This is a genomic window from Ensifer sp. LBL, from assembly GCF_050435225.1.
In the GTDB taxonomy this organism is placed as follows: Bacteria; Pseudomonadota; Alphaproteobacteria; order Rhizobiales; family Rhizobiaceae; genus Ensifer.
In genome coordinates this window covers 568,791-625,414 of the sequence record NZ_JBNDJY010000005.1, presented here as the reverse complement: position 1 = coordinate 625,414, position 56,624 = coordinate 568,791, and the positions used below count along the sequence as shown (strand labels likewise).

53 protein-coding genes and 2 pseudogenes (2 of these 55 cut by a window edge) are annotated in these 56,624 nt (G+C 62.6%); 35 read left to right on the top strand and 20 right to left on the bottom strand.

Annotation, left to right across the window (positions count from 1 at the left end):
• The 4 genes from OKW20_RS22860 to OKW20_RS22845 form a co-directional block, all read left to right on the top strand.
• A protein-coding gene (locus tag OKW20_RS22860) for an alpha/beta fold hydrolase (protein WP_429175632.1) crosses the window boundary here: on the top strand, positions 1–1,352 show its final stretch. 4,405 nt of this gene lie to the left of the window's left edge; only the last 1,352 of its 5,757 coding nucleotides appear in the window; the start codon falls outside the window, past its left edge; it ends in the stop codon at positions 1,350–1,352.
• 356 nt (positions 1,353–1,708) lie between these two features.
• Positions 1,709–2,764, top strand: a complete 1,056-nt coding sequence (locus OKW20_RS22855; RefSeq protein WP_429115045.1) for a TRAP transporter substrate-binding protein — start codon at positions 1,709–1,711, stop codon at positions 2,762–2,764.
• A gap of 78 nt (positions 2,765–2,842) precedes the next feature.
• Positions 2,843–3,355, top strand: coding sequence for a TRAP transporter small permease (locus tag OKW20_RS22850; protein ID WP_429115044.1), 513 nt, complete (start codon positions 2,843–2,845; stop codon positions 3,353–3,355).
• Positions 3,352–4,794, top strand: coding sequence for a TRAP transporter large permease (locus OKW20_RS22845; protein ID WP_429115043.1), 1,443 nt, complete (start codon positions 3,352–3,354; stop codon positions 4,792–4,794). Before OKW20_RS22850 ends, OKW20_RS22845 begins: the two co-directional genes overlap by 4 nt.
• Positions 4,795–4,837: 43 nt before the next feature.
• Here OKW20_RS22845 and OKW20_RS22840 read toward each other — a convergent pair whose 3' ends face one another.
• The 3 genes from OKW20_RS22840 to OKW20_RS22830 are packed head-to-tail and all read right to left on the bottom strand — an operon-like array spanning position 4,838 to position 5,925.
• Positions 4,838–5,284, bottom strand: coding sequence for an MEKHLA domain-containing protein (locus OKW20_RS22840; RefSeq protein WP_429115042.1), 447 nt, complete (start codon positions 5,282–5,284; stop codon positions 4,838–4,840).
• A gap of 31 nt (positions 5,285–5,315) precedes the next feature.
• Positions 5,316–5,768, bottom strand: coding sequence for a hypothetical protein (locus OKW20_RS22835; RefSeq protein ID WP_043612036.1), 453 nt, complete (start codon positions 5,766–5,768; stop codon positions 5,316–5,318).
• Positions 5,769–5,802: 34 nt separating this feature from the next.
• The gene (locus OKW20_RS22830; protein WP_429115041.1) at positions 5,803–5,925 is read right to left on the bottom strand and encodes a hypothetical protein; all 123 of its coding nucleotides are present in this window, start codon (positions 5,923–5,925) and stop codon (positions 5,803–5,805) included.
• Positions 5,926–5,943: 18 nt separating this feature from the next.
• Between OKW20_RS22830 and OKW20_RS22825 the strand changes: the two genes are divergently transcribed.
• From OKW20_RS22825 to OKW20_RS22800, 6 genes are all read left to right on the top strand, one after another.
• Positions 5,944–6,183, top strand: coding sequence for a type II toxin-antitoxin system ParD family antitoxin (locus OKW20_RS22825; RefSeq protein ID WP_429115040.1), 240 nt, complete (start codon positions 5,944–5,946; stop codon positions 6,181–6,183).
• A complete protein-coding gene (locus tag OKW20_RS22820) occupies positions 6,180–6,509 on the top strand; it encodes a type II toxin-antitoxin system RelE/ParE family toxin (protein ID WP_429115039.1) in 330 nt (109 codons plus the stop codon). The genes OKW20_RS22825 and OKW20_RS22820 overlap by 4 nt, the downstream gene beginning before the upstream one ends.
• Before the next feature lie 180 nt (positions 6,510–6,689).
• Positions 6,690–7,676 (top strand): thiosulfate ABC transporter substrate-binding protein CysP, encoded by a 987-nt coding sequence (gene cysP, locus OKW20_RS22815; protein WP_192448457.1) that lies wholly within the window; start codon positions 6,690–6,692, stop codon positions 7,674–7,676.
• Between the two features lie 83 nt (positions 7,677–7,759).
• Complete coding sequence (gene cysT, locus OKW20_RS22810) at positions 7,760–8,581, top strand: sulfate ABC transporter permease subunit CysT (protein WP_043612026.1); 822 nt, start codon at positions 7,760–7,762, stop codon at positions 8,579–8,581.
• A gap of 2 nt (positions 8,582–8,583) precedes the next feature.
• Positions 8,584–9,462, top strand: coding sequence for a sulfate ABC transporter permease subunit CysW (cysW, locus tag OKW20_RS22805; protein WP_429175628.1), 879 nt, complete (start codon positions 8,584–8,586; stop codon positions 9,460–9,462).
• Positions 9,459–10,478: a sulfate/molybdate ABC transporter ATP-binding protein gene (locus tag OKW20_RS22800; RefSeq protein ID WP_402326107.1), complete on the top strand. Its 1,020-nt coding sequence runs from the start codon at positions 9,459–9,461 to the stop codon at positions 10,476–10,478. Before cysW ends, OKW20_RS22800 begins: the two co-directional genes overlap by 4 nt.
• 93 nt (positions 10,479–10,571) lie before the next feature.
• Here OKW20_RS22800 and OKW20_RS22795 read toward each other — a convergent pair whose 3' ends face one another.
• From OKW20_RS22795 to OKW20_RS22780, 4 genes are all read right to left on the bottom strand, one after another.
• Positions 10,572–10,838, bottom strand: coding sequence for a DUF2277 domain-containing protein (locus tag OKW20_RS22795; RefSeq protein ID WP_043612018.1), 267 nt, complete (start codon positions 10,836–10,838; stop codon positions 10,572–10,574).
• Between the two features lie 121 nt (positions 10,839–10,959).
• On the bottom strand, positions 10,960–12,279 hold the full coding sequence (locus tag OKW20_RS22790) for a tlde1 domain-containing protein (protein ID WP_429175624.1): 1,320 nt from the start codon (positions 12,277–12,279) through the stop codon (positions 10,960–10,962).
• Positions 12,280–12,577: 298 nt separating this feature from the next.
• Positions 12,578–13,927 carry a sensor histidine kinase gene (locus OKW20_RS22785; protein ID WP_429175622.1) on the bottom strand — a complete coding sequence of 450 codons (1,350 nt, stop codon included), beginning with the start codon at positions 13,925–13,927 and terminating at the stop codon, positions 12,578–12,580.
• Positions 13,928–14,073: 146 nt separating this feature from the next.
• Positions 14,074–14,976: a LysR family transcriptional regulator gene (locus tag OKW20_RS22780; RefSeq protein ID WP_429175620.1), complete on the bottom strand. Its 903-nt coding sequence runs from the start codon at positions 14,974–14,976 to the stop codon at positions 14,074–14,076.
• 116 nt (positions 14,977–15,092) lie between these two features.
• Here OKW20_RS22780 and OKW20_RS22775 point away from each other — a divergent pair, with 116 nt between their 5' ends.
• From OKW20_RS22775 to OKW20_RS22735, 9 genes are all read left to right on the top strand, one after another.
• On the top strand, positions 15,093–15,929 hold the full coding sequence (locus OKW20_RS22775; RefSeq protein ID WP_429175617.1) for an oxidoreductase: 837 nt from the start codon (positions 15,093–15,095) through the stop codon (positions 15,927–15,929).
• 689 nt (positions 15,930–16,618) lie between these two features.
• A complete protein-coding gene (locus OKW20_RS22770) occupies positions 16,619–17,392 on the top strand; it encodes a helix-turn-helix domain-containing protein (protein WP_429175615.1) in 774 nt (257 codons plus the stop codon).
• Positions 17,393–17,523: 131 nt separating this feature from the next.
• The gene (locus OKW20_RS22765) at positions 17,524–18,207 is read left to right on the top strand and encodes a hypothetical protein (RefSeq protein ID WP_429175612.1); all 684 of its coding nucleotides are present in this window, start codon (positions 17,524–17,526) and stop codon (positions 18,205–18,207) included.
• A 176-nt stretch (positions 18,208–18,383) separates the two neighbouring features.
• Entirely contained in the window at positions 18,384–18,992 is a 609-nt protein-coding gene (locus OKW20_RS22760) for a hypothetical protein (RefSeq protein WP_043612005.1), read from the top strand.
• A gap of 63 nt (positions 18,993–19,055) precedes the next feature.
• Positions 19,056–19,697, top strand: coding sequence for a hypothetical protein (locus OKW20_RS22755; protein WP_043612003.1), 642 nt, complete (start codon positions 19,056–19,058; stop codon positions 19,695–19,697).
• A 242-nt stretch (positions 19,698–19,939) separates the two neighbouring features.
• The gene (locus OKW20_RS22750) at positions 19,940–20,479 is read left to right on the top strand and encodes a papain-like cysteine protease family protein (protein WP_043612001.1); all 540 of its coding nucleotides are present in this window, start codon (positions 19,940–19,942) and stop codon (positions 20,477–20,479) included.
• 303 nt (positions 20,480–20,782) lie between these two features.
• Positions 20,783–21,298 (top strand): sigma-70 family RNA polymerase sigma factor, encoded by a 516-nt coding sequence (locus OKW20_RS22745; protein ID WP_429175607.1) that lies wholly within the window; start codon positions 20,783–20,785, stop codon positions 21,296–21,298.
• Positions 21,299–21,305: 7 nt separating this feature from the next.
• A complete protein-coding gene (locus OKW20_RS22740; protein WP_429175604.1) occupies positions 21,306–22,286 on the top strand; it encodes a FecR family protein in 981 nt (326 codons plus the stop codon).
• Positions 22,287–22,410: 124 nt separating this feature from the next.
• Positions 22,411–25,104 carry a TonB-dependent receptor domain-containing protein gene (locus OKW20_RS22735; protein ID WP_429175601.1) on the top strand — a complete coding sequence of 898 codons (2,694 nt, stop codon included), beginning with the start codon at positions 22,411–22,413 and terminating at the stop codon, positions 25,102–25,104.
• A 55-nt stretch (positions 25,105–25,159) separates the two neighbouring features.
• Here the strand turns inward: OKW20_RS22735 and OKW20_RS22730 are convergent, their stop codons facing one another.
• Positions 25,160–26,617, bottom strand: coding sequence for an MDR family MFS transporter (locus tag OKW20_RS22730; protein ID WP_429175598.1), 1,458 nt, complete (start codon positions 26,615–26,617; stop codon positions 25,160–25,162).
• A gap of 255 nt (positions 26,618–26,872) precedes the next feature.
• Here OKW20_RS22730 and OKW20_RS22725 point away from each other — a divergent pair, with 255 nt between their 5' ends.
• Both OKW20_RS22725 and OKW20_RS22720 read left to right on the top strand, forming a co-directional pair.
• On the top strand, positions 26,873–27,127 hold the full coding sequence (locus tag OKW20_RS22725; protein ID WP_043612157.1) for a type II toxin-antitoxin system ParD family antitoxin: 255 nt from the start codon (positions 26,873–26,875) through the stop codon (positions 27,125–27,127).
• Positions 27,127–27,420, top strand: coding sequence for a type II toxin-antitoxin system RelE/ParE family toxin (locus OKW20_RS22720; protein ID WP_429175595.1), 294 nt, complete (start codon positions 27,127–27,129; stop codon positions 27,418–27,420). The genes OKW20_RS22725 and OKW20_RS22720 overlap by 1 nt, the downstream gene beginning before the upstream one ends.
• A gap of 86 nt (positions 27,421–27,506) precedes the next feature.
• On the opposite strand, the gene OKW20_RS22715 is transcribed toward OKW20_RS22720, so the two are convergent.
• A complete protein-coding gene (locus OKW20_RS22715) occupies positions 27,507–28,946 on the bottom strand; it encodes an NAD-dependent succinate-semialdehyde dehydrogenase (protein WP_429175591.1) in 1,440 nt (479 codons plus the stop codon).
• A gap of 226 nt (positions 28,947–29,172) precedes the next feature.
• Positions 29,173–30,111, bottom strand: coding sequence for a LysR family transcriptional regulator (locus tag OKW20_RS22710; RefSeq protein WP_429175587.1), 939 nt, complete (start codon positions 30,109–30,111; stop codon positions 29,173–29,175).
• A 343-nt stretch (positions 30,112–30,454) separates the two neighbouring features.
• Here OKW20_RS22710 and OKW20_RS22705 point away from each other — a divergent pair, with 343 nt between their 5' ends.
• The 4 genes from OKW20_RS22705 (at position 30,455) to OKW20_RS22690 (ending at position 35,985) form a co-directional block, all read left to right on the top strand.
• On the top strand, positions 30,455–30,967 hold the full coding sequence (locus OKW20_RS22705; RefSeq protein ID WP_429175826.1) for an SgcJ/EcaC family oxidoreductase: 513 nt from the start codon (positions 30,455–30,457) through the stop codon (positions 30,965–30,967).
• Positions 30,964–31,437, top strand: coding sequence for an SRPBCC family protein (locus OKW20_RS22700; RefSeq protein ID WP_429175584.1), 474 nt, complete (start codon positions 30,964–30,966; stop codon positions 31,435–31,437). Before OKW20_RS22705 ends, OKW20_RS22700 begins: the two co-directional genes overlap by 4 nt.
• Before the next feature lie 187 nt (positions 31,438–31,624).
• On the top strand, positions 31,625–32,803 hold the full coding sequence (locus tag OKW20_RS22695) for an efflux RND transporter periplasmic adaptor subunit (protein ID WP_429175581.1): 1,179 nt from the start codon (positions 31,625–31,627) through the stop codon (positions 32,801–32,803).
• 29 nt (positions 32,804–32,832) lie between these two features.
• Positions 32,833–35,985 carry an efflux RND transporter permease subunit gene (locus OKW20_RS22690; RefSeq protein ID WP_429175578.1) on the top strand — a complete coding sequence of 1,051 codons (3,153 nt, stop codon included), beginning with the start codon at positions 32,833–32,835 and terminating at the stop codon, positions 35,983–35,985.
• A gap of 26 nt (positions 35,986–36,011) precedes the next feature.
• Here OKW20_RS22690 and OKW20_RS22685 read toward each other — a convergent pair whose 3' ends face one another.
• From OKW20_RS22685 to OKW20_RS22665, 5 genes are all read right to left on the bottom strand, one after another.
• Positions 36,012–36,662 (bottom strand): glutathione S-transferase family protein, encoded by a 651-nt coding sequence (locus OKW20_RS22685; protein ID WP_429175575.1) that lies wholly within the window; start codon positions 36,660–36,662, stop codon positions 36,012–36,014.
• Positions 36,663–37,182: 520 nt separating this feature from the next.
• Positions 37,183–38,166, bottom strand: a complete 984-nt coding sequence (locus tag OKW20_RS22680; RefSeq protein WP_429175572.1) for an ABC transporter permease — start codon at positions 38,164–38,166, stop codon at positions 37,183–37,185.
• Between the two features lie 11 nt (positions 38,167–38,177).
• Positions 38,178–39,188 carry an ABC transporter permease gene (locus OKW20_RS22675; RefSeq protein WP_429115016.1) on the bottom strand — a complete coding sequence of 337 codons (1,011 nt, stop codon included), beginning with the start codon at positions 39,186–39,188 and terminating at the stop codon, positions 38,178–38,180.
• Between the two features lies 1 nt (position 39,189).
• Entirely contained in the window at positions 39,190–40,692 is a 1,503-nt protein-coding gene (locus OKW20_RS22670; RefSeq protein ID WP_429115015.1) for a sugar ABC transporter ATP-binding protein, read from the bottom strand.
• A gap of 148 nt (positions 40,693–40,840) precedes the next feature.
• The gene (locus OKW20_RS22665; protein ID WP_043611966.1) at positions 40,841–41,821 is read right to left on the bottom strand and encodes an ABC transporter substrate-binding protein; all 981 of its coding nucleotides are present in this window, start codon (positions 41,819–41,821) and stop codon (positions 40,841–40,843) included.
• Positions 41,822–41,992: 171 nt separating this feature from the next.
• On the opposite strand from OKW20_RS22665, the gene OKW20_RS22660 reads away from it, so the two are divergent.
• Entirely contained in the window at positions 41,993–43,087 is a 1,095-nt protein-coding gene (locus OKW20_RS22660; protein WP_429175569.1) for a LacI family DNA-binding transcriptional regulator, read from the top strand.
• Positions 43,088–43,120: 33 nt separating this feature from the next.
• On the opposite strand, the gene OKW20_RS22655 is transcribed toward OKW20_RS22660, so the two are convergent.
• Entirely contained in the window at positions 43,121–44,020 is a 900-nt protein-coding gene (locus OKW20_RS22655; RefSeq protein ID WP_429175566.1) for a LysR family transcriptional regulator, read from the bottom strand.
• A gap of 119 nt (positions 44,021–44,139) precedes the next feature.
• On the opposite strand from OKW20_RS22655, the gene OKW20_RS22650 reads away from it, so the two are divergent.
• From OKW20_RS22650 to OKW20_RS22635, 4 genes are read left to right on the top strand one after another with little or no spacing between them, the layout of a single operon-like run.
• Positions 44,140–44,517, top strand: coding sequence for a YybH family protein (locus OKW20_RS22650; protein WP_429175564.1), 378 nt, complete (start codon positions 44,140–44,142; stop codon positions 44,515–44,517).
• A gap of 16 nt (positions 44,518–44,533) precedes the next feature.
• The gene (locus OKW20_RS22645; protein ID WP_429175562.1) at positions 44,534–45,520 is read left to right on the top strand and encodes a zinc-binding dehydrogenase; all 987 of its coding nucleotides are present in this window, start codon (positions 44,534–44,536) and stop codon (positions 45,518–45,520) included.
• Positions 45,521–45,546: 26 nt separating this feature from the next.
• Positions 45,547–46,038: a YybH family protein gene (locus OKW20_RS22640; protein ID WP_082005881.1), complete on the top strand. Its 492-nt coding sequence runs from the start codon at positions 45,547–45,549 to the stop codon at positions 46,036–46,038.
• Positions 46,039–46,055: 17 nt separating this feature from the next.
• Entirely contained in the window at positions 46,056–46,472 is a 417-nt protein-coding gene (locus OKW20_RS22635) for a DoxX family protein (RefSeq protein ID WP_043611958.1), read from the top strand.
• Positions 46,473–46,593: 121 nt separating this feature from the next.
• Here OKW20_RS22635 and OKW20_RS22630 read toward each other — a convergent pair whose 3' ends face one another.
• Positions 46,594–47,448, bottom strand: a complete 855-nt coding sequence (locus OKW20_RS22630) for a LysR family transcriptional regulator (protein ID WP_429175559.1) — start codon at positions 47,446–47,448, stop codon at positions 46,594–46,596.
• Between the two features lie 98 nt (positions 47,449–47,546).
• Between OKW20_RS22630 and OKW20_RS22625 the strand changes: the two genes are divergently transcribed.
• On the top strand, positions 47,547–48,857 hold the full coding sequence (locus OKW20_RS22625) for an aspartate aminotransferase family protein (protein ID WP_429175556.1): 1,311 nt from the start codon (positions 47,547–47,549) through the stop codon (positions 48,855–48,857).
• Between the two features lie 342 nt (positions 48,858–49,199).
• Positions 49,200–49,664: a hypothetical protein gene (locus OKW20_RS22620; protein ID WP_402326070.1), complete on the top strand. Its 465-nt coding sequence runs from the start codon at positions 49,200–49,202 to the stop codon at positions 49,662–49,664.
• Between the two features lie 663 nt (positions 49,665–50,327).
• On the opposite strand, the gene OKW20_RS22615 is transcribed toward OKW20_RS22620, so the two are convergent.
• Positions 50,328–52,250 carry an acyltransferase family protein gene (locus tag OKW20_RS22615; RefSeq protein ID WP_429175553.1) on the bottom strand — a complete coding sequence of 641 codons (1,923 nt, stop codon included), beginning with the start codon at positions 52,248–52,250 and terminating at the stop codon, positions 50,328–50,330.
• 163 nt (positions 52,251–52,413) lie between these two features.
• On the opposite strand from OKW20_RS22615, the pseudogene OKW20_RS22610 reads away from it, so the two are divergent.
• Both OKW20_RS22610 and OKW20_RS22605 read left to right on the top strand, forming a co-directional pair.
• Positions 52,414–52,723: pseudogene (locus OKW20_RS22610) on the top strand (type II toxin-antitoxin system VapC family toxin); the annotation flags it as partial.
• Positions 52,724–52,737: 14 nt separating this feature from the next.
• Positions 52,738–53,715 (top strand): annotated as a pseudogene (locus OKW20_RS22605) (integrase); the annotation flags it as partial.
• A 316-nt stretch (positions 53,716–54,031) separates the two neighbouring features.
• Here OKW20_RS22605 and OKW20_RS22600 read toward each other — a convergent pair.
• Positions 54,032–54,604, bottom strand: a complete 573-nt coding sequence (locus OKW20_RS22600) for an NADPH-dependent FMN reductase (RefSeq protein WP_429175550.1) — start codon at positions 54,602–54,604, stop codon at positions 54,032–54,034.
• Positions 54,605–54,834: 230 nt separating this feature from the next.
• Between OKW20_RS22600 and OKW20_RS22595 the strand changes: the two genes are divergently transcribed.
• Positions 54,835–55,344, top strand: a complete 510-nt coding sequence (locus OKW20_RS22595; protein WP_429175548.1) for a GNAT family N-acetyltransferase — start codon at positions 54,835–54,837, stop codon at positions 55,342–55,344.
• 98 nt (positions 55,345–55,442) lie between these two features.
• Here the strand turns inward: OKW20_RS22595 and OKW20_RS22590 are convergent, their stop codons facing one another.
• Positions 55,443–56,624 carry the 3' portion of an MFS transporter gene (locus OKW20_RS22590; protein WP_429175544.1) on the bottom strand. 15 nt of this gene lie beyond the right edge of the window, so 1,182 of the gene's 1,197 nt are visible here — the last part of the coding sequence; its start codon lies beyond the right edge, outside the window — the gene reads right to left on this strand; it ends in the stop codon at positions 55,443–55,445.

Here is a 56,624-nt window from a genome sequence, read left to right as displayed (position 1 = left end):
AGGCGCCATTGCCCGACATCAATCCGGGCAAGGTGACAAAATTCTCGCCGAACCGCCTTGTCTACAAGGGCATGACACCGACGACGAATTTGACGGTTGACGCGGTTCCGCAGTCAACGGCGTCTGCCAGTACGTCGATGACGCTCAACTTCCTGATGGGCGATGCGGCGCTGGAAAACCTCATCGAGCAGGATCGGGGGCTGATGGACGGCGTGATCCCTTATGATTCTCCGCTCGTTCCTGCGGCGCTCCCTTCGCTCGCCGGTACCAGCTTCGTTCTGGGCTCGTGCCAGTACCCGGCCGGTTTCATCGACGGCAAGGTTGCCTATCGCTCCTACGGTCGCGTTGCCGACAGGATCGGGGCAGGGGCGGGGATCCAGCCGAAGTTCGCTCTCTTCGTCGGCGATCAGGTCTATGTCGATCCGACCGCCGGGCTCTATGATCCGGCGACAAACGACGACCGGTATCGCCTACCTTACGAGGCGTGGCTGCGCGAACGCAACGTGCGCGAGGTGTTGCGCCGCATCCCGTCGTTCATGCTTCTGGACGACCACGAGATTGACGACAATTGGGAGCCGCTGGCGTCTCCGAAAGACATTGATTCGAATGCAAAGCTGAAGAAGGATGGTTTTGCGGCTTTCGAGAAGTACCAGCGTGGACAGGACACCAAGCTGAACGTTCAGCACAACACCTTCGACTACGACGGCTTTCACTTTTTCCTGCTCGACACCCGGACAGAAAGAACGCACCGCAAGGTCGGCGCCGGGCTTGCCAACGCGACCCTGTTCGATCCGGGGCTGGCCGCCGGCCAGACGATGGGCAAGCTTGTGGCGTGGCTTGCGGGCGCAGGCCCGAAATTCATCGCGTCGCCATCGATGTTCCTGCCGCGTCATCGCCGGGCGATCCAGCGCGATGCCAGCCTCAGTCCGGACAATCTGAGTGCGCTGCGTTCCGATGGCTGGGACGGCTATCCGAACAGTCTGCGCGATGTGCTCGGCGTCATCGCCGCCGGAAAGATCAAGCATGTCGTGCTCCTCTCCGGTGACGAACACCGGGGCTGCATCGCAACGGCCCGACTGACGGAAATGGACGGCACGCCGATCACGACCGTGCATTCGATCCATACGGCCGCGATGTACGCGCCCTATCCTTTCGCAAACGGAATAGACCAGGATATCGTCGAGCAGGAGACGTTCGAGTTCGACTACAAGGCCAAGCGCTATCGCTGCATCGTCGATGCGACCCGGCCGGCTGCCGGTGACGGCGCGACCTTCCTCCAAGTCCGCCAGGTTGGCGCCGATTGGGAGCTCGACTGCGAATATGCGGGGACCGTGCAGACGCTCACGCTCTGATATCATCTCCAGGCGCAAGGGCTCGCGATCGACACCTTCACGCGCCTTTTCGCGGGCCCCGTGTGCTTGCGCGCTTCAGGCTTGAATCCTTAAACGAAAGCTCGATCCGGCACGTTCACGAGGACGTGTCCCGGCGGTCACGTGGCGCGGCCTTGTTGCCCGATGTCGTCGCTTGACAGTCGGTTCAAAATAAACTTAACATGTTAATGGATTGAGGCTTTCCGATGAGGAGCAAAGGGAAGTTTCAAGCGACCGGGGAGATCTGCCCGCCGGATAACCTTCATGTGACGTGAAGGATCAGGCGCAGGCATGCGATGTTCGCCGCGCGTGAATATGGGGTCGACAGGGAGGAACCTATGAAACTGAACAGACGGAATTTGATGAAGTCCGGCGGCGCTATGCTTGCCGCGCCCTTCGTTCTGAAACTGGGTGTGGCGCGCGCCCAGGAAACTATCACGCTGAAACTGCACCATTTCCTGCCGCCGGCATCCAACGTTCATCAGCGGCTGTTGACGCCGTGGGCGAAATCGCTGGCAGACCAAAGCGGTGGCGCGCTGAAGGTTGACATCTTCCCGGCCATGCAGCTCGGCGGAAAGCCGCCGCAGCTCTACGATCAGGCGTCGAACGGCGTCGTCGACATCGTCTGGACCTTGCCCGGCAACACGCCTGGACGCTTCCCATCCACCGAAGTGTTCGAACTGCCGTTCGTCGCCGCCAAGGAGGCGACCGTCAACGCACAGGCCTGCCAGGAATATGGCCAGACGCATGTGCTGAAGGAAACCGGCGACACCCAGCTCCTGTGCTTCTGGGCGCACGACCAGGGCCTGATCCACACCAACAAGGAAGTGAAGTCCAGTGCGGACCTCGCCGGGCTCAAGCTTCGCAATCCCACACGCCTTGCCGGTGAGGCACTGGCGGCACTGGGTGCGACGCCGGTCGGCATGCCCATTCCGCAGGTGCCGGAAGCACTGGCCCAACGGTCGATCGACGGCTGCGTACTCCCGTGGGAAGTGGTTCCCTCGATCAAGGTGAACGAGCTCACCAAGTTCCACACCGAGATCCCGGGCTCGCCGACGCTCTATACCGCGACCTTCTTCCTGGCGATGAACAAGAGCAAGTACGAGGCATTGCCGGCCGACCTCAGGGCCGTGCTGGACGCCAACAGTGGCATGGCCTTCGCCAAGAAGGCCGGCGAGATGTGGGACAGTGTCGGCGCAGAAGTGCGCGCCGCGATCGAGGCATCCGGAGAAGGCACAATCAGCACGATCAGCGAGGACGAAAAAGCGAAGTGGGTGGAGGCGACCAGGCCCGTCCACGACAAGTGGATCGAGGACATGAAGGCTAAGGACCTCGACGGCAAGGCGCTGATCGCCGCAGCACAGGCGCTTGTCCAGAAATATTCGGGCGCCTGAGCGCACTGCCGGCCGCACTCGCCTGAACGTGGCGCCTGAACGCGCCTCTGCAAGAACCAACAGCTCGAGGCCCCAACAATGGAAGACGTAGGATACGAGGACGCGGCGAGGGTGCCGCGCCGCAGGGAAGTCGAACGCCTTGCGGCCGGTTTGGCACTCATCGGCGGCACGCTTCTTTGCCTTGCGGCGGGACTAGTCACTGTCAGCGTGCTGGGCCGCTGGCTGTTCAATCGGCCGGTGCCGGCCGATTACGAACTGGTGGAGGTGGCGGTCGGTGTCGCCGCCTTCTCCTTTCTCGCATACACGCAGGCCCGCAATGGCCACATTGCCGTCGATACCTTCACGCTGGCTCTTCCTGCACGCGTCACCCGGGTCATCGACGGCCTGTGGGACCTGCTTTTGGCCGGCTGCCTGGCGTTTTTTGCCTGGGGGCTGTTTACCGGTGGCCTGGAGGCGAGGGGATACGGGACGACCCTCATCCAGCTGCCCTGGCCGATCTGGCCGGTCTATCTGACCTGTGCCGCGCTGGCGGCGCTCGCGGCCGTCATCGGACTTTCCGTTTCCCTCTTGAAAATTGGAGGCGGCCGATGAGCGGTTTTGCCATTGCCTTCGTCGGCTTTGCGGCCATGCTGCTCTTGATCGCCATCCGGATGCCGATCGCTCTTGCCATGCTTGCGGTCGGTGCTGCCGGCTATGCCTATCTCTCCGGCCCGCATGCGCTGGTCTACTATCTGCAGACCAACACCTATAGCCAGTTTGCCAGCTACACGCTTTCGGTCATCCCGCTCTTCATCCTGATGGGCGCGCTCGCCGAGCAGTCGGGCATTGCCGCAACGCTGTTTCGCGTCGCCGAGCGGGGCTTCGGACGCTTCAAGGGCGGAATGCCGATGGCGGTCATCGCCGCCTGCACCGGGTTCGGCGCGATCTGCGGCTCGTCGGTCGCGACCACGGCGACCTTCGGACGCGCGGCGCTCCCGGAATTGCGCCGAGCCCGGGTCGATGTCGGGCTTGGCACCGGGACGATTGCCGCCGGAGGCACCCTCGGCATCCTCATTCCGCCATCCGTCATCCTGGTGGTCTATGCGATCACCGCCGAGCAGAACATCGCCAAGCTGTTTCAGGCAGCCCTGGTGCCGGGGCTATTGGCGGCCGCCTTCTACCTGATCGCGATTGCGATCGTCGTTCGGCGCAGGCCCGATCTCGCGCCGCCGGTGACGGCGACCGAGACGGTTCGAACGCCTCGTCCGTTTTGGGCGAGGCCGCTGGGGCTGGTCATTCTGGCCGGTGGCGTCATCGGTTGGCTGGTCGGCTTGCTCGGGACGGTCGGCGGGATCTTGCTGGCGATATTCGGCCTGCTGCTGCTGGCTGCGGACTTTGCGATCGTGCCGGCGGCGGCCGTCGCCGTCACGGTGGTCGGCGGCATCTATGGCGAGGTGTTCACGCCGACGGAAGGTGCCGCGGTGGGGGCTGCCGTAACACTGCTGGTCGGCCTGCTGCAAAGGACCTTGAGCCTCGGCGCCCTGAAAAACGCCCTGCTGCAAACGGCCGAAACCAGCGGAATGATCTTCCTGATCCTGCTCGGCGCGGAAGTCTTCGGCGCGTTTCTGGCGCTGACGCAGATGCCGGCGACGCTTGCCGCAATGGTCGGACAGTCGGGCCTGCCGCCCTATGTCGTCATTTGCGGAATGCTCGTCACCTACCTCGTGCTTGGCGCCGTCATGGATGAATTGGCGATGATCCTGCTGACGCTGCCGGTCTTCATTCCGATCATCCTGACGCTGGATCTGGGCATGCCGACCGAGGATGTCGCCATCTGGTTCGGCATTCTCGTCCTCATCGTCGTCGGCATCGGCCTTTCCGCTCCGCCGATCGGCCTCAACGTCTTCATCATCAACAAGCTGGCGACGGATGTCCCGATCGTGCAGACTTACCGCGGCGTCATGCCCTTCGTCATTGCCGACCTCATCCGATTGGCGATCATCACGCTGTCGCCCGGCGTCGCTTTGGCACTGGTCCGGCTTTTGAATTGAGAGGAAGCAGACGGGGGCGCACCCTCCGCCTTGGGCGGTGCGCTTACAGATCCTTCCAGCTGTGGAACATGGCGGCCTGGCCGGCATGTTCGCCGTTGGCGCGCACCAACTGCCAGACGATGGCGTTCTCGATCCAGAAGCGGCGTCCGGATTTCGCGATCCGAAGGCCGCGATAGTTATTGATGAAGCCCTTGGTGGAGACGCTGTCTAAAAGACGCTGCCGTTCCTCGCGGTTCGGCGCCTCGGCCGAGAGGCGCGACGGCATGCCGATGAACTCCTGCCAGGTGTAGCCGAAGCAGGCCTGGGCGGTTTTGTTGGCGTAGAAGAAGCGCGGGTCCTCCGACCGGTCGTGCGCCAAAAGCGCGAAGGGTGCGCTCTCGTAGAGCCAGCGGCCGTCGAACGGATGGTCGACCAGCGCCTTGCCGGTCACCTGGCGAAAGCTTGCAACGATCAGGGCGAAGGCGTCATCGGCATCATAGTCGGTTGTCATCGCCCTTCGTCTCCATGCCCGGGGGTGGGCGTCAGGCATTCAGGGACGGAATGAACTTCCCGTCATAACGCACCCGGAAATTCCGGCGTTGCGCATCTTCCTGGAAACAGACGAACACCAGTTCGAGGTCATTCGCGCTGCTACGCCTTCCAAGCAGGCTGAGGGTGATCACGACCACGCCGCCATAGGTGCGGGTCAGCGCGATCGCTGCCCTTCGAATTTCGTTGGTGCCAGCGTCGTCCCGCTCTTCGCGGCGCTCATAGACCTGCCAGAAGGGCGAAGCTTCCCAGGCCGCGCGCAGCGCTTCGGTGATCTGGTCCTTGAACTCCTCGACAGATCTGCCCTTGCTCCACGAGACGGTCTTTTCGGTGTAGTCGGCAAAAATGTCGAGATAGCCGTCATAATCGTTCGCATCGGAGAAACACCGCTCGATCATCCCGAGCGCCGTTTCATCGGAAATTCCTGCCTTGAAGTATATCGTCATCGAATCGCCAACCCTGCCGTGAACGCCTATCTAGTCAAAGCGCCAGGGATGTATCTAGTCCCCAGAATGCCAGATCGGTGGCGCCGGAATGACTTTCCGTCGCGAGCGCGAGCTTGAGATGGACCACAAAGCCGTCATCCTTGCCAAATTTTGCCATGGTCGCTAATCTTCCCCCATGAGCACGATGAACATATCCCTTCCGCAGCATCTGAAAAGCTTCGTCGATGAGCAGGTCGCCGGGCGAGGCTATGGGACGAGCAGCGAGTATATCCGGGAGTTGATCCGCCGGGATCAGGATCGGCTCAATCTGCGCCGGCTGTTGCTCGACGGCGCCGCCTCCGCGCAGGCCGAGCCTGCCGACGCCGACTATTTTGCCGGCTTGCGTGACCGGGTTGGCGGCCGACGGCCGAAGTGAGCGGCAAGCCGATCATTCCACGCGAATTGGCCCGCAACGATGTCGACGCGGCCATCGATTTTTACGCAACCGAGGCGGGGCCGGACGTCGCTCTCGGATTTATCGACGCGCTTCAGGCCGCGTACGACCTGATCGGCACCCATCCGGAGGCCGGATCGTTGCGATATGCCTACGAATTGACACTCCCCGATCTGCGCAGCATCGGGTTGAGGACATATCCCTACATCGTCTTTTACCGTCCGCAGGCCGACCATATCGACGTGTGGCGCGTGCTGCATGCCAAGCGGGACATCCCGCAATGGATGCAAGGGGCGGACGAGACCTGACGCTTCGGTCCCTGGCTGTAAGCTGTTGGTTGCCTTGAGAAAGCTGAGGCAAAAACTCCGCGATACAGGGTGGAAACGAGACGAAATTTCTAACGCTTGGCACAACCAGGGTTCGCGTTCCCTCGCGTCGCCGCACGCCCGCCGATAGGTTCTCAGGCAGCATCAACACCGGAGAATTGCATGAAACGCCTCCTCATTCTCGGCGCCACCCTTGTCGCGCATTTTGTGACCCCTGCGCTGGCACAGGAGCCGACGAAGCTTCTCAACGCCTCCTACGACGTTTCGCGCGAACTCTTCGTGGCCGAGAACGAGGCCTTCATCAAGCAGCATCCGGGCGTGACGATCGACCAGTCGCATGCCGGTACGTCGAAGCAGGCCCGCTCGATCCTTGAAGGCCTGGAAGCCGACGTCGTCACCTTCAACCAGACCACCGATATCGAGTTCCTGGCCAAGAACGGCTTTGTCTCCAAGGACTGGGCGAAGGCGTTCCCGAACAATGCCTCGCCGTTCTATTCCTTCCCGTCCTTCCTGGTGCGCAAGGGCAACCCGAAGAACATCAAGGACTGGTCCGACCTTGCCCGTGACGACGTTCACGCCGTCTTCCCCAATCCGAAGACCTCGGGCAATGCGCGCTACACCTATCTGGCGGCCTATGCCTGGGCCAAGGAGGCCTATGAGGGCGACGAGGCGAAGATCGAGGCCTACATCACCAAGATCTTCGACAACGTTCCGGTGTTCGACACCGGCGGCCGCGCCTCGACCACGACCTTCGTCGAGCGCGAAACCGGCGACGTCCTGATCACCTTCGAGGCCGAGACCCGCAGCATCGCGAAGCAGTATGGTGCCGACAAGGTTGAAGCCGTGATCCCGTCGGTCAGCCTGCTTGCTGAATTCCCGGTCGCAGTCGTCGACAAGGTTGCCGAGAAACACGGCACGCAAGCGCTCGCCAAGACCTATCTCGACTTCCTCTATACCGAGGAAGGCCAGCGCATCGCTGCTGAATTCGGCCATCGCGTTCGCAACGAGAAGGTTGCCGGCGAATTCAAGGCGCAGTTCCCGGACATTCGCCTCGTCAATGTCGACGACGTCTTTGGCGGATGGAGCAAGATCCAGTCCGAGCACTTCGCGTCCGACGGCATCCTGGACAAGCTCTACGGCAGCCGCTGATCGTTTTTTGACCTCGCAATCAATCAGCCCGGCAGACGAACCGTCTGCCGGGTTTCACCATGACATGACAAGGAAATGAACGCTTGAGACGCAATGTCCTGCCCGGGTTACGCCTGTCGCTGGGGGTGACGCTGCTCTATGTGAGCCTGATCGTCGTTCTGCCGCTGGCAGCCCTCGTGTTCAAGGCGGCGAGCCTCGGCCCTCTCGATTACTGGCAGATCGTCTCGTCGCCGCGGGCGCTCGCAAGCTATCGCGTCACCGTGACGGCCGCGCTTGGCGCGACGCTCTTCAATCTCTTCTTCGGCTTGGCGCTCGCCTGGGTCCTGGTGCGCTACCGCTTCCCGGGGCGCCGCATCGTCGATGCCATGGTCGACTTGCCGTTCGCTTTGCCGACGGCCGTTGCCGGTATTTCGCTGACCGCACTGTTCACGACCAACGGCGTGTTCGGCTCGATCCTCGAGGACTACGGCATCAAGGTCGCCTATACCCCTATCGGCATCATGATCGCCATGTGCTTCACCTCGCTGCCCTTCATCGTGCGCACTGTGCAGCCGGTGCTGGAGGATCTCGATCCGGCGCTGGAGGAGGCGGCCCAGTCGCTTGGCGGCTCGGATATCGCGATCTTCCGCAAGGTCATTCTGCCGCTCTTGACGCCGGCGCTTCTCGCCGGCGTCTCCCTGTCCTTCGCCCGCTCGCTCGGCGAGTTCGGTGCGATCATCTTCATCGCCGGCAATCAGCCGATGTCGACCGAGATCACCGCGCTGCTGATCTTCATTCGGTTGGAGGAATACGATTATCAGGCGGCGGCGGCGATCGCGTCCGTGCTGCTGCTGACGGCCTTCCTCATGCTCGCCGTGACCAACTGGCTGCAGGCGCGGGCGCTGCGCTACACGCGGAGGTCCTGACCATGCGTTTCAAAAAGACCGCACGCACGCTGCCGCGGGTCGGCGACGGCCCCTTGTTCCGCCGCGCCCTGATCGGCATCGTGCTGATCATCGGCGCGTTCCTGATCCTCGCGCCTCTGCTGATCATCGGCGTCGAGGCCTTTGCCAAGGGCTGGCTGGTCTATCGCGACACGATCCTGCATCCCGACACGCGCCATGCGATCATGCTGACCGTGCTTGCGGCGCTGATCGCCGTACCGGTCAACACCGCCTTCGGCGTGGCCGCCGCCTGGGCGATCACCAAGTTCGATTTCCGCGGCAAGGGTTTCCTGCTGGTGGTGATCGAGATCCCGTTCTCGGTTTCGCCGATCGTCGCGGGCGTTGCCTATCTCTTCGTCTACGGGCTGCAGGGCCTGTTTGGCCCGACGCTCGATGCCTATGGCATCAAGATCCTGTTTGCCATTCCCGGCATTGTGCTCGCCTCGATGTTCGTCACCGCGCCGTTTGTCGCCCGCGAACTCATTCCGCTGATGCAGGCGCAGGGGAGGGACCTCGAAGAGGCGGCCGTTTCCCTCGGCGCTTCCGGCTTTCGCACCTTCTTCTCGGTGACGTTGCCCAACATCAAATGGGCGCTGCTCTACGGCGTCGTCCTTTGCAATGCGCGCGTGATGGGCGAGTTCGGCGCGGTTTCGGTCGTGTCGGGCAACATTCGTGGCCAGACCAACACCCTGCCGCTCCATATCGAGCTGCTCTATCACGATTATCAGGCGGCGGGCGCTTTTGCGTCGGCGTCCATTCTGGCGCTCATTGCCGTCTTCACCATCATCGCCAAGGTCGCTCTGGAGCGCCAAGGGGCGGGCCGCGTCCGCCCAGTTGCCAATTCCGCGGAGAATGCATCATGAAGATCCGCCTTGACCACGTCGTCAAGACTTTCCAAACCTTCCGTGCCGTCAAGGACGTGTCGCTCGAGATCGAAAGCGGCGAGCTCGTCGCGCTGCTCGGGCCCTCCGGTTCCGGCAAGACGACGATATTGCGCATGGTTGCCGGCCTCGAATTCGCCGATGGCGGCCACATCTATTTCGGCGACCAGGATGCGACCGACATCCCGGTGCGCGATCGCGGCGTCGGCTTCGTGTTCCAGCACTACGCGCTTTTCCCGCATATGACCGTGGCCCAGAACATCGCCTTCGGCATGGAGGTGTCGAAGGTCAAGCGCGACAAGGCGGCGATCCAGGCGCGGGTCGCTGAACTGTTGCGGCTGGTTCGTCTCGAAGGGCTCGGCGAACGGTTTCCGGCGCAGATCTCCGGCGGACAGCGCCAGCGCGTCGCACTGGCCCGTGCGCTTGCCGTCGATCCCAAGGTGCTCTTGCTCGACGAGCCCTTCGGCGCGCTTGATGCCAATGTCCGGCGCGAGCTGCGGCGCTGGCTGCGCGAAATCCATACCCAGCTCGGCATCACCACGCTCTTCGTCACACACGACCAGGAAGAGGCGCTCGATCTCGCCGACCGGGTGGTGATCCTGAAGGACGGCCACATCGTCCAGCAGGGGACGCCGGAGGAGGTCTGCCGCGAGCCAAAGTCGGCCTTCGTCATGAAGTTCCTCGGCGATGCCAATATGCTGCCCGCCGAAGTGCGTGACGGTCGGGCCTATGCCGATGGCGCGGTCATCGACGCTGCAGGGATCGCCGACGGCAAGGCCGAGCTTTACGCCCGGCCGGTCGATCTCGATTGGGCGATCGGAGGCCCCGGCATCGCTGCCAACATCAGCCGGGTGATGGATCGCCCGGGCGGCCGCCGGGTGGTCGCGACGACCGAGCGTGGCGTGCCGTTGGAGTTGGACCTGGAGCCGGAGCGGGTCGTGAAGGCCGGCGACACCGGCTACGTGACGCTGCGTCGCGCAACGGTGTTTGCGATATAGAGCGTGGAAGCCGACGAGGGCGTCCGCAGCTTCTGACGCGGGCGGCGGCCAGGATTCACAGGCACGAAGGCCGCGTCCAGCCTCTTGCCGCCGTCAGGCGAAGCGAAGGGCGTTCCGCGCGCGCGCCTTGGCGGCTTCTTCCTCGCGGTTGCGTGGGGGCTGTGACGTCTCGAGTGCGTCGAGCAGTTCCTGTGCGCATGCGGCAATCGAATTGACGGCATGCTCGAACGCGGCTTCGTTCCGCTTGGACGGCTTGTTGGTTCCGCTCAGCTTGCGCACGAACTGCAGCGCAGCGTCATGCACCTCGGCGTTCGTCGCCGGCGGCTCGAAATTGAACAGGGGTTTGATGTTTCGGCACATGGCGGGCTCCCGGTCCTCTTCGTTCTCGCTCCTGTCGAGGCCCGGATCTTAGTGCCCGTTCCTCGTCAGCGAAAGACCTTTACCGCCGGCTGCCCGCAATCCGACCGTTGGCCGGCTCCGCTCAGGAGTTCCGGCCGTTCTGTGCCAGGCGCATGCCGGCCGCGCGTCCGCCGCTCGGCACCACGACGATCTGCTTGACCTTGCCCTGCTTGAAGGCGGTGAGGAACCGCGGATAGTCGGCGAAGGCGACGCAGCCATGGGATTCCGCGCGCTTGCCGCGCAGCAGGTAGCTATGCGTCAGGAAGCCGTCGCGGCCGTGCTTGTTCCTTCCGTCGACCGGCAGCATGCGGATCGCCTCGACCCCGTGGAAACGGGTTTCGCGCATCCTGAGATTATAGGTGTGCGGCGGGGTCGGTCCGGTCATCTTGACGTCGACGTAGCGCGGGTTGTCAGCCATCTTGCCGATACCGGAATGGGCCTCGAGCACGCTGCCGTCAGGCATATAGACCTTGGCAGCGGTGATGTCGTAGACGGCGACGCCGTTGCCGGCTTTCGCTCCGCCGCCAAACATGTTGCGCAGCGCCTGGCCGAAGCCGGTGCCGGCACTGTTTTCGGTCGGATCTTCCGGCCGCGCATAGGCAAGCTTCTGCTTCTTCGGCGCTTCGTCCTCGTCTGCCTTGGCGGTCTCTTCTTCCTTTTTCACCGCCGCGGCTTCCGCCTGCTTGGTCGCAGGCTTTTCGTCTTCGACAGGCGGCTTTTCCGCCTGCGCGGTGCGGGGGCGGAATTGCGGCATGGGACCAACCGAGGGCGTGTCCTCATGGCTCGGCAGGGCGGCCGTGTCTTCAGTCTCGTCCTGGTCCTGGTCCGGCTGTTCGGCGAGATCGTCCTCGGACGGCGCCGTCAACAAAGCGGAAAAGGCGCTGCCTTCCACGTGGCTCTGGGAGGGGGTGGCGTAGGCGAGTTGGACCGGGTTCTTGGCCGCGGCAACGCTGGCGATCGGCGCGAAGCGTTCCGGCGCCGGGAGGCTTACCGTGGCGATCTGACGGTGAGGCTGGGTCGCGGGAACGGGGTTGCTCGCGACTTTCTCGGACGAGAGAACAGCCTTTTTCACCGCAGCTGCGATCCGGGCACTTTTGCCGATCGTTTCCGCGTCCATCGGGAACAGGGGATCGGACGCGAACCTCGCCTCGCTGGGAGCGAGGCTTGCGACCATGATCGGCTGCGCCGCGGCGGCGGCCACGAGCCGCGTCGCCTGGTTGGTTCTGGCGTGCTTGTCCCAGACGCGCTCCTTGGTCTTCTCAGCCAAATGCAGCTGCGGCTTCGGCAGCAGGCGGCCGGAACCATGCGCGTAGGAATTGCCGATCGCGGCCATGCCGACAAGCGACCACGCAGCCGCGCCGACGAGGGCGGTGCCGCAGCAAGTGATCAGCAATGGGCGCAACAGACGGTGCAAAGACTGTGGGCGAATGATCTTACTCAACAACGCAAATCAAGCCAGAAAATCTCACAAAGGCTCTCACCCCGGCGAGCGAACGCCGCTGCGCGATTTCTGGATTGTCCCCTTCTTGACGACTGATGGACAAAAGATGGAGAAGTATGGTTAAATTTTGCTTTCCAACCGCCGAAATAGACCCCAGATCGATTTTCTTTCGTCGAAAAGGCCGATTTTGGCCGCTTTCCGGTCTGTTTTTGCGCGCACGACGTTCAAGCCCATCAGTTGAAATACCGTGGATTGCAGCTCAGATGCGCGCGCCTTGGAAGGCCAGCCGGAAGCAGGCGCCTCCGCTCGGGGCGGTCAGGATGCTCACACGGCCATTATGTCGCTCCGTGATCTGCAGAACGAGATTGAGGCCAAGACCAGCCCCGCGTTCCCGTGGCTTGAGGCGATAGAAAGCCTCAAAGACGCGCTCGCGTTCCGCCTCCGGAATGCCGGGCCCGTCGTCGCTGACTTCGATCACGCCGTCCGGCTCGACCCGCACGACGATCACGCCCTGGTTTCCCGCATGCTCGATCGCGTTCTGGACGAGATTGGTAACCGCGCGCTCGAGCGAGACCGCGTCACCCTGTATCATCGACTGCTCCGTGTTCTGCTCGAACGACAGATCGTAGCCCTCGTCGATGGCGAGCGGAGCGAGGTCCGCGGCGACGTTGCGGCAAAGCGCGACGAGGTCGACGGACGTGAACGGCCTGGCATTGGCTTCCAGCCGCTGCAGGTCAAGCAGCTGTTCGGCGAGCGCCGATATCCTCTCGCAGTCGGAGATCAGCCGGTCGCGCTCCGGCCCGGAGGCGAGCAGGTCGAGGCGGGCCTGAAGAATGGCCACAGGTGTTCGCAACTCATGGGCGGCGTCGAGGATGAAGCGCTGGTGTTGGCCGTAGGATTGATCGAGCCGGTGGAGCGCGCTGTTGATGCTGCGCACAAGCGGACGGACCTCGCTCGGAACCGCCGTTTCGGCCAGCCGGTGGCTGCGGTGCGCAATGTTGATCTCATCCGTTTCGCGGGCGAGATCGGAGATGCCCCGGATCGCCCGGTTGACGATGCGCGGCACCGCAAAGATCGTGACGAGCGCGAGCATCACCAGCATCGGCGCAACGAACAGGCGTGAGAAGGAAAGGATGAGTGAAGGTTGGCTCAGAAGCGTTCCCTGTCCGAATACGGTGAAGCTGCCTTCCTCGTTTGTCATGCGCCGGATGACGGCAAGATAATCCGATGGCGGGCCGTCGTCGCGGATGTCCGAATAGGTCATCCGGTCGAGCGCCACCGTCATGCCGCGGTAGATCTCCGGCACGTCGCCGGACTGGACGATTTCACCCCTATCGCTGCGCGCGATGAACCAGAAATGCGGTTGTTCGCGATGAACGCGCGCGAGGTCCGCGGTGTCAGCAAGTTCGAGCTTGCCGCCAACGCCCCGCTTGATCGCGCGGAATGCCGTCTCGACCGGGGTAGGACTGACGAGCGCGCCACCTTCGTCAGCGACCACGAGCAGCGTGACGAAGGACAGGCCGAACGCGAGAAGCACCGCCAACTGCAGGACCAGCAGGTGCGCGATGAGACGTTGCTTGAGAGACCGTGGCCAGAGCTTCCACACCATCCGCACCATGTTTGTTGGACCGGCTACGCCGTTCGGCTGACGCTTGTTTTGACGCGGCAAAAACCGATGCCAGTAAAACCGTGCGGAGACGATTGTAAACAGGAGGTTGCACGGACATTACGCGGACAGCTTGGGCGACCTCTACCTCAGCGCGTTGACCTGTCCCGGACCCTGGCGAAATCGACGAATGCCCTGAGTGCTGCCGGCATTTGCCGCCGGTTCGGATAATAGAGATAGAAACCGCTATAGTAGGGGCACCAGTCTTCAAGAACGCGAACCAGCTTGCCCTCGTCGATCAGCGCGCGCACCTGGTCCTCGAAGGCAAAGCCTATCCCCGCGCCGAGAAGGGCAGCGTCGACCATCATGTCCTGGTCGTCGACGATCAGGGAACCGGTCACCTCGACCTGAACTTCGACACCGCCGCGCTCGAACTCCCAGGCGTAGAGGCGTCCGCTGCCAAAGCGCAACCCGATGCAAGGCAGCGCCTTCAGATGCTCGGGCGTGGTCGGCCTTGCGTGGCGCTCAAAGAAGGACGGTGTTGCCACGATCGCGGTACGCTGGCGCGGACCGATCGGCACGGCGATCATGTCCTGCGCGACGATCTCGCCGAAGCGAACGCCGGCGTCGAAACCCTCCGACACCATGTCGACCAGATCGTTGTCGACCACGATCTCGATGTTGACCTTCGGATGACTTTCGAGAAATCGCGCGACGAGGGGCAGTAGCACCATTTTTGCCGAAGCGCGTGCCGTGTTGAACCTCAGCCGCCCGATCGGCGCCCCCCGAAAATTGTTGAGGTCGTCAAGCGCGTCCTCGATGTCGCGGAAGGCGGGCGCGACACGGGCGAGCAGAAGTTCCCCCGCTTCGGTCAGTGCGACGCTGCGGGTGGTCCGGTTGAAGAGCCGAACGTCCAGGCGCTCCTCCAGTGCTTTCAAGGCATGGCTGAGCGCGGACGGCGTGCAGCCGATCTCGTCTGCCGCACGGCGGAAGCTCTGGTGACGGGCAAGCGAAAGGAAAGGTGACAGGTCGGACGGCGATATGGTTCGCATTGATGAAAAGCTCTCATCAGCTCAACGAGAATCCAGTCGATTATCTCAGTAGATGTCTCGCAGTACAACCTCTTCAGCCGCCGATGATGGAGCGGCGAAACAAACCGGAGGTTCACATGCATACGTGGTTCATCACTGGCGCATCCCGTGGATTTGGTGCTCTTATCGTTGAAAAGGCCCTGGCCAATGGCGATCAGGTGGTCGCGACGGCGCGCAATCCGAAGGCAATTGCGGACCGCTTCGGGGACCATCCCAATCTCCTGGCCGTTGCGCTGGACGTCACCGACGAGGATCAGGCGCATCAAGCTGTCGGCCAGGCGATCGCACGCTTCGGGCGCATCGATGTCCTGGTCAACAATGCCGGCTACGGTCTGCTGGGCGCAGTCGAGGAAGCAACCGGCTCCGAGATCGAAGCGCTCTACAAGACGAACGTCTTCGGACTTCTGGCGGTCACCCGCGCGGTCCTGCCGCATATGCGCCGCCAGCGCGATGGGCGGATCCTCAACTTCTCATCCGTCGGCGGCTACCGCAGCGGCCCTGGTTTCGGCGTCTACTGCTCGACGAAGTTTGCCGTCGAGGGACTGACCGAGGCCCTGGCGGCGGAACTCGCGCCGCTCGGGATTTATGCGACGGCGATCGAGCCCGGCTACTTCCGCACGGATTTTCTCGACTCGACGTCGCTGAGCGTCAGCCCGATCGAGATCAGCGATTATGCGGAAACTGCAGGTGCCGTTCGCAGCAAGGCGAAGGAGATCAGCCATAACCAGCCGGGCAATCCCGACAGGCTTGCCGACGTGCTGATCTCGTTCGTCGATGCGGAGCAGCCGCCGGTCCGGCTTCCGCTTGGCAGCGACACGGTGGCTGCGATCGAGGCCAAGCACGCTTCGGATCGCGACCTTCTTGCCCGGTGGCGCACGGTTTCCGTTTCGACGGATTTCGAACAGGCGGTTTGAACGAAGAGCGGACACCGAGCTCCTTCGCAATGTCGATGTCCGCAATCGGGACACCCGGGCGCAGTTCCGGGCTTACCATCCGAGGTCGACCTCCCCGGGGCATGCAGGAAACGCCTCGACCAACACGACCACTACCGCCAGGCCAGCCGCCGCACCGTTTGAGGAAAACGGCGCGGCGGCTGGCCGTTCCGCATGGTCCGTGCTGGGCAGGGTGACCGGCTCTGCCGAGGTGCCAAGAGACGATCTGACCCAAGCTGGGCCAGCGCTTAGAAATCCGCGTCGATCCGACTTTAGAATGCATTAGCGCTGTCGAACGGAAGCCGCTCTTCTCCTCTTCGCGAACTAGAGTAAAAGTCGCATCTCTTTCACGTCATACAACCAAAGGGAGCGGAGTGAGCGAGACAACCACAGAGTTGCCGCGCCAGACGGGTAGACCAGACCCGTACCCCAGTTTCCGTTTTGCAACCTCCGGCAGGGATGCTCCCTTCGAAGCCTGGCGATCCGTTCTCGACATCCTGTTCGAAAGCGCGCCAGCGAAACATCTGCCACCGGCAGCATTTCGGGCGAACCTCGTCGTTCATCATTTCGGGACCTTTCTGCTTTGCCGCAGCAATGCTGACGGTGGGCGATATCGGCGCACCGATTTGCGTCTCGCCCGCGATGATCTCGACCACATCGTCATTTCGTGCGTGATCGGCGGGCGCATTGGATTGACCGCGCCACGGCTGAGGCGCCTTCGACCGGGCGATGTGGCCGTCTCCGATCTGTCAACGCCCGTGGCCTTTTCCATGCGGGCGGCCGAAGCCGTTCACCTGATCGTGCCGCGGGCACTGCTGCCGGCCGCTGTCGCGCCCCCACAGCCGATCTCTGGGCGCATTCTGTCCCATGGCAGCGCGATCGCCGTCTTCGTTTCAGGCGTTGTCCAGGCCTTGGCCGACGCGGCACTCCGCTTCGGTGCCAACGAACTCACGTCGCTCGGGTCGATCATCCCGGATCTTCTGGCGTCCTGCCTTGGTCCCGCAGATGGCGGCAAGCCGGGCGGCCGCACCGGTGATCTTGGTCGCCGCCTGCGCCGCCACATCGAAGACAACCTGCATCATCGCGACCTGACCACCGCCCGGCTCGCGCGCGAGCTCGGCGTTTCCCGCAGCCAGTTGTTCCGGCAATTCGAGATGACCGGCGGCGTTGAAACCTACATCCGCAGGCGCCGGCTGCGCCGATCCCTGTTTGCATTGTGCGATCCCCGCCACGCCGATCGTCGCATCGGCGACATCGCCTTCGACATGGGGTTTGCCGACGAGGCGCATTTCAGCCGCCTGTTCCGGCAGGCCTTCGGCCTTTCTCCACGCGCGGCCCGTGACCAAGCGCGGAATAGAGAAGGTGCAACTCTAGGGGGCATTCTGCTGCCGTTTACGCTCGGAACCTCTTTCTCCGAATGGATAACGGAACTGAGGAGCATATGAGCCCGCTGGGACGGTCGTCCAAGTTTTTGGGATGCTCACCCAAAGACAACCAATGGGGATGTTGCTATTTTTTCTGCACCCATAGAGAGTGAATTGCAGAGCCGGATGGCTCGTGAAAAGGGATCTCTGGCATGTCGAAGCAGATCGCAGATCAAGCCTCCACCGCGCCGGGTGATACCCCGCCTCCAGCAACTCCGACCACGTTCACGCTGAGCGCAACGAATGGATCGAGCGTCGCGGGCGTTTCATATTTCAGCGTCTTTCCGCCGCCGCTCAAGAGCCCCGCAGTCAGCGTGCAGGTGCTGACTGCCCTAATCTCCAACGTGACGAGGTCAGGTCAAGAGGAGACGACGCTCACCTGGAACGGCGGGAGCGGCGCCTTGGCCCTCCTGGCGATTGCCGGCAACGGCAAAGGCGACCCCGCAACGGCTGAAAAGACCCCGGTGACACTCGGAGGCAAGGCCACCGTCACCTTTGCGAATGGCACCTATGCCATAGCAGTTTCTACTGGAGGGCCGGCGAATTCGGTCGAGGTCGATTTCGATCTCAGCGTCCCGCCGGCCAGCCTGGTCGGCCTTGTCGTCGGTCCCGCTGCAATCCTACTTGCACCGCCGGCCGGGATGGGCCCGTTGATCCTCGAGCCGGACCTGGCGCGGACGGTCACCGTGGTCTTCGGCACGGCCTGCACCTATCCGCCACCTGCAATTTCCGATGTCGATCAGGGATCGACGGTCATGTTCGCATCAAGTGGCGCCAGCGCCGCCAGCGCGCAGATCAAAGTCGGACCGGACAACCTAATCGTCCAGACGGGCTGACGTTTCCACGAACTTGCCCGGCGATACCTGCCTCGTCGGGCAATCCCCCTCGCTGCCGTTTTGTCCCTTCCCCTTGAGCGGGCAGCGAGGGGCTGGTCGGCGCCGCTTCAGCCCCGGAGGCGGTGCCGGCCACCATGTGATCCCGGGCGCTAATCCAGAAACGAAAGGTAACACCGATGACGTCATACTCTTTGACATGCGTGAACAACTCGCAGCTGACCGGTAGCTTCGCCGTCTTTCAGAAAGCGCCGCCGACGACGACCCCCGGCAACGTGTTCTCACTCGCCTGGTTCGCTCGTCCGACCGCGCCGGGAAGCCGCGTGACCTTTACCTGGGGTCTCGACTACAGCTTCGTCTGGTCGGAGACCGGCGTGCTGCAGCCGGGCATCAATTTCTCCGCGACGCAGGTGCGCTCGGCAGATCCCAACGGCCAGAACCTGATCCAACTGACCCAGGACTCGGCCGGTGCGACGACCTTCGTCAATCCGAGCGTCAACGGCGCTCTCGGCTCGCTGACGATCCAGCAACTTTCGAACGTCGCGCCCAACCGCACCTCCGTCGGTATCGGCATGGCCGGTTCCGGCACCTTCGCGGTCCAGGCGGCGCCGAACATGACCGCGGTCTTCTCCCCGCATCCCAACTACTGGGTGATCTTCGGCAATTACGAGACCGGCGATGTCATCGACATCGAAGACGTCACCGGCGCGGTCGAAGTCACCTATGGCGGTGCACTGACGTCGCGCACGGCGCTGCTCGGTCTCGACAACCTGATCTCGGTTTCGTGACGCCGCGGGCGGCGGCTGAAACCAGCCGCCGCCTCTTCCTCTCACCGCTCAGGGAGACCCGATATGTCCGAGTATAGGCTTACCTGCGTCAACAATTCGAGTTTGCATGGCAGCTTCGCGCTCTACCAGGTTCCGCCGTCAGCCCCCGGTCCGACGGGGCCGGCATGTCTGGCGTGGCTTGCGCGTCCAGCGGCACCCGGCACCCAGGTGCGCTTCTCCTGGTCGACCGAAGTCGGCTTCATCTGGGGCGAACGCGGCACCTTTGGCGGACGCACGACCTTTACCGCCTACCAGTATGTCGCTGCAGACCCCGAGCGCGAAAACCTCATCGACTTCGGGTCCGACAGTTTTGGTGCCCCGACCTTCCAGAACCTGAGAACGGGGGGTGCGCAGGGCGCACTCACGATCCGTCAACTCAATGCGACCTTCGACTTTCCGATCCACCTCGGCATCGCGCTTGGAAAGTCGCCCATCTACACCGTGGATTTCAACGTCAATGTTCTCGGTGCCTTCATCCCTCACCGAAACCGCTGCTGGGTGGTGTTCGGCAGCTATACCGCCGGCGAGGCGATCGATGCCGAGGCGCAGACCAATGTTCAGGTCGTCGACTTCAACCCGTCTTCGCCGGCGCAACGCGTCGAGTTGAGCCCGGAAAACATCCTGCGATGCACGTCTGCGCCAAGCGCCGATGCGCCTTTCGGCTAACCGCACGCTCAAGCCTCGCATGCCTGTTCCCCTTCCTGACGAAAGGAAGCCAGCATGGAAACGACCAGACCAACCATGGGCCGCCGCGCCCGCATGCTTGCCGCATGCCGAGGGCGCCCACCGCCGCAAACGTCGTGAGCCGTCTGTGAATGCTCTGCTCGACCCAGCGGTTGCGGAGTTTTCCGCCCTTGTCAGGTCGAGGCCGCATCTTCATCGCCAATGTTTTCTAGAAGGAGTTCGAAATGACCACAGTTCTCCATCCGCCGCCACTCGTCCCGCAAGGTTCGGCTGCATGGTGCTTTGCCGCTGCGGAGGCGATGGTTCGCAGTTTTCGCAACCTGCCCGCCGTGTCACAATATGACATTGCCCGGCGGAGCACCTTCGCGCTGGCTTCGCTCGACCCCGCGGTCCAGGAACGCCTGCAAATCGCCCAGGCGCTCGACCTCTCCACCGACCAACTGGAAAATGACGGAGCCAATCGGAATAGCCAGGTCGTGCAATTGGTCAGGACCCAATGGAACGCTTTTGACAACGCGACGACCGGCGGTCATTTCCTCAATGTGCCCTTGACCGCTCAGGCCGTCAAAACCGAGATCGATAACAACCGCATCTTCGTGATCGGCAACGCCTACCACTATTATGTCGTCTACGGCTACGAGAACGACGGCAACACACTGCTGCTGCGCGATCCCTGGCCAGAAGGGGTGGGCGGATTGACACCGCAAATGTCGCTCGCAAACTTCCTGCAACTCCCCGGACGTGTCGCGATCCTGTTCGGATAAGCGCTTGAGCGCCGGCGTCGGATTGCCCGGTTCCTCCGGGCATCCGGTGCCGGCGATCATGAAGGCGACCGTGCTCCCTATTCGCGGACGGTCCGGGTTCGGGCCGTGCCTTGAGCCGGCTTGATCTGCAAAATCTGCAGCCATTTTACCCAAGGCGCTTGCTGGGCGACTAAACATGAGTATAAGAGACAAGTATTAGCCTGCGGCATCAATCAAGCCGCAGGATCCCCCGCGAAGTTTGCGCCATGCCCGTCGAAATCCACTCCCAAGACCGCCGCGTCGCGCTTCGCTAGGAAGGGCAGCATGGTGGCAAGTTCTCTCAATCACTGGCTCGCCCTGCTCTTCAGGCGCCATCACAAGGAGGTGGTACGCTACGCCTCGCGCCTGATCGGCAATCGGGACGACGGTGAGGAAGTGGTTCAGAACGCCTATCTGCGCATGGTGAGGGTCGACCGCCGCAGTGTCGAGCATCCGCGTTCCTACCTGTTCAAGGCAGCCCGAAATGCGGCGATCGACTTTCGCATCAAGCTGGAGCGGGAGTGGTCGCGCCGGGTCGAACTGGACCAGGCAGACCGCCTGTCGTCGTCGGACGACTTTGCGCTGCGGCTGGAATTTCGCGACAAGGTCGCAGCCCTATCCGTTCTCTTGAACGAACTGCCGATCGCCTGCCGGACGGCTTTTATCATGAACAAGGTCGAGGGCCATTCGCACCGGGAAATAGCCGAAACACTTGGCATCTCGGTCAGCATGGTCGAAAAGCACATGCTGCGTGCGCTGTGCCATTGCCGCGACGTGCGGCGCGAGATGGACCATGTCTGAAAGGGCGATGAAACCCGCATCGGCGGCAAGGCATTGTCCTGCGAAAGACATCTCCGACGCGGCGCTCGGCTGGGTCGTCCGGCTCCATTCCGGTGAGGCGACCGTAGACGACCAGCGCGCCTATGAGGCGTGGCGTGGACAAAGCGCAGAGCACGAGGCGGCAGCGGTGGAAGCGGAAGCCTTGTGGGACGATGCGGCACATCTGCGCCGCGATCGCCGGACCGGCCTCATCTATCCCGGCCGCGACACCGCGCTCCTTTCACGTCGCCGCCTTCTGACCGGCGCGGTCGGCATCGCTGTCCTGGGAAGCGGGCTTGCCGCTTCGCGCCCCTGGCTGCGCATCCTCGGCTCCGATTACGCGACAGCCACGGCAGAGACCCGTTCGATCGGCCTGCCTGACGGGTCACGGGTGATCCTCAACGCGCGCACGGCCATGGATGTGGATTTCGACGAGCAGGCCCGCCGGGTGGTTCTGAAGGAAGGCCAGGCATTTTTCGACGTGGCGACGGACGCGCGGCCGTTTCAGGTTGCCTCAGGCGGAACCATCGTCACGGCCCTTGGAACCGCTTTCGACGTGGACGCCAATGCCGCCGATGGTTCGCTCGGCATTGCCGTCACCCGTCATTCCGTTCGCGTATCGCCGATGGCCGGCGACCTCATGGGCGTTACGCTCGCCGAAGGGGAGCGTGTGTCTGTCGGTGGTGATGGCGCCATCGGCAGCCCTGTCGTGCAGGATCCGGCCATCGCGCTTGCATGGCAGTCCGGCATGTATGTCGCCGAAAACCGTAGGCTCGGCGACGTCGTCGCGGCCCTCAGCCGCTATCACGGCGGCTGGATCGTCTTCAGTCACGACCGCTTGAAATCGACGCTGGTCAGCGCCGTTTTGGATTTGAGAACGCCGGACGCCGCGCTTGCAGCGCTTGCGTCCGGCCTGCCGATCCGGGTCACACGCATGACCCGCTTCGTGACACTGATCTCGGCGGTCTAGCCGGTTTCATTTTTTTCGAACGCCGTTGCGGATTTTTGGGTGCCGCCTCGTCTCGGCTTTTGAGGGATGTGTCCTGCCAGCAGGAATACCGGTCCCTCGCTCAAAGCATGGGAATAGGGATCAGATGTCCAGACAAACGGGGCGAAACAAACTTCTTGGCGCGGTCGTGGTCGCAACCACGGCGGTCGGTTCACTTCAAACGGCAGTGCCGGCTCTGGCACAACAGGAGCGGTCGGCCCGTTCCGGTGCCATCACTTTCGACATTCCGGCGCAATCCCTGACCGCGGCGCTTACGGCATTTGCGCGGCAGTCGGGGCTGAGACTTGCCTATTCGGCATCGCTGACCCAGGGGAAATCCGCGCCTGCCGTGAGCGGGTCGATCCCCCCGGCAGAGGCGCTGTCGCAGCTTTTGTCCGGCACCGGCCTCTCCTATAGCCTGAACGGCGGGACCGTCACGATTACCGAGCGCGTTTCCGGTGCGCACGCGGTCGGTGCGGCCGACGGAGAGACGATGCTTGCGCCGATCGTCGCCGGCGGCGGCATCATCAATCCGGTGGATGCGCCCTATGAAACGGCTGCGCCGACCGCCTACATCTCGGAAGAAAACATCGACCGCTTCCGCGGTTCGAGCCCGGCCGACATTTTCCGCGGCACGCCGGGCGTGCTCTCCGGCGAAGCGCGCAACGGCGCGGGCGCCGTCGACGTCAACATCCGCGGCATGCAGGGCATGGGGCGTGTCGCCGTCACCGTCGACGGCGCCAGCAATTCGGCCACGGTCTACCAGGGCTATCAGGGCATCTCCAACCGGACTTTCGTCGATCCGGATTTTCTGGGCGGCGTCGATATCACCAAGGGCTCGGACGTTGCATCGAGCGGCATCGCCGGCACGGTGGCGATGCGCACGCTGGATGCCGGCGACATCGTGAAGGAGGGGCGGACATTCGGTCTCCGGGTCAAGGGCGGCTTCGGCACCAACACCTCCACCCCACCGCCGGCCGGCACCACCGCCGGCTATGCCTGGCCGGGGGGCACCTGGGCGCCGCCGGTCGCAACGGCAAAGAGCGACGGAATGGACCGCCCCTCGTTCTTCGATCCGACCAGCGGCTCGGGCAGCATCGTCGGCGCGATGCAGGAGGAAAACGTCGACCTCGTTGCCGGCTACGCCTATCGCCGCCAGGGCAACTATCATGCCGGCAGCAACGGACCTTCGGCAGTACCCGTGAGCATGGGGCCGCGGCCGTTCTGCTATGAAAGCGGCGTATGCCTGCCGCCGGCCCGGGGCTGGAAGGACTACATCGAGAACATCGGCATCGCCAACTACCGCGCCGGCGAGGAGGTGTTGAATACCCAGCTCCAGACAAAGTCCTATCTCGCCAAGGGCACTGTCCGTTTCGAGGACGGTCACAGCCTGCAGTTCGGCTACAACGGGTTTCGCAGCGAGGCCGGCGACCTCCTGGCGTCGCGCCTGACCTCGGATCGGGGCCAGGCGATACAGCAGGGCCAGACCGCGGGAACGAAGGTCGATGCCGGCACGCTTCGCTACGGCTGGAAGCCTGACGACAATGACCTCATCGATCTCAAGGCCAATCTCTGGGCCACGCGGCTGGAACTGCGCAATCCCCGGCGGAGCGGCGTGCTCTATCCGCAGCCCGGAGATTTCGGCCTGCCTGCCGATTTCCGCACCGGCTCCGACACCTTCATGTGGGGCGCCGATGTCGCAAACACCTCGGCCTTGACGACCGACTACGGCCCGCTCGACCTGACCTACGGCCTGTCGTTCCTGAGCGAGGATACGCGACCGAGCAAGTTCACGCCGGAACTCGAGACATGGCTCGACCTTCGCGACGGCACGCGGCAGGAGGCGGCCGCCTTCGCCAAGGCCGCCTGGAAAGCCACGGATTGGCTGACGATCAATGGTGGCCTGCGCTACCAGCACTACTGGACAGAGGATCGAAACGCCCCCGAACAGGTCCGCCCCGGCTACACCTACGACACGGCGCTCAGCGACGGCGGCTTCAGCCCGTCGGTGGGCGTGACGCTGGAGCCCTTCGACGGCACACAGTTTTATGTGAACTACTCGAACGCGCTGCGCTCGCCGAGCATCTTCGAGGGTGTTTCGGCCTTCACCATGAACGTCAATTCCAACCTGCGCCCGGAACGGTCGAGCAACTGGGAGGTGGGCACCAATCTCAGGCGCGACGGCGTGTTTTCGGCCGACGACCAGGCGATGATGAAGCTCGGCTTCTTCGACTGGAATGTCGACAACTACATCTCGCGCGAATGGTATACCGATCCGCGCGGTATCTCCGGCATGCGCATCCACAACATCGCCGGCGCGCATTTCCAGGGCATCGAGCTGTCCGGTCGCTATGAACGCGGCGGCTTTACCGCCGAGCTTGCCGCCAACTACTACACCGATGTCGAGTTTTGCCGGACGGCGACCACCTGCGGAAACAAGTCGCTCTATGCCGACTACGCCACCAACCAGGTGCCGCCGGAATACACGGTCGCGTTGACGCTGTCGCAGACGTTCCTCGACGATGCCCTGACAGTCGGCGGGCGGATTTCGCGCACCGGATCGCGCGCGATCGGCCATGGCGACGTGACCGCCCAGGGCGCTTCGCAGTTCATCTCGCTGATTAACTGGAAGCCCTATACCTTGGTGGACGCGTTCGCAGAGTACCGGATCAACGAGAGCCTGACGGCGAGCTTCCGCATCGAGAACCTGACCGACGCCTATTATGTCGATCCATTGAGCCTGGTGCAGCAGCCCGGCCCGGGACGTACCTTCTACGCGTCGCTGAAGGCGGAGTTCTAAGCCCGCAATCCGATTGATGGTCGCGCCGGGACAGGCGCGGCCATCAGCGGTGCTGCTACTCGACCGCAGCGGCCACCGCGGTCTCGTCGCGACCGCGCAACGGCTTTTCCGGCATGAGATGAAAAAGCGCGAGCGCTGCCGCCATCGCTGCAGCGCTCGCAATGAAGATATCGGTGAAGGGCACGGCCGAGGTAACCGTCGCGCCGAGCGCTTCCACCCCTTCGCCGGCGAGCGGCAGGCCGTTGCCAAGGGCGATCGCGCCGAAGGCCGCAACGCCAAGGGCGCCGCCGAGCGATCGCAGGAAGGTCAGGACCCCGGTCGCGACGCCAAGATGCGTCTGGTCGACGGAATTTTGAACCGAAATCGTCGCCACCGGGAAAGTCATGCCCGAGCCGAAACCTGCGGCGAATGTCAGGAGTTCAAGGACGATGAGCGAGGTCCGGCCGGCGAGAGCAGCAAGGGCCGCCAGGCAAAGGAATGCAAGCGCGCCGCCGATCAGAGCCATCCTCTTATAGTGGACGATGCGCGGTATCGTCCGCCCGCTGGTTGTCGCTCCGCAGACCGTTCCAAGCAGCAGGCCGAGCATCACCACACCCGAACTGCTGGCCGACAGGCCGTGGAACGTCTGCGCGTAGACGGGGATATAGACCGAGAGCCCGACATTGGCGCCCTGCGCCAGGAACATGGCGAGCGTTCCGTAGCGGACGATGGGATTGGCAAGCACTTCCAGCGAGATTAGCGGTTCGCTTGCCTTGCGCAACCGCAGCGCAAACGTGATCCACAGCACGACGGAAGCGCCGAGCAGGCCGAGTATGACGGCGGAGAACCATGGATAGCGGCTGCCGCCCCAGTTGAGCGCAAGCAGCAAAAGCGACGTTGCAGCGACGAGCAGTAGGGCTCCGGCCCCGTCGATCCGGTGCGCGCGGGCGACGGTCGGAAGCTTCCTCAGCGGCTTGTTGATGATCGCCATCGCCACCAGCCCCAGCGGAATGTTGATCCAGAAGATCAGCGACCAGTGCAGATGCTCGGCGAAGGTGCCGCCCAGGAGTGGGCCGGCGATGCTCGCGACCGCCCAGGTTCCCGATATCCAGGCGGCGTAACGCGCCCGTTCGCGGGGCGGTACGAGGTCGCCGATGACGGTCTGCGCCAGTGCGAACAGGCCGCCGCCACCCAGGCCCTGAACGGCGCGGCCAACGATCAGCGTCAGCATGTTGGGCGCCAGCGCGCTTATCAGCGATCCCGCAAGGAAAATGATGATGGCCGCAAAGATCGTCGGCCGCCGTCCGTAGATATCGGAGATCTTGCCGTAAAGCGGGGCCATGGCTGTCGCGGTCAGCAGGTAGCCGGTCACCACCCATGGCAGGTAGTCGGCGTGTCCCAGCGCCTTGCCGATGGTCGGCATCGCCGGCGCCACGATCGTCTGGTCGAGTGCCGCCAGAAGCATGGAGAGAAGAACGCCGCCGATGATGATGTTCTTTTCCGGTTCGGAAAGGGCGGGGGCCGTCGCGGCCATTCCATTTCGTTGAGACGTCTCGGTCATTCACGCAAGTCCGATGCAATCAGTCGTTTAATGTGTCGTGACGGCATTCAGAGAGGTTGCCACCTCGATAGTCAACCGTGGTGACGATCGGAGTAGGCCCTGAGAACCGCGTTCGGCGGGTGGTATCGCGGTGTCGGAGGAGCTTCGCGTGGCGTCGCGAAGGGCGGGCTCCAGATTTGACAAACTTTGCCAAATTGTGTCATTCTTTCAGCAGCAATGGAGGCAGACGTGGCGACGATGAACGTATCCTTGCCTGATCCGATGAAGGACTGGGTGGAAGCGCAGGCACGCACGGGCCGTTATGCCAATGCCAGCGACTATGTGCGCGACCTCATCCGCAGGGACCAGGAACGCAACGACAAGGTTGCGGCAATGCAGCGCTTTGTCGACGACGGCCTTAACAGCGGCGTCGGATCGCGCTCCAAGGACGCGCTTTTTTCTGCGGCGCTGGCGCGCGCTGAAGCGCCGCGCGATCGCAAGTAATGGCATTTCGGCTTTCCGTCGCGGCGGAAGAAGACATCATCGCAATCGCCGCGGATGGCGTGCGCCTTTTTGGCTCCGCCCAGGCGAGGCGGTATCACGATGAGCTATTCGACCTCTTCGCTCTCATCGCGGCCAATCCGCGCATGGCGCGCGAGCGCACGGAACTGTCGCCGCCGATGCGCATCCACCCGTTCAAGGCGCATCTGGTCGTCTACAGGATCGATGCGGATGGTGACATTCTCGTCGTTCGCGTCCGTCACGGGCATGAAGACTGGATGAGCAACGCGTTGTAGCCTAGGCATGATAAGACAAGGGACGGCGCGTCGGCGCCGTCCCTTGTTGCTTTCTCGGGCGAGTGGATCTTTCGCCGACCGCGGCGTCAGACGCTCTTTCGCGTGACGAAGCGTGTTTCGAGATAGGCCTCGATCGCCTCCGAGCCGCCCTCTGTGCCGTAGCCGGAATCCTTGATGCCGCCGAAGGGGACTTCGGGGAGCGCCAGGCCCAGATGGTTGATCGAGATCATTCCGCTTTCGACCTCGCTTGCCAGACGATGGGCGCTGCGCTCCGATCCGGTGAAGGCATAGGCGGCAAGACCGAAGGGCAGGCGATTGGCCTCGTTGATCGCCTCATCGAGATCATGGAAGCGATTGATGATCGAGACCGGGCCGAACGGCTCGTCGTTCATGATCCGGGCGGAAAGCGGCACGTCGGCGAGAACCGTCGGCTCGAAGAAGTAGCCACGGTTGCCGATGCGATGCCCGCCGGTTGCCAGCCGGGCGCCATGCTCGACGGCGTCGGCGACCAGGCTTTCGATCGCCGGGATGCGCCGCTCGTTGGCAAGCGGTCCCATATCGATACCGTCTTCGAGACCGTTGCCGACCTTGATCTTTTTCGAGGCGGCGACGAAGCCGTCGAGGAACTGATCCGCCACGCGCTCCTGCACGAGGAAGCGGGTCGGCGACACGCAGACCTGGCCGGCATTGCGGTACTTGCTGCCGGACATGATGGCGACGGCGCGCTCGACATCGGCGTCATCGGTGACGATGACAGGCGCATGCCCGCCAAGTTCCATCGTCGCGCGCTTCATGTGCTGGCCGGCAAGGGCCGCCAGCATCTTGCCGACCGGCGTCGAGCCGGTAAACGACATCTTGCGGATCACCGGATGGGAGATCAGGTATTCCGAGATGACCGAGGGCACACCGTAGACGAGGTTGACGACACCTGCGGGGAGCCCGGCATCGACGAAGCAGCGGATGAGTTCGGCAGGCGACGCCGGTGTTTCCTCGGGCGCCTTGACGATGATCGAGCAGCCGGTGGTCAGCGCCGCCGATAGCTTGCGCACCACCTGGTTGATCGGGAAGTTCCAGGGCGTGAAGGCGGCAACCGGACCGACCGGCAGCTTGACGGTCATCTGGGTGACATCGGGCGCGCGCGGCGGAATGATCTGGCCGTAGGCGCGTTTTCCTTCCTCGGCGAACCACTCGATGATGTCGGCGGCGCCAAGGATCTCGCCCTTCGACTGGGCAAGCGGCTTACCTTGCTCGCGGGTCATCAGCCAGGCGATGTCACCGGCCCGTTGGCGCAGGAGGGCGGCTGCCGACCGCATCACCTGGGCGCGGTCGAAGGCGGACGTAGCCCGCCATGTCTTGAAGCCCTTCTCGGCGGCCGCAAGCGCCTCATCCAGGTCTTCCACTTCGGCCCAGGCCACCTGGCCGATCGCTTCCTCGCTGGCCGGGTCGATGACGGGAATGGTCTTGCCGGATCGGGCCGGCCGCCAAGTGCCGTCGATATGAAGCAGGATGTCTGGATAGTGAGCCATGGGAAACCCTTTACTGAATGAAGTTCGTCGCTTTGCGCGCGACGCTATAAGATCAGGTCGATGGGGAACAAGCCGCCCGGCCAGGCGACCATGAGATCTGGAGATGGGGACGTGGCTGCCCCGTTGCAAGGCGGCAGCCCTGTTCGGGGGGAACTGAAGACGCTCCACTCGCAGACGTCAACCCCCTGGATGCCTTCTCGCTCTCGCCGGAGTATTGCTGTCCCGATCAGGGGAGCGCCGATGTGGCCTGCCGCTGACCGCGAAAGTGCGCAAGCATGAGCCCGCACAGGCTTTCCATTGCGGGGCCGCAGACCCGATCGATCCGGCGGATCGTGTAGAAGGGGAGGAGCGGACCGGGCAGACCGTTGCGGGCCGCAAGCGGCACCTCCCAGAGCCGCCCTTCGCCAAGATCAGCCGCGATCAGCCACAGGGGCAAATGACCCCACCCGGCACCGGCAAGAATGAGGGCGTGTTTGGTCGCAAGGTCGCTGACCCTCAACGTTTGCTGCGAGAACACCGCGTAGTTCACCGCCTGCCTATCGGCTGCGGGATCGGCAACGACGATCTGCAGGTGGTCGGCAAGGTCGACCGCCGTCAGGCCGGCGGATCCGTCGCGGGGGCCGGAGAGGGGATGACCGCCAGCGCAGACCGGCACCATGCCGGGAAAGGCGGCGACCGCCTCGCTGGCGATATGTGCGTCCGTTTCCTGCGCAGCCGTCAGGCCAAGGTCGCAGTCGCCGTCAAGCACCAGGCTCAACGCCATGGTCATCGGCGCTGTTACGAGCTCCACCCGCACGCCGGGATGGGCGCGGGTAAAATCGCTGATCACCCGGGCGATATCCGGCAGGGGAAGCAGCGGGTCGAGCGCCACGCGCAGGGCCGATTCCATGCCCTGGTGGAAACCGTTCGCCTTGGCCCGCAGCGCGTCGGCCTTGATCAGCAAGGTCCGGGCCTCTGCAAGCAGCGTCGCTCCGGCCTTCGTCAATTCCGGACGATGCTGGGAACGGTCGAACAGCGGCAGGCGCAGTTCCGTTTCGAGGTTGAGGATGGCGCTGCTGAGGCCGGACTGGGCACGCCCGAGCGCGCGCGCCGCCGCCCGGAACGAGCCGTGGTCGACGACGGCGACGAATATGCGCAATTGGTCGAGAGTCAGCGCATCCAGCATGATCGGCCATCCTGATCAAAGTGATCGATATTCGAGCAATTACATCGATCATCTAAATCGGGCAATGCTCCGCCCACGGGTCAAGGGAGCAGGGAATGAAACGGCCGATCGTCAATCACACCTCCGGCACGCAGGAGGCGCACGACTGTGATTGCATCACCGTCCGTTCCGACACTCCTTCCGTCCCGTGCAACGTCGATGAAGCCTCTATCGCCGGCCGGCCGCCGGACGAGGTTTTCCTGCTGCTAGGGCCTGGCGCGGATCCGGTATTTCGCACCCACGTTTCCGGATCTGTCGCCCAGGCCCTAGCGGTCGGGAACCGCACCTTCGGGAGTACGCCGTGATGGCGCGCATGCGACCCATTCCTGTGATCGAGCAAGCCGGCGGCGTGTTGCCTCCCGATGCCCGCGATGTCAGTGCCGTTCTCGCACTTGTTGCCCGGGTCGAAGAGACCCAATGGCTCCGGGACGTCGACGGTTTTACCTCGTTGCTGGCGCCGGAGGCCGTGTGGACGACCGCGTTCGGACGCCGGATCGTCGGCGCACCGGCAATCCACGCCTTCACCGCCGCCGTACTCCCGAGCCTGTTTCGCGATTTTCAGGCGCTCTACGACGTCGAGCGCATTACCTTCCTGCATGCGGATCTCGCCGCGGTGAACGTGCGGCAAATTCCGGTCAATGCCGACGGCAACCGCCGGGCGGGCGAGGACGAGGGACGGCCGCTCTACATTCTTCGACGCCAGGATGGCGCCTGGAGGATCATCGTCGCGCAGAACACCACGTATCAGGGCGAAAAGATTGCCGCCCAGCAGCGGGCGGGGGATGAAGCAACCAGCAGCGAGACCCCAAGCGCATGAATGAAAGATCCGTCCGCCACGCCACCTTCGTCATTCGCCGCAGCTACGCCGCGACCCCGGCGACCGTTTTCCATGCCTTTGCGGATCCCGCCACAAAACGACGCTGGTTCGTCGAAGGGGAGGGGTGGACGGTCGAAGAATTCTCCGCGTCTTTCGAGGTCGGCGGCCGCGAGCACAGCCACTTCCGTTTCGGAAACGGCCCGGTCATGCGCAACGACACGATCTATCTCGAGATCGTTGCGAATGAGCGCATCGTCTTTTCCTACACGATGACCGTTGCGGGACGGCGGATTTCGGCGTCTCTCGGCACTCTCGAGTTTGCCGCTGAAGGCGAGGGAACACGCCTCAACTACACCGAGCAGGCCGCCTTCCTCGATCGTCTCGACGAGCCGGGCGAACGCGAGGCCGGGTTTCGCGAATTGTTTCAGGCGCTTGCCGCCGCAGTTGAGCGCGCGCCGCTCGACGCTTGAGGGAAGAAGCAAGCATCACCGCTGAAGCCTTGGTCGCCAAGCGAGGTGAAAGGCATCCGAAGATGAACAATTTTTAATTGTTTTTCAGGGTGTTGCGCCATTGAAGCGGCCACATTTGGGCCCAGCTTCCGATGGTCGGCACCACCTATTGCCGCGTGCCGACAGCAAGGTCTGCGGAGGCGCGCTGATGGTCAGCCGATCAAGTCTCACCTGTCGTATTGCCGTCGTTCTTCTCTCGATCGCCGCGATCGGGTTCGTGGTGGCGCGCAAGCCCGTGCCGACTGAGGCGAAACTGCCGGCCAATGCGGCCGCCAGCGCCAGGCGCGGCGGCGCCGTATCCGTTCAGACGGCGACGGTGACGCTCAAGGACGTTCCGGTTGTCGTCCATGCCCTGGGCAACGTACAGGCGCCCGACACCGTGGAAGTGGGCGCGCGCATTGCGAGCCAGATCACGGCCATCCACGTCAAGGACGGGCAGATGGTCAAGGCGGGCGATCTGCTGTTCACGCTCGACGACCGAACGATAAAGGCCGGGCTCGCCCGCGATCAGGCGATCGTCGCCAAGGATACGGCACAGCTTGCCGACGCCAACACGGAACTCGAGCGCGCCAAGACCTTGCGTGACGACAAGACCGGCACGCAGCAAAGCTATGACACCGCTCTCTCGCTGCAACAGGCGGCGCAGGGGAACCTGGACGCTGACCGCGCGACCGTCGATGCCGATCAGGTCGCGCTGAGCCTGACCGAGATCACCGCGCCGATCGGTGGACGCCTGGGTGCCGTGCAGGTCGCGCTTGGCGATCTTGTCGGCCAGTCGGGCGCGACATCGAACAATCTCGTGACGATTACGGCGATCGACCCGATCGACGTTACGTTCCGCCTGCCGGAAGAGCGCCTGCAGACGTTCAAGGATCTGATTGATCGCGGCACGCCCCCGCCTGTTCGCGCGCGGTCAAGCGGCACGCAAATGGTCATCGGCCAAGGCATGCTCGATTTCATCGATTCCGCCGTCGATACCGCTTCCGGCACCATCGCCATGCGCGCGACCTTCCCCAATGCCGCGCAGAAGCTCTGGCCGGGCCAGTTCGTGGATGTCGATATCGACCAGGCACAACTGCATCAGGCGGCTGTTGTCCCGAGCGTTGCGGTCCAGCCGGGACAGGATGGCCCGTTCGTCTTTCAGGTGAAGGACGACAACACGGTCGAAACCCGCGGCGTGTCCGTTCTGGCCGACGACGGCAAGGAGGCTGCGATCGGCACCGGCCTCGCCGCCGGTGACCGGGTCGTCGTCGAAGGGCAGGCGCGGCTGAAGCCGGGGGATCTCGTTGTCGCTGCCAACGCGGCCGCTCAGGCCGCGACGGATTAGGTTTTGTCCATCATTCGGGAGTGCGTGAAATGCCGCTGTCCGAGTTCAGTATCCGCCGACCGATCGCCACGGTCTTGCTGTCGGTCGCGCTCATCCTTGCCGGCGTTTTCAGCTATCTGGTCCTGCCGATCGCCGCGCTCCCGCGAACGGATTTCCCTGTTATCAACGTTTCTGCCTCGTTGCCCGGCGCCTCGCCTGAGACCATGTTGACGTCGGTCGCTATCCCCCTGATCAAGCAGTTCGCCACCATCGCCGGGATCGACACGATCTCGACGACGAATGCACTCGGCTCGACCTCGATTTCGATCGAGTTCGTGCTCGGGCGCAACATCGATGCCGCCGCCGCCGACGTGCAGGCCGCCATCACCCGGACGCTCAGGCTGCTGCCACAGGACATGCCGGCACCGCCAAGCTACCGGAAGGTCAATCCGGCGGACGCGCCGGTTCTGCTCCTAGCGCTGAAGAGCAGCACCGTGCCGCTCACCGACCTTGACGCCATTGCACAGCAGGTGATTTCGCCAACCCTTTCGGTGCTCGACGGGGTGGCGGAAGTTTCCATCTTCGGCAGCCAGCAATATGCCGTACGCATTCAGATGCATCCTGATGCGCTTGCCGCGCGCGGCATTTCCGTCGACCAGCTGAAGACGGCGGTTGCGGCGGCAAACGACAATTCGCCCCTCGGCACCGCGCAGACCAGCGACCGTCAGGCGGCGATCGTTGCCGACACGCAGCGCATGAATGCCGCCAGTTTCGCGGATGTCATCGTCAAGAGCGTCGATGGCAAGCCTGTGCGGCTCGGCGATGTCGCGACGGTGGTCGATTCCGTTGCCAACAACCAGACGGCAAGCTGGCACGACGGTTCGCGGGCGATCATCCTGGCGATCCAGCGACAGCCGGATGCAAACACCGTTGAGGTCGTCGACCGGGTGCAGGCGCTGCTGCCGTCGCTCCGCCAGTCGCTTCCGGCCTCCGCCTCGATCGAGACGCTCAGCGACCGGTCCATGTCGATCCGCGGGGCGGTGCACGACGTCCAGTTCACCCTGATCCTCACCGTCGGCCTGGTCATCCTCGTCATCTTCGCTTTCGTTCGCCGCCTCTGGGCCACGCTTATTCCGGCGCTCGCCGTTCCGATCTCGATCATCGCCACCTTCGCGGCGATGTATCCGCTCGGCTTTTCGATCGACAACATCTCGCTGATGGCGCTCACGCTCTCCGTCGGGCTGGTGGTGGACGACGCCATCGTCATGCTGGAAAACATCGTGCGGCACATGGAGGAGGACGGCATCGATGCCTTCTCGGCGGCGCTCATCGGTTCGCGCGAGATCGGCTTTACGATCATCGCGATCTCGCTGTCGCTCGTCGCAGTGTTCATTCCCGTGCTGCTCATGGGCGGCGTGATCGGCCGTATTCTCAACGAATTCGCGATCGTCGTCACCGTTGCCATCCTCGCCTCCGCCTTCGTCTCGCTCACGCTGACGCCGATGCTGGCGGCCCGGCTTCCGGCGAGGACGGATGGACAGGAGAAGGCGCGCTGGCTGCGGCGCCTGGACCTCGCCTTCGAGCGAGGCTTCGAGCGGCTGCTGCGCGCCTATGAGCGGCTGCTATCGCTTTGCATCAACGCGCGCCCGCTGGTGCTTCTGCTCTTCCTGTTGACCGTCGTGATCACTGGCTACCAGATCGCCACGATCCCGAAGGGGTTCTTCCCGCAGGAAGACATCGGCCAGTTGCAGGTCACGACCCAGGCGCGCCAGGACATTTCCTTCGCCGCCATGTCGAAGCTCCAGTCCAATGTGGAGGCGGTCTTTGCCAGTTCGCCCTACGTGGCCCATGTCGCAAGCACGATCGGCTCGGGTGGAGCGTCGAGCGCGCTCAATTCAGGCCGGCTTTTCGTCGAGCTGAAGCCGAAGAGCGAGCGTCCGCCGCTTGAAACCGTGCTTGCGGATCTGCGCCGCAAGTTGGCGGCGATCCCCGGCATCCAGGCCTTCATGTCGCCGGTCCAGAACCTCTCGGTTGGATCGCGCGCGTCGGCCAGCCAGTACCAGCTGGTGCTCCAGAGCCTCGATCAGCCGCTGATGAACGAATGGGCACAGAAGCTCCATGACGCCATGAGCGCGGATCGGGCCTTCTTCACCGACGTCAACAGCGACCTCCAGATCAACGCGCCACAAACGCGCCTGGTGGTCGACCTCGACAAGGCGGCAACGCTGGGGGTCGACGCGAGCGAGCTGCGCACCACGCTCTATGGCAGTTTCGGTACCGAGCAGATCTCGACGATATATACGGCGGGCGATAGCTACGAGGTGATCCTCGAGCTCGATCCCTCGATGCAATGGTCGGTTGACAAGTTTGGCGAACTGCGTGTCGGTAGTGCCAATGGCGGCCTTGTTCCGCTCGGGGCCTTCGCCCGTGTCGAGACCGTGTCCGGGCCACTCACCATCAACCAGCTGGGCCAGCTGCCGGCGGTCACGCTTTCCTTCAACCTGCCGGCCAAGGTCGCCCTCGGTGACGCCCTTGCGGAGGTCGATCGGCTCAAGGCAGAAATCGGCATGCCGTCCGAGGTGACAACCCGCAATTACGGCACCACCCAGCTGTTTAAAGATGCTGCCGCCAACCAGGGTCTTCTGGTGCTGGCGGCGATCGTCACCATCTACCTCGTACTCGGCATTCTCTATGAAAGCCTGATCCATCCGCTGACCGTGCTTTCGGGTTTGCCATCAGCCATATCCGGGGCGCTGCTGGCGATCTATTTCGGCGGCTTCGACCTTTCGATCATCGCCATCGTCGGCGTGCTGATGCTGATCGGCATCGTCAAAAAGAACGCCATCATGATGATCGATGTGGCGCTGACGCTGCAGCGCGCCGGTTCGCCGGCCATTGACGCCATCCATAGGGCCTGCCTCATGCGCTTCCGCCCGATCATGATGACCTCGGTTGCTGCGATCATGAGTACGCTGCCGATTGCGATCGGCAGCGGTGCCAGCGCGGAGCTGCGCCAGCCGCTTGGCGTCGCCGTCGTCGGCGGCTTGCTGGTGTCGCAGCTTGTGACCCTCTTCGTGACGCCGGTCATCTATCTGTACATGGACGATTTCATGCGGGTCGTTTCCCGCCTGGTTCGCCAGGGGCTGCAGATCACCCGGGGCGAACGACCGGCTGCAGTCGACAATCAGCCGCGGCACGGTTAGCCGCCCGTTCCGGGATCACGTTACCCTCAGGCGGATGAGCCGGATGTGAAGACTGCAAGCTGCGCATCGAAGGCGCGCTTGTAGGCCGGCCGCGCCTTGCCGCGCGCGACGTAGGCGGAAAGGTTGGGATACTCGTCGAGCAAGCCTGAACTTTCCAACCTGCGGAGCACTGTCACCATCAGGAGGTCGCCGGCACTGAAGGCGCCGTCGAGCCAGTCGGCCTCCGCGAGCCGCCTGGACAATTGGGCGAGCCGGACGCGGATGCGATCTTCGAGCATCAGCAGGCGCTCCTGATACCAGTCCTTGTCGCGCTCCACGTAGGTGGTCGCTTCGCGCTCGAGGATCGGCGGCTCCACGGTGTTGAGCGCTGCGAACATCCAGGTGATTGCCCGCGCGCGGGCATCGGCGTCATTCGGAAGCAGGCCGGTATGGCGCTCCGCGACATGGAACACGATGGCACCGGTCTCGAACAGGGAAAGGTCGCCTTCCTGATAGGTGGGGATTTGCCCGAACGGCTGAAGCGCGATGTGGGCCGGCTCCTTCATGGTCTTGAAGGTAACGAGGCGAACCTCATAGGGCTGCTCCACTTCTTCGAGCGCCCAGCGAACGCGCATGTCGCGCGCGAGACCTCGGCCGCGATCCGGTGATTTTTCAAAGGCGGTAATGGTGATCGTCATCTTGTCCTCCACAATTTGCCTGTCCTGAAGACGATTGGCCAACGGGGATACCGACATGCGCTGCCGCCTTTCAACGATGGAAGGCGGAATTCGCGGCGACAGTGGCAGATAAAGGATCTCCTCTGCGGGTGCGAAACACGTGGCTCCCCGCAAGAAGGCGTACGTCTCGTTGAGATTAGCCCGAATGGACAGCTTGTTTCGGCGATCGCGGCGAAGTATAAATATTTCATAAACGTAATTGTCGAGCGCATTTCAATTTGATGCTGGCAATGACGTATCGCTTTCGACTTTTGACCATGGATGTACTGGCAGAAGCCTTGAGAGCGAAAAAGAAAAGAAGGCCGGGGCCAGTGCGCTCCGGCCTTTTTTACTGTCTGCCAATCGCTGCGATACGCAGGCCGATTGGTGCGCGTATGCGGCCGTTACGGTCACGCATTGTTCCTGCTCCACGAGGGCTAATCCGGGGTAGGTCTCCCCGTTTCGTCCTGTGGATGTTCGCGCCCCGTTCGCGACGTTCAGTTTAAGTGCTGCGATGCCGTGCCATCAGCTTTGCCTGAAGCACGACGACGACAAGCAGGAAGGCGCCGCGGATGACGGACTGCCAATAGGCCGAAAGCGAGATCCAGCCGAGGCCGTTTTCGAAGTTCAGGATGTTGAAGACCATGGCAAGCAGCAGCGCGCCGGCAAGCGTCGCGCCGACCGAGCCGGAGCCGCCGGTCAACAGCGTACCGCCGACGACGACTGAGGCGATGGCGAAAAGTTCCCAGCCGACGCCCTCGGTCGGCTGGCCGGCGCCGAACTGCGAGGCGAGGATGACGCCGGCAAGCCCGGCAAGGGTGCCCGAGGCGAGATAGACGCCGGCAAGCGCACGCTCGACCTTCAGGCCCATCAGTCCGGCCGTCGCCTCGCCGTCACCGATCGCCAGGATATGCCGTCCGACGGGGAGCTTTTGCAGCACGAGCCAGCCGAGCACATAGGCTGCAAGGGCGATCCAGGCGGGAATGGGGAAGCCCAGGAAATCGTCCTGCCCGATCACCGTGAAACCGGTGTCATAGGAGACGGAGACAGACTGGTTGTCGGCCAGCAAAAGGCCGGTGCCGTAGGCTGCGAGCATTGTCGCGAGCGTGGCGATGAAGGGCTGGATGCGCTTCTTCGTGATGATGAAGCCGTTGAGCGCGCCGACGGCAAGGCCGGCCGCCATGCCACCAAAGAGCCCGGCCGCCCAATGATAGGGGGAGAACAGAGCCGCCACGACGCTTGCCATGGCCGCCGTGCCGCCGACAGACAGGTCGATGCCGCCCGTCATGATGACGAAGGCCATGCCGAGCGCAATCAGCGCGAACATCGAGTTGTAGCGCAGGAAACTCAGGATGTTGTAGGGCGACAGGAAGTTGTCGTAGCGCAGTGCCCCGAAAAGGATGAGGCCGGCCAGCGCCAGGATGACGCCGAGGCGGGCAAGGTCGCCGGAGTTCTTGACCAGGAAGAGGCGGAGGATCGATTGCATCGGGGTTGCCTCTAATGTTTGCTGGCGCGCTGCTGGATGAAGACCGCGGTGACGATCAGCCCGGCCTTGACGATGAGCGCCGCCGCATCCGGAACGCCATTGGCGAGCAGCGTGTAGCGCACCAGCTGGATGACGAATGCGCCGAGCACCGTGCCGATGATGTTGGCCCGCCCGCCGGTCAGAAGCGTGCCGCCGACGGCGACCGCAGCGATCGCATCGAGTTCCATGCCGAGGCCGACGAGGTTTGCGTCGCTCGCCGAGTTGCGGGCAACGACGATGAGACCGGCGACCCCGGCAAGCGCGCCGCTTATCATGTAGACGAAGAGCTTGACCCGTTTGACCGGGATGCCGGTCAGGCGCGCGGCCTTTTCGTTGCCGCCGACGGCGATGATCTGCCGGCCGATGACGGTGTAGCGGATCATCGCGAACGCGGCCGCGACGATGATCATCATTAGCACCACCTGGGCCGGAATGCCCGCGATGCGGCCGAGTGCGATGAACTGGAAACCCTCGTTCTTGAAAACCTGCAGATTGCCGTTGGTCATCACCTGGGCGATGCCGCGCCCGGCGATGAAAAGCACCAGTGTCGCGATGATCGGCTGGATCGAAAAGCGGGTGACGAGGAACCCGTTGAACAGACCGAACAGGGCCGCGACGGCGATCGGCAGGAGAAAGGCCAGCGTGACCGCGAGCGCCATGTTGTCCACCGGCCAGAACTGCCCCATGAAGATCATCGGCGCCAGTGCGCCGGCGATCGCCATTAGCGACCCCACCGAGAGATCGATGCCGCCGGTGGCAATCACAAGCGTCATTCCGGTCGCGACGATGACGATTGTCGCAACCTGGGTGAGGTTCACGTTCAGCGTCTGCAAGGACAGGAAATTCGGCGTGACGGCAACGTTGAACAGGATCAGCGCCAGGAAGGCGACGAAGGTGCCGTAGCGGCTGGCGAGCGTCAAAAGCCTGTTGCCGGACGAAAGCGTTCCCGACGGCTGCGGGGCGGGGGTCTCGATCGTCGTCATGTCATTCTTCCTGCTGGGCTTCCTGGTGGGCCATGGCGGCAAGCAGCGCGGTCTCGCTCAAATCCTTCCGCGACAGCGTCGCGACGGAAGTGCCGTCGCTCAAGACCGTCACGCGGTCGGCGGCGGCAAGCAGTTCTTCGAGTTCCGACGAGATCATCAGCACGCTCAAGCCCTCGTCGGCGAGACTGCGCAGGAGTTTGAGGATTTCCGATTTGGCGCCGATGTCGATGCCGCGCGTCGGCTCGTCGACGATCAGCACCCGCGGGTCCGTGGCAAGCCATCGGGCGAGCAGCACCTTTTGCTGGTTGCCGCCGGAAAGCTCCTTGATCGGCTGATCGGGGGAGGCGCATTTGACGCCAAGCGCGCGGATGTAGCGGCTGACGATCTCATCCTGGCGTGCGCGGTCGACGATGCCGGCCTTCTTCAGCTTCGGCAGCAAGGCGAGCGTCATGTTCTCGCGGATGCTCATGTCGGGCACGATGCCGTCGATCTTTCGGTCTTCGGACACGAGGCCGATGCCGTCGGCGATCGCGTCGGCCGGTTCGCGGTAGCTGCGGTCTTGTCCCTGCATGCGGATCGTGCCGCGTTCCATCCTGTCGGCGCCGAAGATCAGACGCGCCGTCTCGGTGCGGCCGGAGCCGAGCAGGCCAGCAAGGCCGGAGATTTCGCCCTCCCGCACGGCAAGGCTGACGTCGCGCACCCGCACACCCGCGCCGGCCTTGTCGACTTCGAGGCGAACGGGCCGCACTGGCGCGTCCTTCTCCGGTGCCATGGCCTGAAAGGCGGCAAGTTCCTTGCCGAGCATATGGCGCACTAGTGCCATTTTCGGCATATCCGCCATCGGGCTTTTGGCGACCGTCTGGCCGTCGCGCATGATCGTCACACGGTCGCAGATCTCGTAGAGTTCGTCGAGCCGGTGGCCGATGAAGATGACGGCGACGCCGGAGCGTTTCAGCGTGCGGATCGTTTCGAAGAGGATGGCGACCTCGCGCTCGTCGAGCGAGGAGGTCGGCTCGTCCATGATGACGAGGCGGGCGCTCTGCGTCACCGCGCGGGCGATCGCCACCATCTGCCGCGTCGCCGCATCGAAATGCGCAACAGGACGGTCGACGTCGATCGTCAGGTTGAAGGTTTTGAGCACCGCTTCGGCACCGCGCCGCATGGCGGAATGGTCGATCATGCCGAATCGTTTCGGCTCGCGGGAGAGATAGATGTTCTCCGCCACGGAGCGCTGCGGGGCGAGATTGATTTCCTGGTAGATCGTCGCGATCCCGGCGGCCTGCGCCTCGGCCGGCATCGAGAAATCGACATCCCGACCGTCGAAGGCGATGCTGCCTTCGTCCCGCCTGTAGACGCCGGTCAGGATCTTGATGAGCGTCGATTTGCCGGCGCCGTTCTGGCCGACAAGCGCCATGACCTCCGCCGGCTCGACCTCGAGCGAGGCGGATTTCAGGGCCGGCACGCCGGCAAACGCTTTGGAAATGCCCTGCATGGACAGAAGCATGGGTCTCCTCCCTATCTTCGCCATCCGCCGCCCCATCTGGGGGTGGGCGTCATCAGCCTACACTTGAACGGGCCGAAGGTCATGCTGCCGTCAAAAAGACGGCCGAGACGGTTGCGCCGTCCCGGCCGTGGAGGCTCGGGAGATTGGATCAATAGGCGTTGGCGAGTTCTGCAGCCGCGTTGGAGGCGTCGTAGAACTTGTCGTCGTTGATGATCATCGCATCGATTTTCTCGCCCTTGGCGTAGCGCATCATCGTCTCGAAGGCCTTCGGCCCGAAGCGTGGATTGCACTCGACGACTGCTGCGATCTTGCCGTCGACGACCGCCTGCACGGCTTCCTTGCCACCATCGATCGACAGCACCAGCACGTCCTTGCCCGGCACCTTTCCGGCCGCTTCGAGTGCGGCGATCGCACCGATCGCCATTTCGTCGTTGTGGGCGTAGATCACGTCGGCATCCGGATGGGCCTGGAGCAGGGCTTCTGCCACCTGACGGCCCTTGTCACGGGCGAAATCACCGGTCTGCGAGGCGACGATCTCGAAGCCGCCGGCCGCCTTGATCGCCTCGTCAAAACCCTTCTTGCGGTCGTTGGCGGGCGACGACCCGGTCGTGCCTTCGAGTTCGATGATCTTCGACTTGCCGTTGGCGTTCTTTGCCAGCCACTCGGCAACACGCTTGCCCTCTTCGACGAAGTTCGAACCGATGAAGGTCAGATAGTCTTCGCCGGCCTTGGCCAGCGACGGATCGACCGAGCGGTCGAGCAGGATCACCGGAATGCCGGCCTTCTTCGCGGCCATGACTGCGGGGATCAGCGGCTTTTCTTCGCGCGGTGCGAGAAAGATCACGTCGACGCCTTGAGCGATCATCGAATTGACGTCGGCGACCTGCTTGGCGGCGGAACCGGCGGCATCCGTATAGACGAGTTGGAAGCCGAGCTTTTCAGCTTCGGCCTTCATGCTGTTCGTCTGGGCGATACGCCAGGGATTGTTGGATTCGGTCTGCGCGAAGCCGACCTTGTATTTGTCCTTCTGCTCAAGCTTCGGCACTTCGGCGATCGCGACACCCGCAAGGGCGAGCGCGCCGACGGCCGTTGCCGCAAGCATGAAGGTGCGACGGGAAATCATGGTCATAATCGGGTTCTCCTCCCAGATTGGCCGGTGCTCCTCTACCGGACGTGAGCGTTTTTGCGCTTCACATCTCCAAATCTTGCGCTAATAATATTAGCAGTCAAGGCCAAAAATTATGAGCACTTGCAAAAGCCTGCGTGCAGTGCAATGCACGCGGGAGGGTAGGGAGCACGCATGGCCAAGGGAAACGGGCGGAATCTGGAGAAAAAGGGCGAAGGGCGCCCGACAATGACGGATGTCGCCAGGATCGCTGGCGTCTCCCAGTCGAGCGTCTCCCTGGTGCTGAACGAGATGTCCGGCTCGCGCATCTCGCCCGAAACGCAGCAGAAAGTGCGCGAGGCTGCTCATAAAATCGGTTATAGACTGCCGGCGACCCGGGGCCCGGTTGCAGCCGCCCCGGCGGTCGAGAAGGACACGATTGCCTTCATCGTCGACGAGATCTCGACCAGCCCGCACCCGGTGGTCAGCCTCGACGGCATCCGCGACTACGCCTTCGAGCAGGGCATGCTGGTCTCGGCGCACGTCACCCGCTCCAATCCGGAACTTGAAGCCGCAGTGCTGCGATCGGTCCTGCGCGACCCCTCCATCGCCGGCGTCATCTACGCGACGATCTTTACCCGCAAGGTTGCGGTTCCCGAGGCGCTGGCGCCGCTGCCGACCGTGCTTCTCAATTGCTACTGCGAGCCGCGCCAGCACGTGGCGATCGTGCCGGGCGAGGTCGCCGGCGGTTTTTCTGCCACGGCGCATCTGACGGCGCTCGGCCACAAGCGCATTGGTTTCATCAACGGCGAAAGCTGGATGGATGCCGCCGCCGACCGTCTCAAAGGCTACAAGCAGGCGCTTGCCTCCGCCGACATCGCCTTCGACGCGACGCTGGTGCGCGACGGCGACTGGCTGCCGCTTCGCGGCTACGAGGCCGGGCTCGACCTGCTCTCCATGCCCAACCCACCGACCGCCATTTTCTGCGGCAACGACCTGATGGCGATTGGTGTGATGGAGGCAGCCCAGGAGAAGGGTCTGCGAGTGCCCTCCGATCTCTCGGTCATGGGCTATGACGACCAGGAACTGGCGCGCTACACCCACCCGCCGCTCTCGACCCTGGTGCTGCCGAACTATGAAATGGGCCAGAAGGCGGCTGAACTCCTGATCGACATGGCGATCCACGGAAAGCACATGCGGCCGATGACGATCAAGGTCGACGGACCGCTGGTGGTGAGGGATACAACCGCCCTCCTGTCCGCAGCCAGACCTTCCAGGAATGCTGGATAGGGCTTCGCCAGTGCCATGCTGAGGTGCGCTGGTCTAGACTGGCCGTGAGGCCGTACCAAGAAACCGCGTCATCTGTTTCTGGCAGAAGTCGAGATAGGCGCGCACGATGCTCGACGGATGCCTGTGCGCCGGATAGAGCAGGCTGACGTGCTGCTGGGGCATGGGGTGGTCGACAAACACCTCCACCAGGCGGCCATCCCTGATCGGTTCGGCCGCCAAAAAAGGTGGTAACTCGGTAACAAACTCGGCCGCCAGAGCCCGCGCCCTCAAATGCAGGTAGTCGTTCGTCGTCAGCATTGCTTGCGGCTCGAATACGTTCTCGCCGAGGCGCCACGAGGCATGGCTGTTTGCATCCCGTATCCAGGCGGCCAGGGGGAAGTGGTGCAGGTTCTCGTACGTCGTCGGCTTTCCGACACGTTTCAGGAGATCCGGTGCGGCAACCAGGACATGCCGATAGGTCAGCAATCGTTTCGCCACCATCGCTTCATGAACGATCGCGCCCACGCGCAACGCGACATCGATGCCGTCTTGGACCAGATCCACACGACGGTCGGTCGTGTACACGTTGACCTGGATATCCGGGTATTGGCGCTGGAAAGCGCCCAACAGCTCCCACCACGGCTCAAAACCCGTCGGCAGTGAAAGGCGCAGGCGTCCTCTCAAACGCGTCTGGTCGCTGCGAACCGCCTCTTCAGCTTCTGCAAGCGCCTCGATCCCGCGCGAGGCATGCTCGAAGAGCCGCGTGCCCGCATCCGTGAGCCTGGTCCCGCGTGCCGACCGCTCGAGGAGCTGTATCTTCAGTTCCCGCTCGAGTTCGCGGATGCGCCGGCTGAGTGTCGGCAGAGGTATGCCCAGACGGGTCGCGGCGGCTGAGAGGCTACCAGCCTGCGCGACGGCGACAAACATTTGCGCTGCGTTCAAGTCCAACTGCAAAGCCTCTCATAATTGAGAGGCATCTTACCATCTGTCGATCTACTACACCATGGTTGAGCGGATTAGCTTGGTCTCATCCTCATCTGAGGCCAGTCGCAAACGCTCAAGGAACTTTAGCCATGACAATCGAAACCGCCATAAAAGCCTACGAGGCAGCGCTCAACGGCAACGACATCGACGCCATTCTCGACCTCTACGGAAGCAACCCGGTCTTCATGCCTCAGCATGCCCCGGCGCTGATCGGCCGTGATGCCGTTCGAGAAGGCTACAGGCAGGTATTTGCCGCCATCAAGCTCGATATTCGCTTCACCATTCATGAAATCGAGATCGCCGAGGATTGGGCCTGGGTGCGCACCAGTTCTTCGGGAACGACACACGTTCTCGCCGCAGATGTCACGATCGAGGAGGGCAACAACGAACTCTTCGTGTTCCGCGCAGAACAGGGCCACTGGAAGATCCACCGCTACCTGTTCTCCACCAACCGTCCACGCGCATAACGCCAAGGAGGCCAACATGAAAGCCTATGTCATCGAACGCGCCGGAGGCCCCGAGGTGCTCGAGTTGCGAGACATTCCCCCGGCCGGTGTGAATGCCGACGAGGTGAGGATCCGCGTGCACGCATTCGGCCTCAATCGCGCCGAAGCCTATCTGCGTGCCGGCAAGATGGGCGAGATAAGCGCTCCGTGGGTGCCCGGGATCGAGGCCGTCGGCGAGATCATGCACGATCCGTCCGGAACCTATCGGACAGGTCAGCGTGTCGCCACGGCCATGGGCGGGATGCAGTTCAACCGCGCCGGCAGCTATGCCGAGGAGGTTGTGGTCCTGCGGAGCAACGTGGTCGATCTCGACGGGGTCAGCCTGCCGTGGGAGGAACTCGCGACTTTACCTGAAGCCTATCTGACGGTCTGGGGTGCGCTCACGAAAACGCTAGCGATCGAGAAGGGGCAGACCCTCCTTGTCCGCGGAGCAACTGCCTCGGTCGGGTTGGCGGCGATCGTCTACGCCAAGGCGCTTGGGCTTACCGTGATCGCCACGACACGTTCCAGCCAAAACACTGAACGATTGCGCGATATGGGCGCCGATCACGTCGTCATCGACACCGGCGAGATTGCCGAGCAGGTTCGCGCCCTTGTCCCGGCGGGCATCGACGCGGCGCTGGAAATCGTCGGGGCGGCCACCGTTCGCGACACGATCAACGCGCTCAAGCCATTTGGCTCCGTATGCGTGATCGGCCTCCTGGGTGGACCACCCGTACTTGAGAACGTCCACCTGATACAGGACCTTCCCGGCGCAGTGCAGCTTAGCTTCTTTCCGAGCGGGCTTTTCGGCACGGCCTCCCTGCCTTTGTCCGACACACCGCTGCCGTGGCTGGCGAAGGGCATCGCCGAGGGCCGCATTCCATCGTTGCTGGCTCGGACCTTCGACTTCGACAGCATTGCCGAGGCTCATCGCCTGATGGAAAGCGACCGAGCGCTCGGGAAGCTTGTTGTGAAGCTCTGATCGGTTGAACTCTCAAGGAGAAAGTCATGTCCTCGTTTCCTCGCAGAAAAATTGCGCGGTTCGCGCTCGCGATGCTGCCGGTTCTGGTTGCCGCGGGTTCGGCGAAGTCCGACGAAGGCGCTAGGGCCGCCATTACCCGACAACTGCAGAGCTACCAAAACGCCCTGAACGCCTCGGATGTCGACGCCGTCATGAAGCTCTACGCCGATGACGCCGTGTTCATGCCGCAACACAGCCTGCCGGCCGTCGGTCGCGTTGCCGTCGAGAGGGCCTATGAACAGGTTTTCGGAGCGATCAAACTCGATATCCGGTTTGAGATCGACGAGATCCGCGCGCTTTCGGCGGACTGGGCCTACGCCCGGACCCGTTCGAAAGGCACCGTGAAAATCCTCGCGAATGGGGCCGCCCCATCGTCCGAGGCCAACCAGGAACTGTTCCTGCTTCACCGCGAGAAGGATGGGGCATGGCGCTTTGCCCGCTACATCTTTTCGACCACAAACGCAGCCCCGCAGCAATAGCGGAGAGGCGAACCGAGATGACATCGCAACAGCAAACCTATGCCATCGCTGCCGCGCGAACCGTAATGGTCGTGATCTTCTTCCTGTCCGGCCTGTCCAAGATCGGATCCGCCGAAAGCATGCGCGGCTACATGGAAAGCATGGGCGTACCGGGAACATTGCTATGGCCTACGATCCTCTTTGAGGTAGGCGCGGCTCTGCTGATCGTGGCCGGCTACAAAACCCGCGTTGTCGCGCTTTTTCTGGCCGCCTTCTCAATCGTGACGGCAATGGTGTTTCACAGCAACTTCGCCGACCAGATCCAAATGGTCATGTTCCTCAAGAACCTCTCGATGGCAGGTGGCTTCTTCCTTCTCGCCTGTGTGGGGGCCGGGGATTTTAGCCTCGATGCCCGCTTCGAGAAAGCCGAGCGCAGTCTGCGTATCGCTGCCTGAAGTCCCGTCGACCTTCATCTGCCCGGGCGCTGCAGCGGCCGGGCAGGTTCTCCACCGGCGCATGGCCCAAGCAATCGAACCGGCGCTGAGCACTGACGCGTTCCAGGGTCGCCTGCCGGCTTCACCCAACCTGCGGAAGGACCGCTCGGATATGGTCGGCGAGTGCCGTGACCACGGAGGAGGGGCGTGGCTCCGCAAGTTCGAGCGCAATGCCGATCGTCGGGAGTTCTGGTAGAAGGCCGGCCGAGATGACATGAAGATCGGCAGGGACGGCGGTTTCGGTCAACACGCTGATGGCATGTCCTGAACGCGCGATCGCGATGAGACCCGCCAGACTGTTGCTGGCGAATGCGACGCGGTACCGACGACTGATACCCTCCATGGCGCTGCAGGCGGCTCGGAAGTCGAGCGTCGTCGGGGCGGACAGTGCCAAGGGAAGGGCGGTGCGGCTCAGGATCTCAGGTTCCGAGCCCTTGCCGACCCAGACGAATTTTTCGCTCCGAATGACCTCGCCACTCGCCGCGTCGGGAACCGAAACGAGTGCGATGTCGATTTGCCTTCGCTGGAGGAGCGGTCGCAGTTCGGTGGTCGGCGCACAGACCATGCGCAATTCGACATCCGGATGACGCTCAAAGAAGCCCTCAAGCACCGCGGGCAGGAAGGCGATGGAGTAATCCTCCGGGCAGCCAAGCGTGACCGAGCCCTTAAGCCCCGAGCCACCCATGTCGGCGAGGATCTCATCGTGGCCGGCGAGCAGGTGCTCGGCATGCACCAGCAGCTTTTCACCGGCCGCCGTCAGGCGCACGCCCGATCCGGTGCGGTGGAAAAGGGCCAGCTCGAGAAAATCTTCGAGCCGCTGCATCTGCATGCTCAGCGTCGACTGGGTCCGTCCCACCTGGAAGGATGCAACGCTGATCGAACCCGCACGGGCAATGACGGTGAAGTTGCGCAGCAGGGAAAGGTCGAGATTTCGCATGATATCGAAATGTCCAATATCTGATCGGAATACTATCAATTTGCATGAAGTTGCGGCCGGCGCTAGCCATTGAAGATCGTCAAAAGAGGAGCCACCCGATGTCGCTCAATTCCGATCCTCAATTCTGGGCGTCTGCCAACAAGCACCTGACGCGTTATGGCCCCGACTTCGAAACCATCATCGTGGAGCGAGCCGAGGGAAGTTTCGTTTATGATGCGGATGGTCGGGCGATCCTGGATTTCACCTCGGGGCAGATGAGCGGCGTTCTAGGCCACACGCACCCTGATATTGTCGCCACCGTCGACCGGCAGATGCGGACGGTTGCTCATCTCTTCAGTGGCATGCTGTCTCGGCCGGTCGTCGATCTCGCGTCCCGTCTTGCCGCACTGGCGCCTGGGCTGGACCGGGTTCAGCTTCTGACGACGGGGGCTGAATCGAACGAAGCAGCCATTCGCATGGCAAAGCTGGTGACCGGTGGGCACGAGGTCGTCGCCTTCGCGCAGAGCTGGCACGGTATGACGGGTGCTGCGGCCTCGGCGACCTACAGCGCCGGCCGGAGGGGTTATGGCCCGGCCGCTGCCGGTTCGTTCGTGATACCGGCCCCGAACGCCTATCGCCCGCGTTTCACGCACAAGGACGGCAGCAACGACTGGCAGACGGAGCTCGACGACGCTTTCTCGCTGGTCGACCGGCAGTCGACGGGCGGGCTTGCCGCCTTCATCGCCGAGCCGATCCTATCGAGCGGCGGTATCCTCGAACTACCGCCCGGCTATCTCGCAGCACTCAAGTGCAAATGCGCGGAACGGGGCATGCTCCTCATCCTCGACGAGGCGCAGACGGGCATCGGCCGCACCGGACATATGTTCGCCTTCCAGCGCGACGGCGTAACGCCCGACATTCTCACCCTGTCGAAGACGCTCGGTGCCGGCCTGCCGCTTGCAGCGGTCATGACGACCGAAGAGATCGAGCGGAAAGCCCATGAACGGGGCTTCCTCTTCTACACCACCCATGTCTCGGATCCTCTGCCCGCTGCGGTTGGCGTCACCGTGCTCGATGTGGTCGAACGCAAAGGGCTCGTCAACCAGGCGGTTGCCCGCGGCGAACGGCTACGAAGCGGTCTTCTCGGGCTTCAGCAGAGGTTCGAATGTGTCGGCGACGTTCGTGGACGCGGGCTTCTACTCGGGCTCGAGGTTGTCGTCGATCGGCAATCGAAGGCGCCCGGATTCGAGCTCGGCGCCAGGATCATGGAGGAGGCAATGCGGCGCGGCCTCAGCATGAACATCGTCAAGCTTCCCGGCATGGGGGGCGTGTTCCGCATCGCGCCGCCGCTGACGGTGTCGGAAGAGGAGATCGACCGAGGGCTGGAAATCCTGTCGGACTCGATCAGCGCGGCAACCGGCGCGCGCTGAGCGTGAAAGCCTGGCGCTTGCGCTCGTGACCGCCGTCAGCACTCTGGCAGGAAGTTGGACGCGGCCATCACGTTCCTCGCGCCGGAGGAGGGGTGAGATAACCCCAGATTTGGAGATTTGGGGCCTGAAGACAACTACAGGGGAGCCTGCTAATTATTCTGCACTCTTGAGGAGCAAAACGAGGAGCCGGGGGCAGATCCTATGACGTCATATTCTCTGACATGCGTAAACAACTCACAGCTAGCGGGCAGCTTCGCCGTTTTCCAGAGGGCGCCAGAGACGACGCCGGAAGGCGTGCTTTCGCTCGCCTGGTTTACCCGTCCGACGGCACCAGGAAGCAGTGTGACCTTTCACTGGCGTCCGGACCTCAACTTCGTCTGGTCCGAGACAGGCGCCCTGGATTCGGGCATCACTTTCAGGGCAACGCAAGTGGAGCCGGCAGATCCCAACGGCCAGAACCTGATCCAGCTCACCGAGGATGCGAACGGCGCGACGACATTCGTCAACCCGAGCAACAGCGGTGCGCTCGGTTCACTGACGATCGAGCAATTGTCGAATGTCGTTCCCAATCGCACGTCGGTCGGGATTGGCATGGCGGGTGCGGCAACCTTTCTGGTCCAGGCTGCCCCCAACATGACTGCGGTCTTTACTCCCCACCCCAACTACTGGGTGGTCTTCGGCGACTACAGCAGCGGCGACATCATCAACTTCGAGGAGATCACCGGCGCTGTCGAGGTCGCCTATGGTGGGGCCTTGACGGAAAGGACCGCGTCGCTCGGCCTCGACAATCTCATTTCCGTGACGTGAGCATCGCGGGCGGGACAGATCGAGTGCCGCGTGCGTGAATTGGGTGGTGGCGGATCGCGTAGGTCCGCCACCGGTTCCACGGGAGCAGTTGTCGCACTTGGATATAGAATCCGCCTCCCTTGACTCTGAAATCGCATAATCTGAATTATGGAACTAGAGATAAAGGATCGATCACACCTTCTAACGTATTGATCTAAATTGCGTTCACCGCGATCGCTCATTCAAACAACAATTTCCATCCGCGTGAAAGCCAACACTCCTCGCCGACATACGGACATGGGATGGTGGAATCGCCAGTTCCTCGTCGATGAACAATGCGATCCGGATGTGGTCGAACGCGTTTTGGGAGACGAGACGAAACGCGGCCTATAATCTCGGCCTCTCCACCAAGCGAAAATGCCTTCGCCGGACGCGCACCGCTGATTCACACTGTCACTCATAGGATTCTCCGCATGAATCATGCAGAAAATCTCCGATCAGCGGGCCAAATGATACGTGGCGGTCTCTACGCGCCTACGATGCTAATGCGGTACTTGGAGCAAGAACGCGCACCACTTTAAGGGTTCACTATGGCTAGTGACTCAACTAGAAGGAGATATTCTTGTCTTGTCAAACGAATGGACAAAAGAGCAAGGAATTCACGCGCACTGATGTGCCATGGCTCTATCGTTTAGTGGCGATGGTGGAGGCCGGTTGACCGTCCAGAAGAATGCTCTTGTAAACTCGATCGGCTATCAAGGCAGCGGCGTCCATAGACGGATGGTTGCTGTCAAATAGTAGCGGACGCCCGTTCTTACTAAACTTGCACAGTTGCAGGTCGCAGAACACTGAGGAGACATTAACAACTTCCGCGCCACTAATCTTCGAAATTGGATCAAGAACCGGTGATATCGACGTCACCTGTTTGTCCCAATCTGCCCTCTCGATAGCGGGGCCCCGATCAATCCCTCGCCATGCCATGCGGGCTAAAACCAGGGGGACTGAGTCTGAGAATTCGGGAATGGGACCTACTACAAGAACTCGCTTTCCGCCGGATACGAGTCGCAAGACGGTCTTGGTCAAGCCCGACCCATATTGGTCTCCTGCACGGCGGTAATGAAAGAAGTGATAGGAAGCGAGGACTACGGTATGAACCGAGGGCAGTTCATGCAGAATATGGTCTATGATGCGCTCATTGCCTTCAGCGCACCCGGATCGGTCACCTAATGAATACCCAACGACCGGAGGGCACGCGCTTATCGTTAGAGTTATTAACGAGCGCTTATCGCCCTTGAACCTGTCCGCCAAAGCATCTGATAATTCCACGCCATGGCTGTCGCCCCAAACGATCGTGTCAGGGACGGTTGCCGGATACCCTAGTATGCAGTTCTCGTTGCGCGGCAACTCGGTTAGTCGCCGAAGATGACAAGTCTCTCTGATTGGGCTTCGAAGTTGATACATGTCGAGTACGACGTCGCTTGGGAGACGACCCGCGAAGCCTCCCGCAGCTATCACGGAGATCGCAGCAATGCCAACTGCGCAAATCGCCGGCGCGCTGATCAACACGAGGCGTCGCCAGGAGACTTTCAGCCTGTCCCGAGCAGTCCGCTCTACAAGTAACCAAGTTAGGAAGGAGAAAAGAGATGTTGCTCCGATCAATACGAGCGACATTCCCAAGTCGGGATAGTTACCATAATTTTCGTGACGATATAGAACCAGCAAAGGCCAGTGCCATAGATATATCGAGTACGACAACCTGCCGACCCATACCATAGGCGCGCTTGATAGCAGGCGAGCAGTAGATGACCCCTCTAAACGCGGCCATACGATCAGAGCGGCACCAACACACGGCAATAGCGCAAGCGCTCCCGGGAAGAGGTTGTCACTCGTGATTAGTAATGCCGTGGTCACGATGACCACTAACCCGACCAGTGGCGCAACCTCGCTTAGCAAGCGGCCGCGAATGGGAGAGACAAAAACCAACAGGCCTCCTATGGCGAGTTCCCACGCCCTAAATATCGGAACGTAGAAGGCCGTTGTCGGGGAACTGACCACTTTGACGATCGACCACATTAGACTTGTGACGATGATCGTGGAGACCGTGATTTTGATCGCGCGAATAGATGTCGAGTTGCCGGCGCGCCACGCCGCCATCAGAATCAGCGGCCAAGCCAGGTAAAACTGTTCTTCGACCGACAGTGACCAAGTATGCAGAAGCGGACTAAGATTGGAGGTTCGAGCAAAATAGTCTGCTTCTGACCAGAAATAAAAATTAGAAACCCCGAACAAAGCGCTGAGTGATTGCTTGCTCAGGGAGACATAGTCAGATGGCAACAGGATGAACCATGCGGCCAGAAGCGTCGCGGCGACTACGAGGATCAGCGGCGGAAAGATACGTCGCGCTCGACGTTCGCAAAAGCGGGCGATGGAAAAATCGCCCTCAGAGATTTCTCGCCACAACACATTTGTGATGAGATAACCACTTATCACGAAGAATACGTCTACACCGATATATCCTCCCACCACTGGGCCAAGATGGAAGTGATAAAGAACCACTAACGATACCGCAATCGCTCGCAGTCCGTCCACATCTGCTCGATACTTCATCGGTGTAGGTACAACCCCTCTGATCCGAACGGCATTAGCATTCAGCGACGCATTTGACTAGTTTCAAACCGCCGCGAGAAGATGGAGTGGATGAAATGGAAGCGCGTAGGCCTGCCGATCATTTGTAATTCTCCTGCACGAACATCCAGAGGTGGTCCATGGCATCGCAGACGATCCCGTCAGGCTCATCTCCGACTGTCCTGGAGGCTGCCATGGTGATCGAAACTCGACTTGGGGAAGCCGCAGGCGCCGATCTCGACCTCTGGCTCTACAAGGCAGAATTCGAAATCGTCCCAGTTACAGCCGAACATGCGGATCGCGCGCGGCGCGCCTGGCGGCGCTATGGCAAAGGCCGTCATCCGGCCAGCCTCAATTACGGCGACTGCTTTTCCTATGCTCTTGCCGCGCTTTCCGGAGAACCGCTCCTCTACAAGGGCAACGATTTTTCGCAAACCGATATCGAGGCGGCGTGAAAAGGCCTGCCCAAATGAGCGAAGCATCCGCGCTCAAGCGCGCCGAAGAGCTCATGCGCTCGACGCCATCTTGCCCTTCGATCGCCGAGACCAGCTTGCCGTCCTGCTGACGGACGACGACGTCGCGACGCTCAAGCACCTTGCCAGTGAAGGCATGGGCGACAACGCGCTTAGGGCTCTGGCGTCAGATCTCGGCTATCTTGAGGCCTGGTGCCAGCTCGCCACGGCCCCCCCCTGCCCTAGCAGGAGCCAGAGAGCCTGCTCTTAAAGTTCGTCGCGCACCATCTCTGGGACACGGCTAAGCGGGCCGAGGATCCATTCCACGGAATGCCGGCAGAGGTTGAAGCTGGCCTGCGCTCGGAGCGCCTCCTGCGCGCCGATGGGCCGCATGCTCCGGAAACTGTGCGGCGCCGGCTACAAGCTGGTAGATCCTGACCCGCTGGCCGCTGCGGCTTGCCGTGCGCGCCAGTGCCCGGCCGCGGCAACGAAAGAAAAGGCGGTGACCGGCGATGTCCTGACCAAGCTGCTGCAGGTCTGCGCCGGCGAGCGCTCGGTCGACCTGCGCGATCGGGCGCTGCTTCTGACGGCTTTCGCTTCCGGTGGCCGCCGCCGCGCGGAAGTCGCTGCGCTGGGTGTCTAAGACCTGGTTGACGAAGAGCCAGTGCGAGCGGATCCGATCGATGCCGCCTCCCCTCCCCGGCCTGTCGATCCGTCTCGGCTGCACCAAGACGACGACCAGTAATGATGACAAGCGAGTGGTCCTCATCGGTCGGACGGTCGTGGCGCTGAAAGGGTGGCTCGAACACGCGGGCATCTCTGAAGGTCCGGTCTTCCGTCGCATTGACCAATGGGGGAGCATCGATCGCCGCGCGTTGACGCCGCAGTCGGTCAACCTAATCCTGAAAGGCCGCTGCAAGCAGGCGGGGCTCGAACCGGCACTGTTTTCGGCGCATGGACTGCGATCAGGCTACCTGATCGAGGCGGCGAGGCGCTCACCGAGATCGGATCCGACGGAGACTTGATCAATCAAGTCCTGGAAATCACGGCAGAAGATGACGACACCATCCACTTGCGCAGCCACTTTCTGCCAGCGGACATATGAACGTCCGGGGGCCAGAATCCCTCGGCCGATCACTCGACTGCACGGGCCGCCGCTATCGCTCCTTCCCGGCGCTACCGCTCGGTGTAGCGCCCTCCGAGTGGCTCTAAAATTTCCTCGCAGAGCCCATTGTGAGGACCGCTGAGCCACTTCGAGAAGTTGTTCGGCGCCGCATGCGGCTTGAGGAGATGCGACCGGTAGCCGCCTGTTCAAGCGTCGCGAGGCAGGACGGAGAGCACGCGCGCGATGAAGGCTGCAAACTCTTCCATGTAGCTACGGAGAAACTGCTCGGTCGATTGCACCGCCACTTCTCCGTCGTCTGAAATCAGCCCCGGAGTGAATTGAATGTATGCTTCTGGGGCGTTCATCTGCGGTGAATTGCAAAAGCTAAGAACACTGCGCAGTCCTTGTTGCGCTACCGCGGTTCCGATCGAGCCCGGCGATGTCCCGATGACAGCAGAAGGCTTGCGTGTGAACGAGTTCTTTCCGTAGGGGCGGCTCGCCCAATCGATGGCGTTTTTTAGGCCACCCGGGATTGAACGGTTGTATTCCGGGGTTACAAAGAGAATGGCGTCGACCCCAGCCAACTCTTCTTTGAAAGCTCTGGCGACCGGCGGAAAATCGGCATCATAGTCATAGCTATAGAGCGGGAGTTCTCTGAACGATATCTCTGTCATTTCCAAGTGTGCAGGAGCCAGCCTCACCAGTGCACGGGCGAGCTTGCGATTTATGGAGTCTTTGGCGAGACTACCAATCAAGTATCCGACCTTATGCGTTTGCATAGTAATCCTCCCGATACCCCTGACCTATGGCGTGGACGGCACCGATAATGTAGCGCGTCGCGCCTTCACTGTCATGTTTCCAAGTCGCTGCAAACCCGATCTCAGAACCCTCTTAACGCGCCAGTAGCCGGCACACCTGCTGCTTTCACCCAGAGTTGGTCGGCGCCGCGATCGGCATCTTAACCGGCGGCTGTGGAAGGAAGAATGGCTACCTTTGAAAGAAGAACATCGTGCAAACTATAGCAACTGAACGACTGATATTGCGCCGATGGCGCGAGGGCGATTTCGAGGGCTTCGCTCGATTCTGGGGGGACCCCGTCACCACCGCCTTCGTCGGGGGGCCGATCCAGCGTGAGGATGCCTGGCGAAGGATGTTGTCGTTCATCGGTCATTGGCACTTGCGCGACTTTGGCTTTTTCGTTGTCGAGGATAGTAAAACAGGTGAAATGGCAGGCTACTGCGGAGCGCAGCTTCCCTTGGACAAGCTTGAACCTGAATTGGGATGGGGCATTTACCCCGAGTTCCAGGGGCGAGGCTATGCTACCGAGGCGATGCATGCCGTACTCGACTTCGCAGGCAGCAAACTTGGCTGGCGAACGGCAATAAGCCTGATCACTGATGACAATTCGGCTTCCCAGGCGGTCGCGAGAAAACTTGGCGGGGCGCTTGAACGACACGTGGATATCAGTGGGATGCGCTATGGCGTATACCGGCACGTCCTTGGAGATTCGCCGATTTAGCCGTTCAAGGGAGTGCTCATCTCGTTCGGATAGCTGTCCGCGGTCTGGGACCCGTCGACTTGCAGTCGTCTCTCAATGAGCTTTGTGATTGACACTGACTATAGCATGGATGCGCCGGCGGCCTCGCGTGTGGGCTCCGGCATCGCCGGAAGAAGGAGCAGGAGGACCACCGATAGAAGGTGGATGGCCGTGGCGACGAACGCGAGGGCCGCGAGTCCGGCTGCGATAATGGGTGCGGCGATGACGGTTCCGAGCGTCGTGACCATGAAGATGAAAAAGACGATCAGCGCCGATCCGCGCGCATTGTTGGCGCCCGAGGCAAGGATGCCGCGATAGAAGCCGATGGGGCCGCGAAGGCCCAAGCCGATCGCCATGGGCGTAAACAATAGCGGCAACATCAGCGTGTTGGTGCCGCCCGTGAGCCCATAGGCGAGCAGCGCAAGGGCACTCAAGGCTGCCATGACGGTGCCGGTCAGGATGACGCTTTCAGCGCCAAAACGTTCGGCGATCCGGGCGGTGAGATTGGCGACGATGATGAACCCGGAAATGTTGATCACCTGCATGACGATGAAGTCGTTGAGCGAGCCGCCCATCGACGCGACGATGACCGTCGGCGCGCCGAAGACGAAGGTGAGAAGCCCGCCGAGCGTCAGGGCCTGGCTGAGCGCGTAGCGCATGAAGATGCGATCGGTGAGCAGTTGCCCATAGCTGCCGCGTACACCGGAGGTCTTTTCCTCCTGGGGCAGCCCGAGCACGAGGATGAGCCCCGCGGCGAGCAGTGTCAAAACACCCAACAGCTCGAACGACGATTGCCATCCGAAATGCGTGAGCAGTAGCACGCCGAAGATGGGCGCAAGCGCCGGCACCAGCGATTCCACGCTGCCAAGGAACCCGATTGCGCGCACCGCCGCCTTGTCGGTGAACAGCTGGCGGATCAGTCCCGGGCCAAAGACCGGAGCTGCCGCAGACGCGACGCCCTGAATGAACCTCAGCGCGATCAGTGCCGTGATGTCTGGCGAGAAGGCACAGGCGAGCGAGGCGGCCGCAAATGCGCCAAGCGAAGACAAGAGCAGCGCCTTGCGCGAAAAATGATCCGCCAGGCGTCCATAAAGAAGCAGGCCGAGACCGCCGCCGCCGACATAGGCGGCAAGCACCAGCTGCGCAGTCGCCCTGTCGGTGCCGAAGATTTCAGGCAATTGCGGAACAGCCGGCAAGATGAGGTCCGTCCCTGCCAGCGACAGCGTTGCGCAGAGGATGAGAAGGGAAAACGTGATGGCGCG

What these genes read in the sequence shown, in the direction of transcription:
- OKW20_RS22855 (WP_429115045.1), top strand. Translation starts at nt 1,709, where the DNA reads ATGAAACTGAACAGACGGAATTTGATGAAGTCCGGCGGCGCTATGCTT.
- OKW20_RS22850 (WP_429115044.1), top strand. Translation starts at nt 2,843, where the DNA reads ATGGAAGACGTAGGATACGAGGACGCGGCGAGGGTGCCGCGCCGCAGG.
- OKW20_RS22845 (WP_429115043.1), top strand. Translation starts at nt 3,352, where the DNA reads ATGAGCGGTTTTGCCATTGCCTTCGTCGGCTTTGCGGCCATGCTGCTC.
- OKW20_RS22840 (WP_429115042.1), bottom strand. Translation starts at nt 5,284, where the DNA reads ATGACAACCGACTATGATGCCGATGACGCCTTCGCCCTGATCGTTGCA.
- OKW20_RS22835 (WP_043612036.1), bottom strand. Translation starts at nt 5,768, where the DNA reads ATGACGATATACTTCAAGGCAGGAATTTCCGATGAAACGGCGCTCGGG.
- OKW20_RS22830 (WP_429115041.1), bottom strand. Translation starts at nt 5,925, where the DNA reads ATGGCAAAATTTGGCAAGGATGACGGCTTTGTGGTCCATCTCAAGCTC.
- OKW20_RS22825 (WP_429115040.1), top strand. Translation starts at nt 5,944, where the DNA reads ATGAGCACGATGAACATATCCCTTCCGCAGCATCTGAAAAGCTTCGTC.
- cysP (WP_192448457.1), top strand. Translation starts at nt 6,690, where the DNA reads ATGAAACGCCTCCTCATTCTCGGCGCCACCCTTGTCGCGCATTTTGTG.
- cysW (WP_429175628.1), top strand. Translation starts at nt 8,584, where the DNA reads ATGCGTTTCAAAAAGACCGCACGCACGCTGCCGCGGGTCGGCGACGGC.
- OKW20_RS22800 (WP_402326107.1), top strand. Translation starts at nt 9,459, where the DNA reads ATGAAGATCCGCCTTGACCACGTCGTCAAGACTTTCCAAACCTTCCGT.
- OKW20_RS22795 (WP_043612018.1), bottom strand. Translation starts at nt 10,838, where the DNA reads ATGTGCCGAAACATCAAACCCCTGTTCAATTTCGAGCCGCCGGCGACG.
- OKW20_RS22785 (WP_429175622.1), bottom strand. Translation starts at nt 13,927, where the DNA reads ATGGTGTGGAAGCTCTGGCCACGGTCTCTCAAGCAACGTCTCATCGCG.
- OKW20_RS22780 (WP_429175620.1), bottom strand. Translation starts at nt 14,976, where the DNA reads ATGCGAACCATATCGCCGTCCGACCTGTCACCTTTCCTTTCGCTTGCC.
- OKW20_RS22775 (WP_429175617.1), top strand. Translation starts at nt 15,093, where the DNA reads ATGCATACGTGGTTCATCACTGGCGCATCCCGTGGATTTGGTGCTCTT.
- OKW20_RS22765 (WP_429175612.1), top strand. Translation starts at nt 17,524, where the DNA reads ATGTCGAAGCAGATCGCAGATCAAGCCTCCACCGCGCCGGGTGATACC.
- OKW20_RS22760 (WP_043612005.1), top strand. Translation starts at nt 18,384, where the DNA reads ATGACGTCATACTCTTTGACATGCGTGAACAACTCGCAGCTGACCGGT.
- OKW20_RS22755 (WP_043612003.1), top strand. Translation starts at nt 19,056, where the DNA reads ATGTCCGAGTATAGGCTTACCTGCGTCAACAATTCGAGTTTGCATGGC.
- OKW20_RS22750 (WP_043612001.1), top strand. Translation starts at nt 19,940, where the DNA reads ATGACCACAGTTCTCCATCCGCCGCCACTCGTCCCGCAAGGTTCGGCT.
- OKW20_RS22745 (WP_429175607.1), top strand. Translation starts at nt 20,783, where the DNA reads ATGGTGGCAAGTTCTCTCAATCACTGGCTCGCCCTGCTCTTCAGGCGC.
- OKW20_RS22740 (WP_429175604.1), top strand. Translation starts at nt 21,306, where the DNA reads ATGAAACCCGCATCGGCGGCAAGGCATTGTCCTGCGAAAGACATCTCC.
- OKW20_RS22735 (WP_429175601.1), top strand. Translation starts at nt 22,411, where the DNA reads ATGTCCAGACAAACGGGGCGAAACAAACTTCTTGGCGCGGTCGTGGTC.
- OKW20_RS22730 (WP_429175598.1), bottom strand. Translation starts at nt 26,617, where the DNA reads ATGGCCGCGACGGCCCCCGCCCTTTCCGAACCGGAAAAGAACATCATC.
- OKW20_RS22720 (WP_429175595.1), top strand. Translation starts at nt 27,127, where the DNA reads ATGGCATTTCGGCTTTCCGTCGCGGCGGAAGAAGACATCATCGCAATC.
- OKW20_RS22715 (WP_429175591.1), bottom strand. Translation starts at nt 28,946, where the DNA reads ATGGCTCACTATCCAGACATCCTGCTTCATATCGACGGCACTTGGCGG.
- OKW20_RS22710 (WP_429175587.1), bottom strand. Translation starts at nt 30,111, where the DNA reads ATGCTGGATGCGCTGACTCTCGACCAATTGCGCATATTCGTCGCCGTC.
- OKW20_RS22705 (WP_429175826.1), top strand. Translation starts at nt 30,455, where the DNA reads ATGGCGCGCATGCGACCCATTCCTGTGATCGAGCAAGCCGGCGGCGTG.
- OKW20_RS22700 (WP_429175584.1), top strand. Translation starts at nt 30,964, where the DNA reads ATGAATGAAAGATCCGTCCGCCACGCCACCTTCGTCATTCGCCGCAGC.
- OKW20_RS22695 (WP_429175581.1), top strand. Translation starts at nt 31,625, where the DNA reads ATGGTCAGCCGATCAAGTCTCACCTGTCGTATTGCCGTCGTTCTTCTC.
- OKW20_RS22690 (WP_429175578.1), top strand. Translation starts at nt 32,833, where the DNA reads ATGCCGCTGTCCGAGTTCAGTATCCGCCGACCGATCGCCACGGTCTTG.
- OKW20_RS22685 (WP_429175575.1), bottom strand. Translation starts at nt 36,662, where the DNA reads ATGACGATCACCATTACCGCCTTTGAAAAATCACCGGATCGCGGCCGA.
- OKW20_RS22680 (WP_429175572.1), bottom strand. Translation starts at nt 38,166, where the DNA reads ATGCAATCGATCCTCCGCCTCTTCCTGGTCAAGAACTCCGGCGACCTT.
- OKW20_RS22675 (WP_429115016.1), bottom strand. Translation starts at nt 39,188, where the DNA reads ATGACGACGATCGAGACCCCCGCCCCGCAGCCGTCGGGAACGCTTTCG.
- OKW20_RS22670 (WP_429115015.1), bottom strand. Translation starts at nt 40,692, where the DNA reads ATGCTTCTGTCCATGCAGGGCATTTCCAAAGCGTTTGCCGGCGTGCCG.
- OKW20_RS22665 (WP_043611966.1), bottom strand. Translation starts at nt 41,821, where the DNA reads ATGACCATGATTTCCCGTCGCACCTTCATGCTTGCGGCAACGGCCGTC.
- OKW20_RS22660 (WP_429175569.1), top strand. Translation starts at nt 41,993, where the DNA reads ATGGCCAAGGGAAACGGGCGGAATCTGGAGAAAAAGGGCGAAGGGCGC.
- OKW20_RS22650 (WP_429175564.1), top strand. Translation starts at nt 44,140, where the DNA reads ATGACAATCGAAACCGCCATAAAAGCCTACGAGGCAGCGCTCAACGGC.
- OKW20_RS22645 (WP_429175562.1), top strand. Translation starts at nt 44,534, where the DNA reads ATGAAAGCCTATGTCATCGAACGCGCCGGAGGCCCCGAGGTGCTCGAG.
- OKW20_RS22640 (WP_082005881.1), top strand. Translation starts at nt 45,547, where the DNA reads ATGTCCTCGTTTCCTCGCAGAAAAATTGCGCGGTTCGCGCTCGCGATG.
- OKW20_RS22635 (WP_043611958.1), top strand. Translation starts at nt 46,056, where the DNA reads ATGACATCGCAACAGCAAACCTATGCCATCGCTGCCGCGCGAACCGTA.
- OKW20_RS22630 (WP_429175559.1), bottom strand. Translation starts at nt 47,448, where the DNA reads ATGCGAAATCTCGACCTTTCCCTGCTGCGCAACTTCACCGTCATTGCC.
- OKW20_RS22625 (WP_429175556.1), top strand. Translation starts at nt 47,547, where the DNA reads ATGTCGCTCAATTCCGATCCTCAATTCTGGGCGTCTGCCAACAAGCAC.
- OKW20_RS22615 (WP_429175553.1), bottom strand. Translation starts at nt 52,250, where the DNA reads ATGAAGTATCGAGCAGATGTGGACGGACTGCGAGCGATTGCGGTATCG.
- OKW20_RS22600 (WP_429175550.1), bottom strand. Translation starts at nt 54,604, where the DNA reads ATGCAAACGCATAAGGTCGGATACTTGATTGGTAGTCTCGCCAAAGAC.